The sequence below is a fragment of the Marinobacter nitratireducens genome, assembly GCF_000708045.1.
Taxonomy (GTDB): domain Bacteria; phylum Pseudomonadota; class Gammaproteobacteria; order Pseudomonadales; family Oleiphilaceae; genus Marinobacter; species Marinobacter nitratireducens.
In genome coordinates this window covers 57,672-115,342 of the sequence record NZ_ANIE01000009.1, presented here as the reverse complement: position 1 = coordinate 115,342, position 57,671 = coordinate 57,672, and the positions used below count along the sequence as shown (strand labels likewise).

The 57,671-nt window shown below is 58.9% G+C and carries 49 protein-coding genes (2 of these 49 cut by a window edge); 27 read left to right on the top strand and 22 right to left on the bottom strand.

All coding sequences use genetic code 11. The annotated features are described in order from the left end of the window. Positions 1-933, bottom strand: the beginning of a protein-coding gene (locus D777_RS14635; RefSeq protein ID WP_227501789.1) for a diguanylate cyclase domain-containing protein. 1,431 nt of this gene lie to the left of the window's left edge; the window shows 933 of its 2,364 coding nt (coding positions 1-933); its start codon is at positions 931-933; its stop codon lies off the left edge, out of view. A 204-nt stretch (positions 934-1,137) separates the two neighbouring features. Here D777_RS14635 and D777_RS14630 point away from each other — a divergent pair, with 204 nt between their 5' ends. The 10 genes from D777_RS14630 (at position 1,138) to D777_RS14585 (ending at position 11,470) form a co-directional block, all read left to right on the top strand. Next, complete coding sequence (locus D777_RS14630; RefSeq protein ID WP_036134399.1) at positions 1,138-1,938, top strand: MotA/TolQ/ExbB proton channel family protein; 801 nt, start codon at positions 1,138-1,140, stop codon at positions 1,936-1,938. Beyond that, a complete protein-coding gene (locus D777_RS14625; protein WP_036133708.1) occupies positions 1,925-2,320 on the top strand; it encodes an ExbD/TolR family protein in 396 nt (131 codons plus the stop codon). Before D777_RS14630 ends, D777_RS14625 begins: the two co-directional genes overlap by 14 nt. Next, complete coding sequence (locus D777_RS14620; RefSeq protein ID WP_036133705.1) at positions 2,317-2,727, top strand: ExbD/TolR family protein; 411 nt, start codon at positions 2,317-2,319, stop codon at positions 2,725-2,727. The genes D777_RS14625 and D777_RS14620 overlap by 4 nt, the downstream gene beginning before the upstream one ends. Then, on the top strand, positions 2,724-3,485 hold the full coding sequence (locus D777_RS14615) for an energy transducer TonB (RefSeq protein WP_036133702.1): 762 nt from the start codon (positions 2,724-2,726) through the stop codon (positions 3,483-3,485). Before D777_RS14620 ends, D777_RS14615 begins: the two co-directional genes overlap by 4 nt. 279 nt (positions 3,486-3,764) lie before the next feature. Beyond that, positions 3,765-4,619: a formate/nitrite transporter family protein gene (locus tag D777_RS14610; protein WP_036133700.1), complete on the top strand. Its 855-nt coding sequence runs from the start codon at positions 3,765-3,767 to the stop codon at positions 4,617-4,619. 46 nt (positions 4,620-4,665) lie between these two features. After that, the gene (locus tag D777_RS14605; protein ID WP_036133697.1) at positions 4,666-6,393 is read left to right on the top strand and encodes a bifunctional protein-serine/threonine kinase/phosphatase; all 1,728 of its coding nucleotides are present in this window, start codon (positions 4,666-4,668) and stop codon (positions 6,391-6,393) included. Between the two features lie 238 nt (positions 6,394-6,631). Beyond that, positions 6,632-7,150, top strand: coding sequence for an Hcp family type VI secretion system effector (locus D777_RS14600; RefSeq protein WP_036133694.1), 519 nt, complete (start codon positions 6,632-6,634; stop codon positions 7,148-7,150). Positions 7,151-7,522: 372 nt separating this feature from the next. Next, positions 7,523-8,992, top strand: a complete 1,470-nt coding sequence (locus tag D777_RS14595) for an MFS transporter (protein WP_036133692.1) — start codon at positions 7,523-7,525, stop codon at positions 8,990-8,992. After that, entirely contained in the window at positions 8,989-10,701 is a 1,713-nt protein-coding gene (locus tag D777_RS14590) for a bifunctional protein-serine/threonine kinase/phosphatase (protein ID WP_036133690.1), read from the top strand. The genes D777_RS14595 and D777_RS14590 overlap by 4 nt, the downstream gene beginning before the upstream one ends. Before the next feature lie 70 nt (positions 10,702-10,771). Further along, positions 10,772-11,470 (top strand): hypothetical protein, encoded by a 699-nt coding sequence (locus D777_RS14585; protein ID WP_036133687.1) that lies wholly within the window; start codon positions 10,772-10,774, stop codon positions 11,468-11,470. 3 nt (positions 11,471-11,473) lie between these two features. Here D777_RS14585 and D777_RS14580 read toward each other — a convergent pair whose 3' ends face one another. After that, positions 11,474-14,176 (bottom strand): nitrate reductase, encoded by a 2,703-nt coding sequence (locus tag D777_RS14580; protein WP_227501788.1) that lies wholly within the window; start codon positions 14,174-14,176, stop codon positions 11,474-11,476. A 541-nt stretch (positions 14,177-14,717) separates the two neighbouring features. On the opposite strand from D777_RS14580, the gene D777_RS14575 reads away from it, so the two are divergent. From D777_RS14575 to D777_RS14565, 3 genes are read left to right on the top strand one after another with little or no spacing between them, the layout of a single operon-like run. Beyond that, positions 14,718-16,064 carry a CmpA/NrtA family ABC transporter substrate-binding protein gene (locus D777_RS14575; protein WP_406564791.1) on the top strand — a complete coding sequence of 449 codons (1,347 nt, stop codon included), beginning with the start codon at positions 14,718-14,720 and terminating at the stop codon, positions 16,062-16,064. Between the two features lie 23 nt (positions 16,065-16,087). Then, positions 16,088-17,083, top strand: a complete 996-nt coding sequence (locus D777_RS14570) for an ABC transporter permease (protein WP_036133682.1) — start codon at positions 16,088-16,090, stop codon at positions 17,081-17,083. A gap of 45 nt (positions 17,084-17,128) precedes the next feature. Continuing rightward, positions 17,129-17,956 carry an ABC transporter ATP-binding protein gene (locus D777_RS14565; RefSeq protein ID WP_227501811.1) on the top strand — a complete coding sequence of 276 codons (828 nt, stop codon included), beginning with the start codon at positions 17,129-17,131 and terminating at the stop codon, positions 17,954-17,956. Positions 17,957-17,962: 6 nt separating this feature from the next. Here the strand turns inward: D777_RS14565 and D777_RS14560 are convergent, their stop codons facing one another. Continuing rightward, a complete protein-coding gene (locus tag D777_RS14560) occupies positions 17,963-19,267 on the bottom strand; it encodes a nitrate- and nitrite sensing domain-containing protein (protein ID WP_036134395.1) in 1,305 nt (434 codons plus the stop codon). Positions 19,268-19,610: 343 nt separating this feature from the next. On the opposite strand from D777_RS14560, the gene D777_RS14555 reads away from it, so the two are divergent. The 5 genes from D777_RS14555 (at position 19,611) to D777_RS14535 (ending at position 27,374) form a co-directional block, all read left to right on the top strand. Further along, positions 19,611-20,843, top strand: a complete 1,233-nt coding sequence (locus D777_RS14555; protein ID WP_036134393.1) for an NAD(P)/FAD-dependent oxidoreductase — start codon at positions 19,611-19,613, stop codon at positions 20,841-20,843. A gap of 28 nt (positions 20,844-20,871) precedes the next feature. Then, the gene (nirB, locus tag D777_RS14550; protein WP_036133676.1) at positions 20,872-23,379 is read left to right on the top strand and encodes a nitrite reductase large subunit NirB; all 2,508 of its coding nucleotides are present in this window, start codon (positions 20,872-20,874) and stop codon (positions 23,377-23,379) included. Positions 23,380-23,545: 166 nt separating this feature from the next. Further along, the gene (gene nirD, locus D777_RS14545; protein WP_036133673.1) at positions 23,546-23,911 is read left to right on the top strand and encodes a nitrite reductase small subunit NirD; all 366 of its coding nucleotides are present in this window, start codon (positions 23,546-23,548) and stop codon (positions 23,909-23,911) included. A gap of 109 nt (positions 23,912-24,020) precedes the next feature. After that, positions 24,021-25,898, top strand: coding sequence for an MFS transporter (locus tag D777_RS14540; RefSeq protein WP_036133670.1), 1,878 nt, complete (start codon positions 24,021-24,023; stop codon positions 25,896-25,898). A gap of 108 nt (positions 25,899-26,006) precedes the next feature. Then, positions 26,007-27,374, top strand: a complete 1,368-nt coding sequence (locus D777_RS14535; RefSeq protein ID WP_036133667.1) for a WS/DGAT/MGAT family O-acyltransferase — start codon at positions 26,007-26,009, stop codon at positions 27,372-27,374. Here the strand turns inward: D777_RS14535 and D777_RS14530 are convergent, their stop codons facing one another. Both D777_RS14530 and D777_RS14525 read right to left on the bottom strand, forming a co-directional pair. Continuing rightward, the gene (locus tag D777_RS14530) at positions 27,375-27,782 is read right to left on the bottom strand and encodes an NINE protein (protein WP_036133664.1); all 408 of its coding nucleotides are present in this window, start codon (positions 27,780-27,782) and stop codon (positions 27,375-27,377) included. Between the two features lie 161 nt (positions 27,783-27,943). After that, on the bottom strand, positions 27,944-29,050 hold the full coding sequence (locus D777_RS14525; RefSeq protein ID WP_036133661.1) for an AraC family transcriptional regulator: 1,107 nt from the start codon (positions 29,048-29,050) through the stop codon (positions 27,944-27,946). A 222-nt stretch (positions 29,051-29,272) separates the two neighbouring features. On the opposite strand from D777_RS14525, the gene D777_RS14520 reads away from it, so the two are divergent. After that, complete coding sequence (locus D777_RS14520) at positions 29,273-30,178, top strand: metal-dependent hydrolase (RefSeq protein ID WP_036133658.1); 906 nt, start codon at positions 29,273-29,275, stop codon at positions 30,176-30,178. Between the two features lie 79 nt (positions 30,179-30,257). On the opposite strand, the gene D777_RS14515 is transcribed toward D777_RS14520, so the two are convergent. From D777_RS14515 to D777_RS14505, 3 genes are all read right to left on the bottom strand, one after another. After that, positions 30,258-31,043 carry a class II glutamine amidotransferase gene (locus D777_RS14515; protein WP_036133655.1) on the bottom strand — a complete coding sequence of 262 codons (786 nt, stop codon included), beginning with the start codon at positions 31,041-31,043 and terminating at the stop codon, positions 30,258-30,260. A gap of 51 nt (positions 31,044-31,094) precedes the next feature. After that, positions 31,095-32,201 (bottom strand): GGDEF domain-containing protein, encoded by a 1,107-nt coding sequence (locus tag D777_RS14510; protein ID WP_036133653.1) that lies wholly within the window; start codon positions 32,199-32,201, stop codon positions 31,095-31,097. A 112-nt stretch (positions 32,202-32,313) separates the two neighbouring features. Further along, positions 32,314-33,129: an SDR family NAD(P)-dependent oxidoreductase gene (locus D777_RS14505; RefSeq protein WP_036133650.1), complete on the bottom strand. Its 816-nt coding sequence runs from the start codon at positions 33,127-33,129 to the stop codon at positions 32,314-32,316. A 228-nt stretch (positions 33,130-33,357) separates the two neighbouring features. Here D777_RS14505 and D777_RS14500 point away from each other — a divergent pair, with 228 nt between their 5' ends. Beyond that, positions 33,358-33,816, top strand: a complete 459-nt coding sequence (locus D777_RS14500; RefSeq protein WP_036133647.1) for an NfeD family protein — start codon at positions 33,358-33,360, stop codon at positions 33,814-33,816. Between the two features lie 3 nt (positions 33,817-33,819). Next, the gene (locus tag D777_RS14495; protein WP_036133644.1) at positions 33,820-34,857 is read left to right on the top strand and encodes an SPFH domain-containing protein; all 1,038 of its coding nucleotides are present in this window, start codon (positions 33,820-33,822) and stop codon (positions 34,855-34,857) included. A 5-nt stretch (positions 34,858-34,862) separates the two neighbouring features. Here the strand turns inward: D777_RS14495 and yfbR are convergent, their stop codons facing one another. Both yfbR and D777_RS14485 read right to left on the bottom strand, forming a co-directional pair. After that, the gene (gene yfbR, locus D777_RS14490) at positions 34,863-35,456 is read right to left on the bottom strand and encodes a 5'-deoxynucleotidase (protein WP_036133641.1); all 594 of its coding nucleotides are present in this window, start codon (positions 35,454-35,456) and stop codon (positions 34,863-34,865) included. Between the two features lie 11 nt (positions 35,457-35,467). After that, positions 35,468-38,308 carry a DUF748 domain-containing protein gene (locus tag D777_RS14485; protein WP_036133640.1) on the bottom strand — a complete coding sequence of 947 codons (2,841 nt, stop codon included), beginning with the start codon at positions 38,306-38,308 and terminating at the stop codon, positions 35,468-35,470. A 156-nt stretch (positions 38,309-38,464) separates the two neighbouring features. On the opposite strand from D777_RS14485, the gene pdxH reads away from it, so the two are divergent. From pdxH to D777_RS14460, 5 genes are read left to right on the top strand one after another with little or no spacing between them, the layout of a single operon-like run. Beyond that, positions 38,465-39,100 (top strand): pyridoxamine 5'-phosphate oxidase, encoded by a 636-nt coding sequence (pdxH, locus tag D777_RS14480; protein WP_036134391.1) that lies wholly within the window; start codon positions 38,465-38,467, stop codon positions 39,098-39,100. After that, complete coding sequence (locus D777_RS14475) at positions 39,069-39,833, top strand: 4'-phosphopantetheinyl transferase family protein (RefSeq protein WP_036133637.1); 765 nt, start codon at positions 39,069-39,071, stop codon at positions 39,831-39,833. The genes pdxH and D777_RS14475 overlap by 32 nt, the downstream gene beginning before the upstream one ends. 6 nt (positions 39,834-39,839) lie before the next feature. After that, a complete protein-coding gene (locus D777_RS14470; protein WP_036133635.1) occupies positions 39,840-40,418 on the top strand; it encodes a DNA-3-methyladenine glycosylase I in 579 nt (192 codons plus the stop codon). A 58-nt stretch (positions 40,419-40,476) separates the two neighbouring features. Next, the gene (locus D777_RS14465) at positions 40,477-40,782 is read left to right on the top strand and encodes a DUF6482 family protein (protein ID WP_036134389.1); all 306 of its coding nucleotides are present in this window, start codon (positions 40,477-40,479) and stop codon (positions 40,780-40,782) included. Beyond that, positions 40,779-41,234 (top strand): DUF3429 domain-containing protein, encoded by a 456-nt coding sequence (locus D777_RS14460; RefSeq protein WP_036133633.1) that lies wholly within the window; start codon positions 40,779-40,781, stop codon positions 41,232-41,234. Before D777_RS14465 ends, D777_RS14460 begins: the two co-directional genes overlap by 4 nt. A 6-nt stretch (positions 41,235-41,240) precedes the next feature. On the opposite strand, the gene D777_RS14455 is transcribed toward D777_RS14460, so the two are convergent. The 9 genes from D777_RS14455 to D777_RS14415 all read right to left on the bottom strand — a co-directional run bounded on the left by D777_RS14455 (position 41,241) and on the right by D777_RS14415 (position 53,206). Further along, complete coding sequence (locus D777_RS14455) at positions 41,241-42,251, bottom strand: sigma-70 family RNA polymerase sigma factor (protein ID WP_036133632.1); 1,011 nt, start codon at positions 42,249-42,251, stop codon at positions 41,241-41,243. A gap of 220 nt (positions 42,252-42,471) precedes the next feature. Then, positions 42,472-43,923 carry an aspartate kinase gene (locus tag D777_RS14450; RefSeq protein WP_036133628.1) on the bottom strand — a complete coding sequence of 484 codons (1,452 nt, stop codon included), beginning with the start codon at positions 43,921-43,923 and terminating at the stop codon, positions 42,472-42,474. A 51-nt stretch (positions 43,924-43,974) separates the two neighbouring features. Continuing rightward, the gene (gene ectB / locus D777_RS14445) at positions 43,975-45,243 is read right to left on the bottom strand and encodes a diaminobutyrate--2-oxoglutarate transaminase (RefSeq protein WP_036133626.1); all 1,269 of its coding nucleotides are present in this window, start codon (positions 45,241-45,243) and stop codon (positions 43,975-43,977) included. Positions 45,244-45,428: 185 nt separating this feature from the next. Further along, positions 45,429-45,944, bottom strand: coding sequence for a diaminobutyrate acetyltransferase (gene ectA, locus D777_RS14440; protein WP_036133623.1), 516 nt, complete (start codon positions 45,942-45,944; stop codon positions 45,429-45,431). Between the two features lie 145 nt (positions 45,945-46,089). Then, on the bottom strand, positions 46,090-47,043 hold the full coding sequence (locus tag D777_RS14435) for a hypothetical protein (protein ID WP_036133620.1): 954 nt from the start codon (positions 47,041-47,043) through the stop codon (positions 46,090-46,092). Between the two features lie 10 nt (positions 47,044-47,053). Continuing rightward, positions 47,054-48,457: a sodium:solute symporter family transporter gene (locus tag D777_RS14430; protein ID WP_036133617.1), complete on the bottom strand. Its 1,404-nt coding sequence runs from the start codon at positions 48,455-48,457 to the stop codon at positions 47,054-47,056. Between the two features lie 406 nt (positions 48,458-48,863). Next, positions 48,864-49,835 (bottom strand): radical SAM protein, encoded by a 972-nt coding sequence (locus D777_RS14425; RefSeq protein ID WP_036133614.1) that lies wholly within the window; start codon positions 49,833-49,835, stop codon positions 48,864-48,866. Positions 49,836-49,847: 12 nt separating this feature from the next. Further along, positions 49,848-52,019 carry an FAD-dependent oxidoreductase gene (locus D777_RS14420; protein ID WP_036133612.1) on the bottom strand — a complete coding sequence of 724 codons (2,172 nt, stop codon included), beginning with the start codon at positions 52,017-52,019 and terminating at the stop codon, positions 49,848-49,850. A 335-nt stretch (positions 52,020-52,354) separates the two neighbouring features. Further along, complete coding sequence (locus tag D777_RS14415) at positions 52,355-53,206, bottom strand: UDP-2,3-diacylglucosamine diphosphatase (RefSeq protein WP_036133610.1); 852 nt, start codon at positions 53,204-53,206, stop codon at positions 52,355-52,357. 139 nt (positions 53,207-53,345) lie between these two features. Between D777_RS14415 and D777_RS14410 the strand changes: the two genes are divergently transcribed. Next, entirely contained in the window at positions 53,346-54,641 is a 1,296-nt protein-coding gene (locus tag D777_RS14410; protein ID WP_036133607.1) for a DsbA family protein, read from the top strand. On the opposite strand, the gene D777_RS14405 is transcribed toward D777_RS14410, so the two are convergent. The 3 genes in view from D777_RS14405 to fdhF are tightly spaced (at most 12 nt apart) and all read right to left on the bottom strand, a layout consistent with a single transcriptional unit that may run on beyond the window. After that, positions 54,634-54,870: a formate dehydrogenase subunit delta gene (locus D777_RS14405; RefSeq protein ID WP_036133604.1), complete on the bottom strand. Its 237-nt coding sequence runs from the start codon at positions 54,868-54,870 to the stop codon at positions 54,634-54,636. The genes D777_RS14410 and D777_RS14405 overlap by 8 nt on opposite strands. A 12-nt stretch (positions 54,871-54,882) precedes the next feature. Next, the gene (fdhD, locus tag D777_RS14400) at positions 54,883-55,752 is read right to left on the bottom strand and encodes a formate dehydrogenase accessory sulfurtransferase FdhD (RefSeq protein ID WP_051669126.1); all 870 of its coding nucleotides are present in this window, start codon (positions 55,750-55,752) and stop codon (positions 54,883-54,885) included. Then, on the bottom strand, positions 55,733-57,671 hold the 3' portion of the coding sequence (gene fdhF / locus D777_RS14395; protein ID WP_036133602.1) for a formate dehydrogenase subunit alpha. The gene runs 962 nt beyond the window's last position; the window shows 1,939 of its 2,901 coding nt (coding positions 963-2,901); the start codon falls outside the window, past its right edge; its stop codon occupies positions 55,733-55,735. Before fdhF ends, fdhD begins: the two co-directional genes overlap by 20 nt.

The following is a 57,671-nucleotide window of genomic DNA, read 5'->3' as shown; positions in this document are numbered from 1 at the left end:
CATCAACCGCCGGAATATGAGCAGAGCAAGGGGCGCCAGCACCACGATGACCCCCAGCAACGTCCACACGAACGCATCCGCCATCCGGGTCATGGGTGCAAAGGCTTCCCGGGTCGGCCAGATTGCGGCCACAAACCAGGGTACCTGTGCCATCTGCTGCACAGAGACAATGGTTGCTGAACCGTCTACACCCTTTGCGCGCATAGTGCCCTCAAACCCTGACATGGCATCACGCAGGATCGGGTTCTCAACCCTGACCGGGACCATCACCTCACCGGTGCCGCCATGAGCAAGAGTGGTGCCGGCGCGGGTCGACACCGAGAGATAGCCCGTTGCGCCAATCCGTATGGAGGCGAACTCTTTCAGGAACTGCTCGCCATCCAGCATGATTGCACCACCAATCATGCCAATAAAGCGGTGGCTGTGGTTGAAGACCGGCGCAGCAATCATCACCGCGGGCTTGTCGCGGTATAACGACGCATAAGGGGCGCTGATCACCGGAGTGTTGAAGTTCGAGGCGTCCTTGAAATAGTCCCGGTGGCTTACATTCTGGCCGACCAGCTGGTACTCCTCGGGAAACTCGGCAATCACATTACCGTCGGCATCCATCAGGTAAACGCCATCGAAGAGATGCTGCAAGGCAGTCTGCTGCTGTACCAGGACCCGGGCCCGGGACTCAAACGCCCGGGCATCCATGGTAAAGCTCTGGGCAACGTGGTTGAGTATTTCGAGACGACGGGCCAGTTTCTCGTCCAGCTCTCCCGCCACAATCTGGGTCATGGTGGCTACCTGCTGGCGGGCCTGTTGCTCCAACTCTCCACGGCTCAGCCACGAACCCACCACGGTGACAACAAGGGCTGAGAGCAGAATGACAAACACCACCAGAGCGACCGCCCGGTTAACGAGGCTTCCGAACCAGCGCTTGATCACCACAGTCGATCAGCTCCGCTTGATGAGAACAGGCAAAAGATAGAAGGCCTCCATTGACACAGCTCGGTATTGGACGGGCGTTGCACCCTGAACACCACTGATTGAATTTTAACAAACCCTCGCAGATTGTCAGATTCAACACTTGCAAACTTACTGATAATCGTTACCATTTGCATAAACACCTCCATGTCAGCCGCGAGCTATCCCATGCCTGATACCGCTTCACTTTCCCCCTCAGTATTCTTCGATGGCCCTCTTGGTCACCTATTCGAGATGGGCGGCCCCGTTATGATGGTGCTGGCCGTTATCGCTGTCACGGGGTTCGCGACATTCATCTATCTCACGCTGTGTGGGGCATTGTACGCACCGCGTCTGACCGGCGGACTCAAAAAAACCGTGAAACTTTGGCAATCTTCCCCGGCCGACGTCGCTCCGGCACAGGTCAGAAAGCAAGCCGGAACCAGAGGTCGAATGAACCCGCTTCTGCACCTTGTGGCCGACACCATTGAGGCCTTCCAGGGCGGAAAGGATCCCAGCCAGATTCGCGAAACCGCAGCCCGGGACGCCCAACACGCACTTGAGCCCTTTGAGGCGCCACTGAAAATCATCGAGGTCATTGCCGCCCTTGCACCTCTTCTCGGTCTCCTCGGGACCGTGATGGGCATGATGGAGGCTTTCAGCGCCATGGCGGCCACCGAGGGCCGTGCCAACGCCAGCCAACTGAGCGGTGGCATCTACGAAGCCCTCACCACGACGGCAGCGGGGCTTGTCATCGCCATTCCTTTTGCGGCCCTGGCAGCCTGGATCGAATTCCGGTTGCGTCGCATTCACAAAGTGATGAACAGCACGTTGGTCACGGTATTCAGCGGCTTCGATCGGCGCGATAACACGGGCGCTGACGTCGTTGCGGAACCTGGCGAATCTTCCGCCACTGAGTCTGAGGACGGGCGCGAGCCCGAAGGGTTCCAACTGCCGGCCAAACAGCGATTCGCCCATGCAGCTGGTTGAACCCAGACCCAACCGCCCCATCCCAATCCGGATTACGCCGCTGATCGATGTGGTGTTCATCCTGCTGGTATTTTTCATGCTCACCAGCCGGTTGCTGCCGGTGGGATACCTGGAGCTGGGCAACGACACAAGTCAGCCAAGCTCCGTCACCGGAGAGCCTGTCCCGGTACTGGTCATCACCAATGAGGGCGCCATTCGTTGGCAGGATGATGTTTTGTCACTTGGGGACGTTATCTCGGCGTTGTCAGCATCCGGCATCACCGAAGTCAATTTGAGCACGCAACCACAAACCGAGTTGGCGCAGTTTACCCGCGTCCTCACCGGACTGGATGCCAAGGGCATTGAAACACACTGGAAACGGGCCACCGACAATACCCCATGAACAACCTGGTTCCACCACCGCCCACGTCCGGAAAGACCCTGATGGAGCGCGTGGAAGACGCACTGCTTCCGCTGATCAATCTGGTCTTCCTGCTTCTGATGTTCTTCATCGTGGCCGGCCAGATTTCGGATGATCCGCTTCCGGAGCTCCCCACCAGCGCACCCGGCCATCAGGAACAACAACCCTATGCCGACCTCGTGGTCACGGAAGACGGCACCTGGCAGATTGGCAGCGAGACGGTGGTGAGTGGTCGGCTGCTCAACAGACTGCCAGCACCAAACGCCGAACAACCGCTGAAAATTGCCGCGGCGGCGAGCATCTCGATGGCAGACCTGGAGAACCTGTTCCGCCAGCTTGAGCAGGGCGGCTACACCGATATTCTCCTGCTAACCGAGCCCGCCTCATGACCCATCGCTCCGGCAAACTCACTCGCGCGGGCCTGTTACTCCTTGCTGTCATTATTACCGCGTTTGTCACCTACGCTGCCATTCCGGACAGGCCAATTGAGCTCAATACTCTTGGCGATGCATCAATAAACACGGCGCCGGCGATAAAGATCAGCCTGGCAGCGGACACAGAAACACCCCCTGAAGCCGACAAAAAGGAAGCAGCGCCGTCGCCAGTGCCCGAACCAGAACCGGCACCCAAACCCAAACCCAAACCGAAGCCAGAGCCAGAGCCAGAGCCAGAGCCAGAGCCAGAGCCAGAGCCAGAGCCAGAGCCAGAAAAGGTGACCGACCCGAAGCCCGCTGACAAGCCCGTCACCGAGGAGGCGCCCCCGGCCGCTGAAGAAGTCTCAACTGCCGCGCCGGCCGAAAAACAGACCGACGGCGAGGCGCAAGACGAGCAGATACAACTCAACGCCGGATCCTCTGCCGCTGTGGATAACTACCTGAGTCGCCTCAGCCGCCATCTCAGCCGATACTATGAATACCCGCGGCGCGCCCGGCGGCTGGGACAGGAAGGCTCACCGGTGATCGTGTTCCGGTTCGACCGCAATGGCCGGTTGCTGGATCATTCATTACGCGCCAGTTCCGGCCACACACTGCTTGACCAGGCAGCAGAGGAGATGCTCCGCCAGGCCGCGCCGCTTCCCAAAGTGCCCGACGAAATGGTCGGCGAGGCATTCAGCTACGCACTTCCAGTAAGGTTCAGCCTGCGCTGAATGAGCGTGCACCAGTAACACCCGCCACGCACTGACGGGGGGCACTCCCCATACGGCCCGCAATCAGCCCATCTGCAAAAAGTCCGAGCAACCCCATGAAATAAATGGATTATTCCGACCGGAAGAGACGCTGGCACAGACTCTGCAGGATCCTGCTCAGCGAGACCAATGATGGCCTCGCAACAGCGACAGACTCTTAGACGACGGCGTCTACATGCACCTGCACTACCTGCAGACTGCGTGTGGCGCCGTTTTTTTGTGGGATCAGAGGAAATAACCATGTCTTACATCTTGCCCTCGGAATTCGTCACCAAAATGGTGGACGCCGGCGAATCCAAGATTTACATGTCCACCCGGGATACCCTGATACGGGCTTACATGGCCGGTGCCATTCTCGCCCTGGCAGCGGTCTTCGCGGTTACCGTCGCAGTCCAGACCGGTGTATTCCTGATTGGCGCCATCCTGTTTCCAGTCGGTTTCTGCATGCTTTACCTGATGGGGTTTGACCTGCTCACCGGGGTATTCATGCTGACACCGCTGGCCCTGCTGGACAAACGTCCGGGGGTTACGCCGAAAGCCATCCTGCGCAACTGGGGACTGGTATTCCTCGGGAACTTTGCCGGCGCACTGACCGTGGCCGTCATGATGGCATTCATTTTCACCTACGGCTTCAATACCGATCCGGGTGCGGTCGGCAGCAAGATTGCCGGCGTCGGTGAAGCACGGACGCTCGGCTACGCCGAATACGGAGCAGCTGGCTGGGCCACCATCTTCATCCGCGGCATGCTCTGCAACTGGATGGTTTCCATGGGCGTTGTTGGCGCCATGATATCCACCAACGTCAGCGGCAAAGTGATCGCCATGTGGATGCCGATCATGCTGTTCTTCTTCATGGGCTTCGAGCATTCGGTGGTGAACATGTTCCTGTTCCCCTCCGCCATGATGATGGGCGGTAATTTCTCGGTGATGGACTACTTCATCTGGAACGAAATCCCCACCGCTCTGGGCAACCTCGTCGGCGGACTGGCCTTTACCGGTCTCACGCTCTATACCACCCACATTCGGACGGCTCCGAAGCGCCCGGCACCAGCTGAGCTGGATGCCTCCACCCTGGCCAGCGCCAACCGCGCCTGACCGAGGAAGGCTCCGGCCGCCGCACCGGCCGGAGCCGGTTACTGGCATGACAACAACGCTCAGACTGACCACCGCCCAGCACTCCGACAGAGGCTTCAAGGCGGTCAATCAGGATTTCCATGGCATGCTGGTGCCCGAGGGGCATCAGTTGGCCACCAAGGGCGCCGTGATCGCCATGGCCGACGGCATCAGTTCCAGCAAGGTCAGCCAGATCGCCAGTGAATCGGCGGTTGCAGGTTTCCTCAACGATTACCTGTCGACGCCTGACAGCTGGCCAGTCAAACTTTCCGCCGAGCGCGTTCTCCAGGCCACCAATGCCTGGCTTCATGCCCAGACCAGACAGAGTCAGTATCGCTACGACAGAGACCGTGGTTATCTGTGCACCCTCAGCGTGCTTATTCTGAAGTCCGCAACGGCCTACCTGTTCAACGTGGGCGATACCCGAATCTACCGGATCCGGAACCGCCAGATAGAGCAGCTCACCACCGACCACCGGCTCTGGCTATCAAATACAGACAGTTGCCTGACCCGTGCCATGGGCATGGAACACCGGGTTGAGATCGACTACCGGGCGCTCCCGGTCAATCCGGGCGACACCTTCCTGCTCGCAACCGATGGCGTGCATGAGTATCTGAGCGACGCCGAACTGTGCCGTGTTGTGGACAACCATGGCAGTCAACTGGAACTCGCCTCCCGGGCGCTGACGAAAGCGGCCCTCGACGCTGGCAGCGATGACAATCTGAGCGTGCAGCTGGTCCGTGTGGATGCGGTCGCCAGCAGCCGCGAGAGTACCGAGCTACACCGGGCACTGACGGAACTTCCCTGTGCCCCGGAGCTGGTCCCGGGGCAGACCCTGGACGGCTACCGGATTGTGCGGCAAATCCATGGCAGCAGTCGCAGCCATGTTTTCCAGGCGGTGGACATTGCCAGCCAACAGCCGGTTGCACTCAAAACACCGTCCATGGAGCTGCGCCAGGACGCCGATTACCTGGAACAGTTCGCGGCCGAGGAATGGATCGCCAGACGCATCAACAACCCCCACGTTGTCCGCCCGTTCTCACCGGAACGGCAGCGAAGCTGTGTCTATCTGGCTACTGAATTCATTGAAGCGCGCACCCTGAAACAGTGGATGCTGGACCACCCGAAGCCCGCCCTGGAGACGGTTCGCGGGTTGATTGAGCAGATCGCCCGGGGATTGCGGGCATTCCATCGCATGGCCATGGTGCATCAGGACCTGAAACCGGAAAACATTCTGGTGGATGCTCACGGCAAGGTCACACTCATTGATTTTGGCGCCACCCGGGTAACCGGCCTGCAGGAATTACAAACGGCGGACGAGGACTGGTTTCCCAGGGGAGCAGCCCTGTACAGCGCACCGGAAACCTTTATCGGTGAGACGGGTACCTGGCTGGCCGACCAGTTTTCCCTGGGCGTGATCACCTATCAACTGCTGACCGGCCAGCTCCCGTTTGGCGCCGAGGTGCCGAAAATCCGGAGCGTCAGGGACCAGCGGCAGCTGACCTATCAGAGTGCCCGCGCGCTGCGAGACGATCTCCCCATCTGGCTCGACGATGCAATCGCTCGGGCGGTTCACCCCGATGCCCACCGCCGCTACCCGGCGCTATCCGAATTTCTCAGCGATCTGCGCCAGCCCGGTACCGATTGGCAGAGGCGCCACCGGCCGCCCTTGATGGAGCGCCACCCGGTCACTTTCTGGCAAAGTCTGTCGGCGCTGCTGCTTCTGGCGCTGGTGATCTCAATAGCCTCCCGTTGACTAAGGCGGCTGCCTACCCACCAGCCCACAACCTGCCAGGCCATTTCTTGCTCGGCCAGCAAGAGCTCGCTCACCCCCCGGGCACAGCCTTGCCCACAGCCCCGCTGTGCCACCTCGAAAATAATCTTACCCATTGTTTTAAATGAATTTTTATCTTCTGGCACAGGACTTGTTACCTCTTGCCCGTCCAGGGAAAAGCCCAGGGACATATTTTCATTCAACAGTCATGGAGCAGACTATGCCAACTCCTTGTTATATCAGCATCGAAGGCCAGACTCAGGGCAACATCACCGCCGGCGCATTCACTTCCGATTCCGTCGGTAACATCTACGTCGAAGGCCACGAAGACGAAGTGCTGGTGCAGGAATTCAGCCACGTTGTCACCGTTCCGACCGATCCCCAGTCCGGTCAGCCTTCCGGCCAGCGCGTGCACAAGCCGTTCAAGTTCACCTCTGCACTGAACAAATCCACCCCGCTGATGTACAACGCCCTCGCATCCGGCGAAATGCTGCCGAAGGTTGAGCTGAAGTGGTACCGCACCTCCGTGGAAGGTAAGCAGGAGCATTTCTTCTCCACCATCCTCGAAGATGCCACCATCATCGACATCAACTGCAACATGCCCCACTGCCAGGACGCCGCCAACGCGGACTTTACCCAGCTGGTGACCGTATCCCTGTCCTACCGCAAGGTAACCTGGGAACATGCGGTTGCCGGCACCTCCGGTGCTGACGACTGGCGTGCGCCGATCGAAGCTTAAGGTAAAAGCTTCCCCGGGAGAGCGTGCACCATTGAATGGCGCCCTCCCGGCTTTCTGCATGCTGGTGGTGCATAAAACACTACCGCATCCCCCCCGCGGCCATCGCACTCTCCCTCCATTACCCGGTTTTCCCCTCCCTGGTATGTCCTTTGCTTCAAAGACACCAGTTTTTACGTCCGAAAACGGCTGCTGGCAATGGCGTCACTGCTGAAAGAACGATGCCGGCCAGCATCCCGCCGTCAGCAACGCAGACAGGGTTAGCTATCTGTCTGCCCCGTACAATGACAGCCTCCTCTTGCCGCGCCAGCCAACATTCCTTCAGTGGTTTGCACCCGACGGATTCCCATAACCGCTTTGGAACAGGTTCGCGCTATGAATGATCAATCCTTCCGCTTCTTCTCATTCGAGGGGAAAACACGGATTCTCCACCTGAGTTGGGTGGCGTTCTTCATCACCTTTCTGGTGTGGTTCAACCACGCCCCTCTGATGGCCGCCATTCGTGAGCAGTTCGGTCTGACCGATTCCCAGGTCAACACCCTGCTGCTGCTCAACGTGGCACTGACGATTCCCGCGCGAATACTGATCGGAATGCTGGTGGACGCCCTCGGGCCTCGCAAGGTCTATTCCATTGTTCTGCTGGTCTCAGGGGTGATCTGTATTGGCTTTGCCCTGGCAAAGACCTTCGAACAACTGGCTTTCAGCCGTTTCCTGCTGGGTTTTGTCGGAGCAGGGTTCGTGGTCGGCATTCGCCTGATCAGCGAATGGTATCCAGCCCGGGAAGTGGGCTTCGCGGAGGGGATTTACGGCGGCTGGGGGAACTTTGGCGCTGCCTTCGCGGGCCTGTCCCTGCCGACCCTTGCCCTGTTCTTCGGCGGCGATGAGGGCTGGCGTTGTGCCGTCGGCACCACCGGACTCATCGCCATAGTCTATGCGGGTGTGTTCTATGCCCTGGTCCGCGACACCCCGAAGGGCTCCACCTATTTCAAACCCAAGAAGGGCGGCGCCATGGAAGTGACCAGCAAAGGCGACTTCTTCCTGTACATGGCGATGAACCTGCCACTGTCCATCGCTCTGGCGTTGATTGTCTGGAAACTTGGCCCCGCCAATCTCGGTATGCTCAGTGGCGCGGTGACCTACATTCTTTACGGCGTGGTGTTCCTGATGCTGGTTTTCCAGTTGCTAAGGAGCTGGCAGGTCAACGGCCATATTTTCAGCAAGCCGGTTCCCGAGTTCGACCGCTATCCCTTTAAACAGGTCGCTCTGCTTAACCTGACCTACATGGCCGCATTCGGCTCGGAACTCGCGGTGGTCTCCATGCTACCCCTGTACTTCCTCGATACCTTCGAAATATCTCCGGTACTGGCGGGCATGCTCGGCGGCAGCTTCGCCCTGATGAACCTGATCGGCCGTCCCGGCGGTGGGTACGTGGCCGACCGAATAGGGCGCAAACTGACCACGCTGATTACCCTCACCGGCATCGCCGTTGGCTACCTGCTTATGAGTCAGATCAATAGCGACTGGCCGCTGGCCCTGGCCGTGTTGCTGGTACTTTTCTGTTCGGTGTTTGTTCAGGCGGGTTGCGGTGCGGTCTATGCCTCGGTGCCATTGGTCAAACGCCGTCTGACCGGTCAGGTTGCCGGCATGGCCGGGGCTTACGGCAATGTTGGCGGCGTGGTATTCCTGCTGGTTCTTTCACTGGTTTCACCAGCGATATTCTTCGTGGTGCTGGGGATTTTTGCTCTCGCCATTCTCGCTCTGGTCAGTGTTTTCATGGACGAACCCAGCCCGCAAACCAGTGAAGTTATGCCCGATGGGTCAGTCCGGATGATTGAGGTCTCGTGAGCGCTACGCTGCAATTAAGGCTCGGCCAGCACAGCATTGCTGGCCGGAAGCCGGAGAATCAGGACAGCCTGGGGGCACGCTATCCGGAAGGCGAGGCCCTTGTTATGAAAGGCGTCTGCGCGGTTGTCGCGGACGGTGTCAGCGCCTCTCAGGCTGGCCGGGAGGCCGCCGAGACTTGCGTAAAGGGCTTTCTGCACGACTACTACAGCACTCCCGACTCCTGGAGCGTGGAAACGGCAGCCAGCCGCGTACTGGGCGCGCTCAATCGCTGGCTACATGGCCGGGGGCATGCCAGTCATGGCGACGCCCGCGGTATGGTCACCACATTCAGCGGGGTCGTGATCAAAAACAATCGCGCCTTTGTGTTCCATGTGGGCGACAGCCGGGTCTATCTGCTCCGTGGCGGTGAGCTGGAGTCCCTGACACGGGACCACCACGTTCTGGTCGGCAACGACAAACCGGCCCTGGCCCGCGCAATGGGCGTGGAGCCAGATGTCGAAATCGACGTTTCCCGCGTTGGCCTGGAATCCGGCGACCGGCTGGTGCTCACGACCGATGGCGTTCATGGCTTCCTGAGCCCGAAAATCATACAGGCCTGTGCCAGTGCCGAGGCCCCCGAAACGGCAGCAGAACAACTGGTCACGGCCGCCTACGACCATGGCAGCGACGACAATCTCAGCGCCCAGGTCATTGCGATTGATCATCTTCCGGCCGAAGACATTGAAGCCCACTACGAACGTCTGTCCGCCTTGCCCTTCCCACCACCGCTGGATGCCGGCCAGATCCTCGACGGCTACCGCATTGAACGGGAAATCCATGCCAGTAGCCGCACCCAGGTCTACATGGCAACGCCCATGGATGGCGGGGCCCCGGTTATTCTCAAGACACCTTCCGCGAATTATCAGGACGACGCCAGCTATATCGACCGGTTCATGACGGAAACCTGGGTAGCCAGACGTATCCACAATGCCCATGTGGTCAAGGCCATTGATCCCCCGGGGCATCGCCAATGCCTGTATTGTCTGACCGAGTTTGTGAACGGTCCGACCCTGCGGGAGTGGATGAACGACCACCCACAACCCGAGCCGGCGCAGGTACGGAACATTGTTCGCCAGATAGCTTCTGGCTTGCGAGCCTTGCATCGGCTCGAAATGATCCATCAGGACCTGAAACCCGAGAACATCGTCATCAACCACGACGGCACTGTGAAAATCATTGACCTGGGTTCCGTGCGGATACGCGGCATTGAGGAAATCGACGTCCCGTGGGGGCGCGACAATTACCTCGGCACCGACAGCTATGCCGCTCCGGAATGCCTGGAAGGGGACCTGTCTACGCCCGCATCCGATCGCTTTTCCCTTGGTGTCATTGCCTATGAGATGCTGACCGGGCATTTGCCCTACACCTGCGCCCCGAAGCCTTCAGTGAGGCGCAAACTGCATTACCGGAGCGCACGGTCGATCAACCCGGACCTGCCGAAATGGCTTGATGCCTGCCTGGGAAAAGCGGTCGCCCTGCGCCCCCAGGATCGCTACCCGGCTCTTTCTGAGTTCCTCCATGATCTGGAACACCCCAACCCAAAACTCTTGCCAACCAGCACGGGACCACTGGTGGAGCGGATTTCTATCGACAGTTGGCGAATTCTCGCCATCCTCTCACTATTGGCGAACGCCCTGCTTGTTCTTTGGGTACTCGCCGGTACGCCATAATTTCTTGGTAAATGAATGGCGCCGGCGATAACCTAGGGGTTTCCAACATCCAATATGTCTCCGACACCCCATGAGTTCCATGAAAACCCGAGCTCGCCATCTCGGCGACCTGATGTGTGACACCACCCTCAGCGTACTCTGGCAACCGGCATCTCACTGGCTTGCTGAACGAAAACCGGGCAGTGAACTGCGGTGCCGAACCGGCTCTGGTCAGGCGACCTACCACCGTTTTGATCCGCAACAAAACCGGCACCTTATCACCTATGGCGCGAGGATGATCGAGGCCAAGCAACGGCCAGACACAGCCCATGGCTGGCTATCGAGCCGCGAGATTGTGAAGCGGGGTTACTTTGGCGGGGAATTGAGCCCTCTCAACCTGCTGGCCCATACCTGCTGTCACGAGTTCGCCCATCTGCTACAACACACGGACGGAAAACGTTTTCGTGGTTCGGTCCACAACCGGCACTTTTACCGCATTCTGGATGAACTGCATGCCAGTGGTGGCGCAGATGAAACCCGGGAGGCCCTGCGCTCCGGAGCCCGGTCCCGGGGGCTGGAACTGTCGGACACGGTGTTTTCCATACCCGAGCCTTCCGTTGAGCCGCTCTCGTGGCAAGTAGGAGAGTGCGTCAGCTTTGGCAAAGGTCAGGAGGCGATACAGGGCAAGATCACTCGCATCAATCGTAAAACCTGCACGGTGGACGGTACCGGCAGGGCCCGGGGCATTCGTTACCGGGTGCCTTACCCGATGCTTCGTCGGGCCGGATAGCGCTCAGGTCTCGGCAGTTTCCAGACTGGCGACGGTTTTCTCGATCAGCCCCCGCAATTCCGGAATGCAGGAACCACAGTTGGTTCCGCATTGCAGGGTCTTGCCCAGCTCGTCCACCGAGAGCTGTCCATCACAGATGGCCCCGGTGATCTGTTTCTCGCCCACCTGGAAACAACTGCAGACCAGGTCCCCGGTATCTTCCGTATCCACCGCACGCCCGGCCAGCAGACACTGTCGCTGTTCCCGGCTAAGCCGGTCAGCGGCAAAACACTGGTCTAGCCAGGTCAGGTCAGGCAAGGCGTCGGCATCAGGCTCCACCATTAGAACCGACTGCAATTGCCCATCGACGATCCGCGCCGCCCGAAAACGACCCTGGGCCATATCCGCCAGTATCACATTCGGCTCTCCCCCCATCCAGGCCAACGCATCCTGCTGCCAATCAACCGGCCACCCTCCCGCCAGCCACCAGCTCTCGCTGTGCTGCAGGGGCTGCCGGCTCCAGTAATCACACAGGGCTTCATCCTCCTGGCGCCACGGATCTTCCCGTCGGCGCATCAGGCGCGCCTGCCAGCGTATGGTCAGGGCTTTCAGGCTGCCCGCGCCGTGCTTACCCTCCGGCTGCCCGGACAGTGGGTCGGTGATGGCACCCACAAGGTCACTGGCGACCCCCCGGGAGGCGAACTGTCCATTCCAGTGAATAGGAACGAAGACTTCACCGGGACGCTGACTCGGCGTTATCCGTACTCGCCCCACATAGGATTGTGAACCGACAGCACCGGAAAGCCGCCCCAGGGCGCCCTCGCTTACACCGATGCGACGGGCGTCCTCCGGGTTCACCTCGATAAACGGCTCCGGGCGGTGGGAAAACAGCCTCGACGCTTGCGCCGTGCGAGTCATGGTGTGCCATTGATCCCGAATGCGACCGGTATTCACGATCAGCGGACGGGCTATGGATGTCTGCTGGGCGGGCAGGGTGGTTTCAACACTGACCACTCGCGCACGACCATTCGGGGTAGCGAAGATGCCGTCGCCGAACAGTCTCGGGGCGCAGGAGACGTTGCCATCTGTTCGGGTTGAGGCCGGCCACTGAATCGGTTCCAGATCGTTGTACTCCTGATCAGTGAGCCTCTGCAGGCCTGACAGATCCAGAATTTTCCCGGCCCGGGCACTTGCCAGACCGCACAGTTCCGCATGCTCGCGGAACACATCGGCAGGCTGCTGATAGCCGAAAGCATCCCCATGTCCGAGCGCCCCGGCCACAGCGCTGACGATCTGCCAGTCCGGCCGCACCTCACCGGGCAAGGGCAGGAACGACCGTTGCCGGGATATGCGGCGCTCGGAGTTTGTTACCGTGCCATCTTTCTCACCCCAGCCGGCTGCCGGCAGAAGGATATTGGCAAATGCCGTGGTGTCGGTCTCGGCCATACAGTCAGAGACGATCACGGTAGGGCATCGGACCAGAGCGTCACGAACCCGGGCAGATTCCGGCAGGCTCACGGCCGGGTTGGTGCCCATGATCCAGAGCACCTTGATCTCCCCCTGGTGCACGGCATCAAAAAGATCCACTGCCTTCAGGCCCGGCGCGGCCGGAAGCGCGTCACTGCCCCAGAATTCGGCAACAAGCGCCCGTGCTCCTGGTGTGTCGTAGTCCAGATGGGCTGCCAGGGTGTTAGCCAGACCACCCACTTCCCGACCGCCCATGGCATTGGGCTGACCGGTCAGGGAAAAGGGACTTGCTCCTGGTTTACCAACGCGCCCGGTCACCAGGTGACAATTAATGATGGCATTGCATTTGTCGGTGCCGGCAACGGACTGGTTAATGCCCTGTGAAAACCCGGTTACCGTTCTGGCCGTGTCAGCAAACCAGCGGTAAAAAACCGCCACATCTGCTGCGTCCAGGTCACACTGCCTGGCGACGTCCTCAATACCTGGAGCAGCCTTGAAGGCAGACCTCAGCGCCTCTTCGTAACCCTCGCAGTGAGCATCCACGTAATCCCTGTCAATCGAATCACTCTCGGCCAGCCATACCAGAAGACCATTGAACAAAACGGTATCGGTGCCCGGCTTTAACTGGAGATGCAGATCCGCCAGCTCCGACGTAGCCGTTTTTCGCGGATCAATAACCACCACTCGCCGGCCCGGCCGGCGGCTGGCCTCCATGCGCTGATACAGAACGGGGTGAGCCCACGCCGCGTTGCTTCCCGCCAGAACCAACAAGTCGGCGAGCTCGAAATCTTCGTAGCAACCAGGAACACAATCTTCACCGAAAGCCCTTTTGTGCGCGGCCACCGCTGACGACATACAGAGCCGGGAATTGGTATCGACATGGGGAGTGCCAATAAAGCCCTTGGCGAGTTTATTGGCGACGTAATAGTCTTCGGTGAGCAGCTGCCCGGACAGGTAAAAAGCCACTGAGCTTGGTCCGTGTGACGCAATCGCCTCGGCTATCGCACCGGATGCCTCAGACAACGCCTCATCCCAGGACACCGTTTTTCCTGCGATCCGGGGGGCCAGCAATCGACCATTCGAGCCGATGGTGTCATGCAGCGCTGAGCCCTTAACACAGAGGCGCCCGAGGTTGGCCGGGTGCGACGAATGGCCTCGCACTCCCGACGACGTCGCCAAGACACCACAGCCCACACCACAATACGGGCAGGTTGTTGAGATTGCCTCCATTTCCGGCTTAGGTTCAGGCCTGGTATCCACGTCGATTCCTCTCTTATCTGCAGACAAAAAAGCCCGCCCTCTCAAACACCGTGGTTGACGGAGTCAGGAGGGCGGGCTTCTTTGCCTATATATAAAGTGCAGGTGTCAGTCACACCATGATGACTGAATACCCTGCAATAACAGGGCCACTCTGTGGTCGACGAGACCAAGCGACCAGAGCCGGCGGTTACAGTGATTTTGATATTCATCAAGCATGGCCCGACCGTCCATAATCGGGGTCAACTTGGTGCAAGAACGATCAAAACGCACTAAAAGAATCCGCCCCATTCTTGATGATTGTCAGCTCTGGCCATCCCCGATAATTCCTTAACTACTGTTTTTTCTGGCTTATTTTTACATGGCACAGGGTGTGCTCAGTAAACACCAGACAGAACATCGACATCAGGATCATTAACGATTCCATCAGGCATAGGCGCCTGCTTTCCGGCAACGGAAGGCAGGCGTTTTTTTGTCTGCACGATAAGTAACGAGGGAGCACGACATGAAACAACCGACGCAACTCATTAGAAAGCTTGGGTACATGGCCCGCCTGGCCGTCTCCATTTCCCTGATAACCGGCACCACGATCGCGCAGGCCGAGATCGGCCCGGCAGAAAAACCCGACCTGAAGCTCGGCTTTATCAAGCTGACGGACATGGCACCCCTGGCAGTCGCCTGGGAACAGGGCTTCTTTATGGATGAAGGGCTGTTTGTGGAACTCGAGGCCCAGGCCAACTGGAAAGTGCTTCTGGACCGGGTCATTACCGGTGAGCTGGATGGTGCCCATATGCTGGCCGGTCAGCCTCTCGGGGCCACCATCGGCTACGGCACCCAGGCCGACATCATCACCGCCTTCAGCATGGACCTCAACGGCAACGGCATCACCGTATCCAACGATGTCTGGGAGGCCATGAATGCGAACCTGCCCAGCTCGGGCGGACAACCAGAACACCCAATCAGCGCCAGCGCACTGAAACCGGTGGTCGACGCCTCTCGGGATAAGGGCGAGCGCTTCCGGATGGGCATGGTGTTCCCGGTGTCCACCCACAACTATGAGCTTCGATACTGGCTCGCCGCCGGTGGCCTGAACCCGGGCTATTATGCACCGCAACGCGGCGACACCAGCGGCACCCTGGAAGCCGACGTTCACCTTTCGGTAACCCCGCCCCCGCAAATGCCCGCCACTATGGAAGCGGGCACGATCCAAGGCTACTGCGTCGGCGAGCCCTGGAACCAGCAAGCGGTCTTCAAAGGCATTGGTGTACCGGTGATCACCGATTACGAGATCTGGCCCAACAACCCGGAAAAGGTGTTCGGTGTAACCGAACAATGGGCGGAAGAAAACCCCAACACCCATCTGCACCTGCTGCGCGCCCTGATTCGTGCCGCCCACTGGCTGGATGCAAACAACAACGCCAACCGCCAGGAGGCCGTTGAGATTCTGGCCCGCCCAAGCTATGTCGGCGCAGACGCGGAAGTGATCGCCAACTCGATGACCGGTACCTTCGAATATGAGAAAGGTGATATCCGGGAAGTGCCCGACTTCAACGTGTTCTTCCGTTACCACGCCACCTACCCGTATCCCTCAGACGCGATCTGGTACCTGAGCCAGATGCGCCGCTGGGGCCAGATTCCGGAGGCCAAGCCGGATGACTGGTACATGAAGACCGCAGCCAAGGTCTACCGCGGCGATATCTACGCCGAGGCCGCCAAATCCCTGATCGAAGACGGCCTTATGAAGGCCGAGGATTTCCCCGATTTCGCACAGGAGAACTTCGTTCGCCCGGAACAAGGTGAACTCATCGACGGCGTCACCTTCACTCCAAGACAACCCAACGCCTACATCGATCAATTTGCCATCGGCCTTAAAGGCTCTGAGACGCCCTGATCCGGCGTCCGAAGGAGAATGACATGAGTACCCTGACCAGCTCACCCTCAGAATCCACCTCAGCCAGCGGCCTTCGGGCCCTGGTTGAGCGACTGTCGATCCCAAACCCTGCCACTGTTGGCAAACAGTTACTGCTGCCACTCATCGGCATCCTGGTGTTCCTCGGGTTCTGGCACCTCGCAGCCCCCCAGGTGAACACCTCACTGGGTGCCTTCCCGGGACCGGTTCAGGTCTGGGAGCAGGGTGGCCAGCTCTGGCAGGAACACTCCAGCCAGCGGGATCGGGCGGACAAATTCATCACCATGCAGGAAGAACGAAACCAGCGCATCCTGGAGAAGGATCCCGATGCCGAGGTGAAGATTCGCCCCTATCCGGGCGCACCCACGTTCATCGATCAGATCGGCACCAGTCTGGTGACGGTCCTCGCCGGTTTCGTCCTGGCGACCATAATCGCGGTGCCTCTGGGTATTGTGTTTGGTCTCAACAGACACTTCCAGGCCGCGGTGAATCCGCTGATCCAGGTGTTCAAACCGGTTTCTCCGCTGGCCTGGTTGCCGCTGGTCACCATGGTGGTCTCCGCCACTTACGTCAGTGACGACCCGATGTTCGAGAAGTCATTCCTGACCTCCATGATCACCGTCACCCTGTGCAGCCTGTGGCCAACCCTGATCAACACCAGTGTTGGCGTGGCTGCCGTCAATCCGGATCTGCTGAACGTGTCCCGGGTACTAAGACTGTCGTTCTGGACTCACGTCCGGAAAGTGGTGCTGCCATCGTCGGTCCCGATGATCTTTACCGGCCTTCGAGTCTCGCTGGGTATTGCCTGGATGGTGCTGATCGCCGCCGAGATGCTGGCCCAGAGTCCCGGCCTTGGCAAGTTCGTCTGGGACGAATTCCAGAACGGCAGCAGCCAGTCCCTGAGCCGAATCATGGTGGCCGTTCTCGCGATTGGTCTTATCGGTTTCCTGCTGGACCGCATCATGCTTCTGATTCAGAAAAAAGTCGCCTGGAACGAGTGAGGTATTCCTATGAGCAAGTCACATCTTGAACTGACCGGCGTTGAAATGGCCTTCGATACGCCCAAAGGCGCCTTCATCGCTCTCGATAACGTGAATCTGAAAATCAAAAAAGGCGAGTTTGTGTCCCTGATTGGCCACTCCGGCTGCGGTAAATCCACCGTGCTGAACATCGTCGCCGGTCTGCTGCAGGCCAGCAAGGGCGGCTGCGTGCTGGATGGCCACGAAGTGAACTCTCCCGGGCCTGAAAGAGCCGTGGTGTTCCAGAACCATGCCCTGATGCCCTGGCTCACGGTCTACGAGAACGTGGAACTGGCGGTACAGCAGGTATTTCGCAAAACCATGAGCAAACAGGAACGCCGGGACTGGATTCTGCACAACCTGGAACTGGTGAATATGGCCCACGCCGCCAACAAACGGCCGGGTGAAATCTCCGGTGGCATGGCGCAGCGGGTGGGTATCGCCCGGGCTCTGGCCATGAAACCCAGCGTATTGTTAATGGACGAACCCTTCGGAGCACTGGACGCACTGACCCGGGCACATCTCCAGGATTCCCTGATGGAAATCCAGCAGGAGCTGAACAACACGGTGATCATGATCACCCATGACGTCGATGAGGCTGTTCTGCTCTCTGATCGCATCATCATGATGACCAATGGCCCGGCCGCCACCGTGGGCGAGGATCTGCACATCGATCTGCCAAGACCCCGCAACCGGGTGACCCTCGCTGACGACCCGACCTACGTGCACTACCGTCAGGAGGTCCTCAAGTTCCTGTACGAAAAACAGCGCAAACTGGAAACCATCAAGCCTGCCCGTGCCGGGAAGGCCGAGCAGCAGGAGAAAAGAGAGGAAGCTCAGGCCGCACGGGCCTGAGTGGAATCACTTCAGCACATCGGCCATGGACACCAGGGCCCGGGCAACCTCCGGGAGTTTGCGGCCCTGATCCATGGCCAGTTTCCGTAGCACGCGATGCGCCTGGTCGTTATCAATGCCCCGACTTTCCATCAGCAACAACACCGCTTTCTCCTGAGTTTTCCGGTCCTCAAGGGCTTCCTTTGCCGACTGCAGTTCATCGTTCATCTGCTGCAGGCGATGGGTCTGTTCCTGCACCAGATCGAAGATCGAGCGACCAAACTGCTGTCCCACTCCCTCACTGGCCCAGGCATCACCGGCCTGGCTACCAGATTCACCACCCGTCTCGCACAGAACCAATAGAGGCTGGGATGACTGTCCCTGAGCATCCAGCGAAGCGATCAGTGTCTCCTGATCCGCCAGGGATCCCCTGGCCTCGGCAAAACGCTCCACGCATCGGGCGTGGAACTGCCCCTCGACAGCGTCCTCCACCTTCTTCAATTCATCAATACGCTCGGTCATCAGGGCAAACCAGGTATCCGCCAGCTCCGGATCCAGCGCCTTGTAGCGCCCCACCGAACACCCGAGGCCCCGGAAGCGCTCGATTTCCTGCTCCCGATCGTGGGCTCTCAATTTATGCCACAGGTCCTTGCTTTCCGTGTCCGCAAAGCTGACAAACACATCAAAACACCGTTCCTGCGCCTCAATGAGGTGCATCATGCGCTGACTCAGTGCACTGTCAAAACCGCCACTGGAGAATCCGGCCGATCCCACCGCACGCTCCTGGCCACAGTATTCCTTGCCATTCATCAGATGGACCATCGCCACCAGAAGGCCCGCAATGGAAGGGTCAACCACGGTATCGGCGGCCTCGAAAACCACGGTTATGAGGTTGTGGATAAGGTGACTGTAGGCGCTGGTAGCCTCGGCTGCGGAGAGGGAAAGGCCCTTTACCTGAACCCTGATTTCCTTAAGACTTTCAATACCATAAAGCGCCGTAGCGATATGGTTGAGGAGATGGCTGCTGACAGGGTGCGCCGTCAGTTCGCTGTGCACCTCGGATAGCGCTTGGGAGAACAGGTCTTCCAGGCGTTCCGAATCCGCCACCATGGCCTCCCGTTCTCTGGAAAACTTTTCGCCGCCAGAACCCAGGAAGACGTTGGAAGCCCCCCTTTCCCGCTGAAGGCCATGGACCAGAGCGCTGATGCTCTGCACCAGTTTTCCCATCTGCAGGAAGTACTGAAGGTTCATCAGTTCGCACTGACGGGAGGCGATGAGGTAGTCCGCTGCTGTCGGTGTTTGTGGGAGGGGTTGCTGCTTACGGGTATTCATAAAATGCTCCAGGCACAGGGCCATGATGGTTCCTTTCCCTGTTCACTGAGCAATTTATGCGCCACCCGGGCATCAAAGTCGTGCAATCCGCCCCATCGCAGGGCAGCATCCCCGATCAATTCAGCGCCTGACCACGACAAACTTCACATAACCCACTGTTTTCATTGCATTCTTAAAATTGGCACAAACCTCGCTAGTACTTAAGCAAGGATGAATGTCCCGGCCAAGGATTCGGCCGGACCATCAGATCATTGTTGTTGGCATTGGCGCCGGACCATCGATTCCCTCACGGGATGAGATGCTCCGGCTTTTTTTCGTGTGCAGGAAACCGGGAGGTACAGACATGACACAGAGCAAGGCTCGCACACTGGTTGTTTGTGGTCATGGCATGGTCGCCCAACGATTTCTTGAAGAGCTGACAACACTGGCGCCGGACGCCTATCAACGCGTCATCGTGTTCAACGGCGAATCCGTGCCCGCCTACAACCGAATCCAGCTCTCCGCCCTGCTCGCCGGCGATACCGACGAAGCCAGCCTGGTGCTGCGGCCCGAAGACTGGTTTCGATCCAGCCGTATCCAGGTGCACAACGGTGAGCCAATCGTGAGCGTCGACAGGAAGCGTCATACCGTGACCACGGTCACCGGACGGGTTCAGCACTATGACACACTGGTACTGGCAACGGGGTCCAGCCCCGCACGGCTTGGAATCCCGGGCGAGGACCTTGAAAACGTTGTGTCATTCCGGGACATCAAGGATACCCGCAACCTGATTGCTCAGAGCCAGAAGCACCAGCGTGCCGTGGTTGTCGGCGGTGGGTTCCTGGGGCTGGAGGCTGCGGACGGCCTGCGCCGCCGGGGCATGGACGTCACACTCCTGCACCGTGGCTCACACCTGTTAAACCGCCAGCTCGATCCGACCGGAGGCGAGCTGCTGGCCAGAGCGTTGGAGGATCGCGGACTCCACATTCTGACGTCCCGATCACCCATCCAGCTTTTGGGAAAGGACCAGGTCCGAGCCGTACAGCTGGACGACCAGACCCTGATCAGTACCGACCTGGTGGTGATCGCCACCGGCATCACTCCAAATCGCGGGCTGGCTCAGAGTGCAGGTCTGGTCTGCGGTCGCGGCATTGCAGTGAACGGGCAGCTCCAGACCAGCGACCCGGACATCTTTGCTCTGGGTGAATGCTGCCAACTGGACAGCCAGACCTTCGGTCTGGTGGAGCCCGGCTATCAACAGGCCTCTGTTCTGGCCCGGCACCTGGCAGGTCCAACTCAGGACATCGTGTTTACCCCGACAGACATAGCCACCCGCCTCAAAATCAGCGGCATCCCGGTATTTTCCTGCGGTTTGCAGACGCCGGACGACGAGACCGAATCCCTGATCTCACAGGACTTTGAACATGGCACCTACAGCCACCTGCTGGTGCGAAATAACCAATTGGTTGGAGCCATCCTGGTGGGCGATGCCAGCCAGGGCCCGTGGTTCCAGGAACTGATTGCAAACGGCACCAACATCGCACCGCATCGGGCGCTACTGCCCTTTGGAAAACAATTTTGCCAGGCAGCGGCGTAACCCGCGGCCGATGAGAGAGGACAACACCATGAGCAAGAAAAACCTGATCGTTATCGGTAACGGTATGGTTGGCCACCACTTCCTTGAGCAGTTCGCTGCCTCAGACGCCGCGGGCCGCTTCGACATCACCGTGTTCGGTGAGGAGAAACAACTGGCCTATGACCGGGTCCACCTGTCGGAATACTTCACTGGCTCCACCCACGCCGATCTCGCCATGGGCACGGCCGAGTGGTATGCGGAGCAGGGCATTGAATTGCGACTCAATGAACAGGTCACCGAGATCGACCGGGAGAACAAAGTTGTCTCCACGCCGCAAGGCACCTATCACTATGACGAACTGGTGCTGGCCACGGGTTCCTATCCGTTCGTACCCCCCATTGAGGGCCGCGAGCACCCGGCCTGTTTTGTCTACCGCACTCTGGAGGATCTGGATGCCATTCGGGCCAGTGCCCAGGAAGGCAAGACTGGCGTCGTCGTCGGTGGCGGCCTGCTCGGGCTGGAAGCCGCCAACGCCCTGAAAAGCCTTGGCCTGGATGCCCACGTGGTGGAATTTGCGCCACGCCTGATGCCGGTGCAGCTTGATGACGATGGCGGCGCCGTGCTGCGCCATAAGATTGAGGAGCTGGGTGTTCAGGTACACACCGAGAAGGCCACCACAGCGATCATCAAGGGCGAGGAAGCCCGACTGCGGATGAACTTCAGTGACGACAGCCATCTGGAAACCGACCTGATCGTGTTTTCCGCCGGCATCCGTCCGCAGGATACCCTGGCTCGCCAGTGTGGACTCGACATCGGCGAGCGCGGCGGCATCGTCATTGATAATCAGTGCGCCACTTCCGACCCGCACATCCACGCCATCGGCGAATGCGCGCTCTGGAACCAGCGGATTTTCGGCCTGGTCGCGCCCGGCTACACCATGGCACGAACCCTGTCTTCCGCGTTGAATGAGGACAAGGACGCCGCCTTCACCGGCGCCGACATGAGTACCAAGCTGAAGCTGTTGGGCGTCGATGTGGGGTCCATCGGTGATGCCCACGGTCAAACCCCAGGCGCCCGCAATATCCGTTACAACGACGAACAGGCCGGTCACTATCGCCGCATGGTGGTCAGCAGCGACGGCAAGAAACTGCTGGGCGCCATTCTCGTCGGTGACAACAGCTACTACGACACTCTGCTGCAATACGCGCTGAACGGCATCGATCTTCCGGAAAATGCCGAAAGCCTGATCCTTCCGGAGAGCCAGGGCGGGGCGCCGGCCCTGGGCCCGGATGCGCTTCCGGAAACCGCCTCCATCTGTTCCTGCCACAACGTCACCAAGGGCGATATTTGTGGCGCCATCGACGCCGGCTGTACGGATCTGGGTGGCGTAAAAGGCGAGACCAAGGCGAGTACGGGCTGTGGCGGATGTGCCGCTCTGCTCAAGAACGTGGTGGACAGCGAACTGGAAAAACGCGGCGTGGAAGTCAGCAAGGATATCTGCGAGCACTTTCCCTACAGCCGCCAGGAACTGTTCCATCTGGTACAGGTCAACGGCATCCGCTCGTTCCGCTCCCTGATCCGCCAGCACGGTAAAGGTCATGGCTGCGACATCTGCAAGCCGGCGGTGGGCTCCATTCTCGCCACCTGCTGGAACGATCACATTCTGGCGTCGGACCATGTTCCGCTGCAGGACACCAACGACACCTTCATGGCCAACATGCAGAAGAACGGCACCTATTCCATCGTGCCGCGGGTGCCCGGTGGTGAAATCACCCCGGACAAGCTGATCGTGCTGGGTCAGGTCGCCAAGGAATATGACCTCTATACCAAGATTACCGGTGGGCAACGGGTGGATCTGTTCGGCGCCACTCTGAGCCAGTTGCCGGAGATCTGGGAAAAGCTCATCGCCGCCGGATTCGAGACCGGCCACGCCTATGGCAAATCCCTGCGTACAGTGAAGTCCTGTGTCGGCAGCACCTGGTGCCGCTACGGGGTGCAGGACAGTGTCGGCATGGCCATCCACCTGGAGAACCGCTACAAGGGGCTGCGCGCGCCCCACAAGATCAAGCTGGCCGTGTCCGGTTGTACCCGGGAATGCGCCGAGGCCCAGAGCAAGGATATCGGCGTGATCGCAACCGACAAGGGCTGGAACCTGTATGTCTGCGGTAACGGCGGTATGCGCCCGCGGCATGCCGACCTCTTTGCCACGGATCTCAGCGATGAGGAACTTATTCGTACCATTGATCGGGTGTTGATGTTCTATGTGCGCACGGCCGACCGGCTGCAGCGCACCAGTGTCTGGATGGAAAATCTGGAAGGGGGTCTGGACTATCTGAAACAGGTGGTGCTGGAAGACAGCCTCGGTATTGGCGAGGAGCTGGAACAGCACATGGAAGAAATCGTCGGCACTTACCAGTGTGAGTGGAAGACGGCGGTGGAGGATCCGGAGAAGCGCAAGCGGTTCCGGGAGTTTGTGAATGCGCCGGAGAAGAAGGATCCGGTGCAGGAGTGGACCACCGAGCGAGATCAGCGGCGGCCGGTGCTTGAGTCGGCCTGAGTTTTTACTTTGGGAGTGGGCGCGGGGTATGGGGTGCCTTTCCTTCGGGAAAAACAACTCGCTGCGCTCAGACATTTTTTCCCTGCGCAAAGACACCCCATACCCCACGCTTAGCGAACTCCGTGGGACGACTAACAACTGAATTTTTGGAGAATTGGAGAGGACTATGAAAGCACGTACTCGTTGGGATGTGGTTTGTTCGGTCAGTGATCTGGTGCCGGATTCTGGTGTGGCGGTCTGGACGGAAGACGGACCGGTGGCGGTGTTTTATGTGCCGGATCGGCTGCCGGCGCTGTTTGCGATCAGTCATACCGATCCGTTCAGCGGTTCGAATGTGCTGGCACGGGGGATTACCGGGGACCTGAAAGGCGAGCCGGTGGTGGCTTCGCCGTTGTACAAGCAGCACTTCAGTCTCCGTTCAGGGCAATGCCTGGAGGATGAGTCTGTGAAGGTAACGGTCTATCCCGTGCTGCTCGATGGTGATCAGATTCGTCTGCAGGTGCCGGTGGCTCAAGCCGAGGTTGCTGCCTGAGTTTTTTCGGGGTTTCAGGAGCTTGAACGCTCCTGGGCTCTATTGACCACCCCGGCAGGCGCGGGTAGTCTGCGGCGAACTCTTCAGGGATTTGGAGTGCCTCAGGCGTATGGAAGATCACAGTCAGTTTCGTTTGCTGTCCGAGCGACGGTTCCTTCCGTTTTTCACGACCCAGTTTGCCGGGGCCTTTAACGACAACCTGTTCAAGAATGCACTGCTGTTGCTGGTGACCTATAACGCTGGCGGCCTGTTTGGGCTGTCGGCGGATGTGGTGGTGAACCTGGCAGCCATGCTGTTTATTCTTCCCTTCTTCCTGTTCTCTGCCATTGCCGGTCAGGTGGCCGACCGCTATGAAAAGGCCGGAGTGATCCGATGGATCAAGTTTGCCGAGGTTGTGATCATGGGCACCGCGGCAGTTGGTCTCTGGTATGGCTGGCATGAGCTGTTGCTGCTTCTGCTGTTTCTCACCGGGGTGCAATCGGCGTTCTTCGGGCCGGTGAAGTACGCAATCCTGCCTCAGGCACTGAAAGAATCCGAGCTGGTGGGAGGTAACGCCCTGGTGGAGATGGGCACGTTCGTGGCCATTCTTCTGGGTACGCTGGTGGCCGGTGTGATGATGAAAGCGTCCGCGCCGGGACCCGTGGTCGCCATAGCCGTGGCGGTGCTGGCGATAATCGGGTTGGCAGCAGCCCTGAAAATCCCGAAAGCCGAACCCGCAGCCCCGGATCTCCGTATCCGCTTCCGGCCCTTGAAGGAAACCTGGAAACTGATGGCCATTGCCCGGGACAACCATGCGGTTTTCCTGAGCATCATGGCAATCTCCTGGTTCTGGTTTCTCGGCGCAGCCTACCTGACCCAGTTTCCAAACTTTGCCAAGACCAACCTGCTGGGTGATGAGACCGTTGTCACCATCCTGCTCGCCATATTTACCATCGGCATTGCCGCAGGTTCCGTGGCCTGTGAGAGACTATCCGGTCACAAGATCGAACTGGGTATCGTACCCATCGGTTCCATCGGCCTGAGTTTCTTCGGCATTGACCTGTACCTGAACATTCCCGATCAGCCGATTCCGTCGGACTGGTGGATGATTATCACCGATCCGCACTACCGTCAGGTGGCTATTGACCTGCTGGCTGTTGGCATTTTCGGCGGACTGTTTATCGTGCCGCTCTATGCCTATGTGCAACAGCAAACGCCAGCGGATACCCGGGCCCGGGTGATTGCCGCCCTGAACATTTTCAATGCCCTGTTCATGGTGGTCAGCGCCCTGCTGGGCATGTTGATGTTGGGCCTGTTCGGGCTCGATATTCCCGAGTTTTTCCTGGTGCTGTCGATCATGAACCTGGTGGTTGCCGGGTATGTATACCAGCAGGTTCCGGACTTCGCTCTGCGCTTTGTGATCTGGGTGTTGTCTCACACGATCTACCGGGTGACTCATCACGACCTGGATCGGATTCCCGAAGAGGGGCCAGTCCTTCTGGTGTGCAATCATGTGTCCTACATGGATGCCCTGGTGATTGCCGGCGCCGTTCGTCGCCCGGTGCGCTTCGTGATGGACCACAACATCTTCAAAACGCCGGTCATGGGTAGTTTCTTCCGCCTTGCCAAAACCATTCCCATCGGCCCCAAAGCCAAGGTCCCGGAGATCTATGATGCCGCCTTTGATCGCATCGATGAGGAACTCGCCGCCGGCCATGTCGTCTGTATTTTCCCTGAAGGCAGGCTGACCAAAGACGGAGAAGTAGACACCTTTCGCCCCGGCATCGACAGGATTCTAGAGCGCCGCGCCGTGCCGGTGGTTCCCATGGCCTTGCGCGGATTATGGGGCAGCTTTTTCAGTCACTGTGGTGGCCCGGCCTTCAGTCATTGGCCGCGTCGTTTCTGGTCTCGAATCCATCTGTTAGCCGATCGCCCGATGCCTGCTGAACAGGCAAATGCGCAGGCACTTGAAGCGCGGGTCAAAACGCTTCGCGGTACCCAAACCTGAATCGCGGCAGGGTCACCGTACTCACCGCGGCTCTTGTGCTTTGGGTCAATCACGTCTGAGAAAACCTGTTGTAGACTCGGGACCAAAACCAATAACAAGGTACGTGCTGTGAGACCTCTAAGCCCAAGCGATCAGCTTTTTCTCTGGCTGGAAAAGCGCCAGCAACCCATGCACGTTGGCGGCCTTCAGCTGTTTTCATTCCCGGACAACGCCCCCGATGATTACGTTGCCCAGCTGGCCAGTCAGCTGAGGGAATATTTACGCGTCACGCCACCGTTCAATCAGCGACTGACCTACAAACTTGGGCAACCGCACTGGGTGACCGATGAACACCTCGACCTGGAGCATCATTTCCGATTCGAAGCTCTGCCTACCCCGGGCCGGGTCCGGGAACTTCTGGCGTTTGTCTCGGCGGAGCACTCCCACCTGATGGACCGGGAACGCCCGATGTGGGAAGTGCACCTGATCGAGGGCCTGCAGGACCGGCAATTCGCCCTGTACACAAAGGTGCATCATTCGCTGGTGGATGGGGTATCCGCTATGCGCATGGTGACCCGCATGCTGAGCCAGGACCCGGCCGAGAACGGCATGCCTCCGATCTGGGCGATGCCACCGCGGGAACGCGCTTCCAGGGACGACGGCGGACCATCGCTGTGGCGCAGTGTCAGCCATCTGCTGGGCACATCCGGAAAACAGCTGGGCACCATTCCGACCGTGGCGAAAGAACTGCTGAAGACTGTTAACCAGGCCCGAAAGGATCCAGCCTATGACTCGATCTTTCACGCTCCAAGAAGTGTACTGAACCAGAAGATTACGGGCTCCCGGCGTTTTGCCGCCCAGTCCTATTGCCTGAAACGCATCCGCAAAGTCTGCGAAGCCTATGGCACAACGGTGAACGACGTGGTGACCGCCATGTGCGCTTCGGCCTTGCGAACCTACCTGATGAACCAGGATGCGCTACCAGAGAAACCACTGGTAGCCATGGTGCCGGTCTCTCTGCGACGGGACGACAGCGACGGCGGCAACCAGGTGGGCGTGATCCTGGCCAATCTGCACACTGATGAGCCTAACGCCGGCGAACGGCTGGTGAAGATTCATCAGGGTATGGAAGAAGCCAAGGACCGCTACCGGCACATGTCACCGGAAGAAATCATCAATTACACCGCGCTGACACTGGCACCCGCCGCCTTTCACCTGCTCACCGGCATGGCGCCGAACTGGCAGACCTTCAATGTGGTGATTTCGAACGTACCAGGCCCGAAAGAAACGTGCTATTGGAACGGCGCCAAGCTTGAGGGCATGTACCCGGTCTCCATCGCCATGGACAGACTGGCTCTGAACATGACCCTGACCAGCTATAAAGACCAGGTCGAGTTCGGCCTCATAGGCTGCCGCCGAACCCTGCCCAGCCTGCAACGCATGCTGGACGGGTTGGAGGAGGGACTAGCCGACCTCGAAGCTGCCGCGGGGCTGTAATCAACCGAAACGGCGCTCCTCGTTACGAATGGAGATCTGGTCGTTCAGCGTCCAGAAATCATAAAGAATACCGAGCAGGAAAAAGCCGCCGGTAAACAGGTAGATAATGCCGGTGATCCACTTACCCATGTACATCCGGTGGATACCGAACACCCCGAGGAAGGTCAGCAATAACCAGCCGATGTTGTAGCTGACTTCCCCTTCCCGAAACCGCAGATCCGCTTCCCGGTCCATGGATGGAATCAGGAACAGGTCGATAATCCAGCCAATAAAGAACAAGCCCAGCGTAAAGAACCAGATGGTGCCGGTGACGGGTTTGCCGTAATAGAAACGGTGCGACCCGAGGAATCCGAAGATCCAGAGCAGGTAGCCGAAGACTTTACTGTGGGTGTCTGGTTTGGTTGTCATGGTTTGTTTGATCCTCAATTGGTTTGGGGGCTGGCCGGAGGGCACGGAGTGGGGGGATGCTTTTCTGCCGGGAACAAAGGTGTCTGAGCGCAGCGAGTTCTTTTTCCCAGAAGAAAAGCATCGTGCCCCCACTCCAATCAACCCGGCAACTCCCAATCAACTCAGGGCCCAACCTCAGGCGCCGGATCCGGCCCACCCTCGCGAAACTCGGACGCCGACTTCCCGGTCCACTTCCGGAATGCCCGGCTAAAGTTCGACAGGTCCGCATACCCCAGCTCGTAGGCAATCTCGCTCACCGACTGATTGGTGTAACGGAGCAACTGGATGGCCCGGTCTTTCAACACGGATTCCAGGATTTCCCGGTAGCTGGTGTCTTTTTCCGCCAGCCGGCGCTTCAGAGTTCGGGAAGACACGCAGAAGCGCTCTGCCATGGCCTCAAGAGAGGGTAACGGGGCCGGCATCGTACGCAGCATGTTGCGCACCGCGAGGGCGATGTCGCCCTGCTCCTTAAGCGCCTTCTGGAGCTCGAATTCGCATTGATCCCGGGCCATTCTCGACGCTTCAGCATCCGCCAGGCGCATGCGCACATCCAGCAGCGCCTTCGGGAATACCATCATCTCGTCGGCCTGATCGTACTCGAACCTTACCGGGAGCTGACTGGCAAAGTCGCGATAGTACGCCGGCTCGGGCTTACTCAGCTTGACGACCACTCCAGGGAGCTTGCCATCCACCAGCTCAAAACCGTGCCGGGCGGCATCCTCACGATCCAGCAACTGATCGGTCAGCAGGATCAGGGTGGCACTGACCGTTTCGGCCAGGAAAGGGTAGAGTCCCGGAACATCAAAATCGGAGCACAGTTTCACCAGCACTTCACCATCGGTTTCCGACTGGCTCATGCTCAGGAACGGGGCTCTCAGCAGCAGGTAACGGCGCACCGAGTCCAGTGCATCGGCAAAGGTCGGGCTGGTGAGTGCAGCAAAGCCGAGGGTGCCATGGATCGTAAGCCGCAACTCGCGGGCAAGCAGGAAGCTCAGGCCATCCTTTCCGGCCAGGTCCAGAGCGCGCTGGGTCATGAGAATGGCGTCGGTGACAAACACTCGACTGTCGTTCTCCTTGAGATCCTCAGCGGTAAAACTGAGCCCCTCGTAAAGGGGGCGATCGTTATGGCCCAGTTGCCTGACCGTTTCTGCCATGACCCGCATGTAAACACCGGGTACCAGAAACAGTCCCAGCATTTGCCGCTCTTTATCCTCTCCGGGACTTGCCATAGGGATCCTTGGTTTGGGGTTTGGAAAGCACTATATCCTGACTTTAACAGACCCGCGACATTACAACAGTGGGGCCGGCGGCCGGTGTTCACCTGTCAACTAAGCCAATCTTTTGTGTGTTTGTCCCATCCTGAACGGTTGCCGTCCCTTTTTCGCCTTCAACGCAGCCCTCGACTCCCACACACTGAAGCCATGACATCAGCCAAAGTGAGGAGTACACGCATGCTGACCACAAAAACACAGGATAAAACGACCGCTGCACCCTCTGGCGCATCCCAGACACCAGATAACGTCACCATCAAACCGCAACGCATGGGGTTCGAGTTCGACCAGAAGGTGCCCCGTTACTGGCTCGATAACAGTTATACCCTGAGCCACATGATGAATGCCCTGTCTGTTCTTTTCCCCCAGGGTGAGCAATTCTTCGTGGACTCCGTGCGGGCCTACCGCGATCAGATCAAGGATCCCAAACTGAAGGAAGAGGTGCGCGGATTCATTGGCCAGGAGGCCATGCATTCACTGGAGCACATCGCCATGAACCAGCATGTGCGTGATCAGGGGATGCCGGTTGAGGAGATGGAAAAGCATCTGGAAGTTGTGCTCGGCATTGCTAAAAAGCTGCCCAAACGTCACCAGCTGGCGATCACCTGCGCCCTTGAGCACATGACCGCCATGATGGCTGACATGCTGCTGGAGCGCAGCGATGTGCGTGAGGACATGGACGAATCCATGCGTCCACTGTGGGTCTGGCACGCCATTGAGGAAACCGAACACAAGGCGGTGACCTACGATGTGTTCCAGCAGGTCGGCGGCACCTATGCTGAACGCGCCCTCTACCAGGTGTTCACCACCGGCGCCCTGTTCGTGATGGCCAGCTACTTCACCGGCCGGATGATGCTGAATGATCCAAAGCACTTTTCGGTGAAAGACGGCGTCAAAGGCCTCTGGCGCATGTGGGGTAAGGACGGCACCTTCTCCAGTCTGATTCCGACCTGGCTGGAGTACTTCAAGCCAAACTTCCATCCCTGGGATCATGATAACAGCGAACTGATCGGCCGCTTCAAGGCGCAGATCCAGGAGCACATTGCTCCGCAGTACAAAAACGGAAATCGCCGTACCCTCCAGTGATCTGGCAGTGATCTGAGCACCAGCCGGATGCCGGTAGGGAGGGGAACCGGGCGCGGGCAACCGCCCCGGTTCTTTCCGTTCAGGCGTCCGGTTTATCTACGCCACTCGTCACGACCTCCCCCTTGCGCCACAAGCGCCACTCCCCGGGGCAGTATATGTCCCACGACTCATCGGTCGTCAGAGGTTCAGTGACAATCACACTGACAATATCATCGGGCGTGGTTTGCGATTCAAAATCCACTGTGACATCCGCGTCCTTCAGCCGGGCCGGACCAAAGGGAGCTCTCCGGGTGATGCTGGCCATCTTGGTGGTGCAATAGGTAAATAGCCAGTCGCCGTTACTCAATAGCAGGTTGAACACGCCTTCGCTGGCGTAGGCCCTGGAGAGGCGAACCAGGCGATCAACGATCTCTTCGGTCGTGGTATCACGATGGCAATAGCGCCGAAGATGATTGAGGATGTCACAGAACAGCGCCTCACTGTCGGTACTGCCTACCGGTTCGTAAAAGCCTTCACTGGCCTGGAACGCTGACAACTGGCCGTTGTGAGCAAACACCCAGTAGCGCCCCCACAATTCGCGCATGAACGGGTGAGTATTGGCCAGACAGATATCGCCGACGTTTGCCTGACGAATGTGGCAAATTGCCACTTCACTTTTGATCGGGTGGGTCTGCACCACCTCGGCCAGCCGGGAATTGGCGCTGGCATCAGAATCGTGAAATGCACGCACGCCCTTGCCCTCGTAGAAGGCAACGCCCCAGCCATCCCGGTGGGGGCCGGTATCACCACCGCGTCGGGTCAGCCCGGTAAAACTGAAGCAGAGGTCGGTTGGGGTATTGGCGCTCATGGCCAGCAATTCACACATGATGCAGGATCAGCCCTGAAGGTTAGTCGTCCACCCTCAAGGATACCCGAATCACTGTGGGCTGCCAGCCAGCAAGTCACCTTGATGCAGGGGGGCGCCGCTTTCAGCCCGAGCCACCCGGTTTCTGCCAGAGCGTTTACCGCTGTACAGGCAACGGTCAGCAACGCTGAACAGCGTTTCCGGTTCGCGACCATGATCCGGCCACTGGGCAATACCGAAGGACGCCGTCACCCGGACATCGGCTTCACCGTAATTCATGGTTCGGGAGGCAATTCGCTGGCGTAGCTCATCCATCAGCTCGAAAGCATCGGCCGGCTTCACATCTCGCAGCACCAGCCCAAACTCCTCGCCACCGATCCGCCCCACCGAGTCGGTTCCGCGCAATCGCTCGTTCAGGATACCGGCGATGTGTTTAAGGACGTGGTCACCCGCATCATGGCCAAGGGTGTCGTTGACTACTTTGAAGTGATCAATATCCATCACCACCAGCGCGAAGCCCGTGCCACTGCGCTCACACTCAGCGATGGTCCGGCTCAGCGTACTCTGGAAGCTACTGCGATTGGCCAGGCCAGTCAGGGCATCGGTCTGGGCCATATCCACAAGGCGCTGCTCCGCCTCCTCCCGCTTCACTTCATAGAGGTGGATAAACCACTGCATCAGAGCACCACAGAGGACCAGGTTCAGCAGGTCGATCATGCGGCTGGCCGAGCCCACATTCCCCAGATGAATGAAATAGATCACGCCCCCGAGCACCATGAAAGGTATGCTCAGGATCATTCCTTCATGCTTGCCGAGCAACAGGTACGCCAATACTGGCATCATCAAAACCCACACGAACGCCGCCACGGAAGCCTGCGGTAACACCATGATGATCAAGAAAAAGGAAAACAGCGTCACAAGGTAGACGTAGATCCATTGTTGCAGGTGCGGCGTGGTGCGCAGGCGGACAAGACCATAGAACAACGTGGCGGAAGCCGATAACTCAAGAGCCCCTACCCACCAGTAACCGTTGAGGATCTGCAGGCACGCAAACGGAAGCAGTGCAGCACCGGTAACACCGAAAAGCACACGCATCAATGCGCGGCGATGACTGTCGCGAAGACCCGAGCGGCTATGCTCAAGCGTAGCCACCAGGTCCGTGTGGCGAGGGCAATTCATGCTGGTTCTTCCCTAATCCCTGGAAAACAGCAAGTATAGGACGTTTTCGCTGTATGTAAAATGTACAGCGGGCTGAGAGGGGACCCTCAACCCGCCATTGAGCAGGCATTACTCAGACATACAGGTTTTTGCGGGAAAAGCGCGCCACCAGGGGCTGATAGGCGGAGCCCAGCAGGCGGTTTATGGCTTCGATGCCCCAGGCATCCGGTCCGACCAGAATCCGGGACTCGTCCTTAAGAATCCCTTTGACAATAATCTGCGCCGCCTTTTCCGGCGTGGTCATGGCAAGCTTATCGAATCCCTTGCGCTGGGCATCCGCATTCTCGGATTTACCCATTCGGGCCGCATTCGCGATGTTTGTGCGAATACCACCGGGATGAACACAGCTGACTGACACCGGCTGGTTCTCCAGCTGCATTTCCTGGCGCAGGGACTCGGTGAAGCCCCGAACGGCAAATTTGGCGGCGTTGTAGGCGCTCTGCTTGGGCACGCCAATCAGGCCGAATACACTCGAGATGTTAACAACATGGCCGTCGCCAGAGGCGATCAGATGTGGCAGGAAGGCACGGGTACCGTGGGCCACACCCCAGAAATCGATATCCATGACCCATTTGAAGTCGTCGTCGGTCATTTCACGAACCGTGGCTGACAAAGCCACGCCAGCGTTGTTAATGACCAGATTAACCTGACCGAAGTCTTTGTTTACAGCCTCGGCATGGGCATAGATCGCATCACGGTCAGAGACATCCAGATAGTAGCTCTTCACCTCGGAGCCTTTGAGCGCCTTTACCGTTTCAGCAAGCCCTTCCTTGTTGACGTCCGAGACGGCCAGACGGCATCCACGCTCCGCCAGCGCCAGAGCAAGTGCACGGCCAATACCGGAACCTGCACCGGTGACAACCGCAACCTTGTTATTAAGATCCTTCATGGTCTGTGACCTCTTGTTGGTTTTGCATCCGGGAAAGCACAACAGCCACCCTGTATTAAAGCAAATACTCTAACAATTGCCCGAGTCCTGAACATGGCTCAACAAAGCGTCTGACAAAGGCACTACGGTCACCTCTGACGCGCCGGCAGGTTTTGGGTACAATCAGCGTTCGTCCATGCCTGTCCGGCCAGGGCGCCAATCTAGTCCACCGCAGAACGGAACCTGTTTATGGAATGGAGTCTCACGCATTTCTGGCTCATCCTCGCCCTCGTACTGGGCCTGGCCGAACTGACGTCCGGCGTGCTTTTGCTGCTGGCCCTGGCGATTGCGTCTGCACTGACAGCAGGCCTGGCCTTCCTCGATCTGTCGTTCGAATGGCAGCTGGTTGGCATGGGTGTCTTTTCCGGCATTCTGGTGCCCGTCGCCATTCGCTGGATTCGTCCCAGGTTTTCACCCAGGGGTGTGGCCTATGGCACCACCGGCACCGGCGTGGAGCAGGGGCAGCGTTACCGGACCCTGAAACGCGACTTTGATGGTGCCGTCGGCATCAAGATCAACGGCGATTTCTACCGTGTAAAAGTCAGCGATAGCGGGATCAGTGACTTACCGGAGAACACCGAGGTCGTTTTTCAATACTTTGACGGCACCACCGCCGTTGTCAGGACACCCTCTCACAAGGAGCAGTAACCCATGTTGTCTTTTCTCACGCCCGGGCTGGTGATCAGCCTCGTTTTTGTCATTGTTGGCATTTTCATCATTGCCAAGGGGCTGGTCATCGTACGCCAGTCAGAGGTCATGGTGATTGAGCGCCTAGGGTCCTTTAATCGGGTTCTGGAAAGTGGCGTCAACATCATCATTCCCTTCATCGAGCGGCCCCGCCCGATCTCCATGATCCGGTATGTCCGAATGGGTGAGGAATATCACCCGGTGAGCAGCGACGAAATCCGCATCGATCGTCGTGAGACGGTTATGGACTTCCCCGGCCAGCCGGTGGTGACCACCGATAACGTTACCGTGACCATCAACGGTGCCCTCTACTACCAGATCATCGATCCACGCCGCGCGGTGTACGAAGTGGCCAACATGAGCCAGGCGGTGGAAGTACTGGCCAAGACCACCCTGCGTTCGGTGGTGGGCAAGATGGAACTGGACAAGCTGTTCGAATCCCGTAGTGAGGTCAACAACGCCATCCAGGCGGAGATGGAAGAGCCGGCTTCCAAATGGGGCGTCAAGCTGACCCGTGTCGAGGTTCAGGACATCAGCATGCCGGAGGAAGTCGAGGAAGCGATGCGCTTGCAGATGGCGGCCGAGCGTCGTCGTCGGGCAACCGTGACCGAGGCGGAAGGCGAAAAGGCAGCCGCCATTGCCATGGCCCAGGGTCAGCGTGAATCTGCCATCCTGAATGCCCAGGGCGACAAGGAATCTGCAATCCTGCGGGCGCAGGGCGAACAGGAATCCATCCGCCTGGTGCTCAGCGCCATGGGCGATACCGAAGAGAACAAGCAGACAGTTATCGGCTACCTGCTCGGGCAAAGCTACATCAAAGCACTGCCGACCATGGCCAAGGACGGAGAGCGGGTATTCGTGCCGTACGAATCTTCAGCTCTGCTGGGTTCCATGGGCATGTTCCGCGAACTGACAGGCTCACCGGAAGACGCTGTCCGCCATGCCCTGCAAAAGGATGGCCTGCGCGGTGGTGTGGTCGGCTCTGCCGCCAGCAATGGCTGAGGCGATCACTCAAGGAGGTTGTCGAGAGGTTGCTCGTAACTGGGCGCGAATACATCCATGAAGTAGGCCACCTCCCGCAGCCCTTCCTGTTCGAGCCGGTGCCGGATCTGTTCCGCGGCCGGCTCGAATTCTCGGTTACCCGCCCGGATTTCAGCCTGGCACTTCAGCCAAGCCGACAGCCGATCCGCGGCCTTGATAAGCTCCTTGTCCTCCGCCGGTAGCTGAGACTCCCGGACATATGGCGAGAAATCCTCACGCAAATCGTCGGGCAGCAAGGCCAGCAGTTCAGCTTCCGCCTTGTGCTCAATATCGCCAAACGCCTCCCGCATCACACGTGAATGGTATTTGACCGGTGTTGGCATGTCCCCAGTGATGACCTCAGTGGCATCGTGGTAAAGCGCCGCCGCCGCAATGCGGTCCGCATTCACCTGGCCGCCGAAATGACGGTTACGTATCAATGCCAGGGCATGAGCCAGGGTGGCCACTTCCCAGGAGTGCGTCGCCACGTTTTCTTCAATGGCATTGCGCATCAGCCCCCAACGCTTGATCCAGCGTAAGCGGGAGACGTACGCAAAAAAATGACTGATTGCCTGTCCCATGACCTCAACCTTTAACGGACATCCAGAGTGAACTCTACAATGACATCCCCGCTGTCACCCACGCTGGCGTTTCGTGACGGATCCAGCAGGAACAGTTGGTTTGAGGGCACCGCATGGGTGTCCTGCAACAGCCTTCTCACCTCCACCCCGCGTGAGGTCGCCAGATTATTGAGGGTTTCCGGAGGAAGGTTCCGCTCACCCGCCAGGTAAGCTTCCCGTGCCGCGGCCCATTGGGTATCGGACAGCGTCTGCCCACCCCGGGTCAGGTTCTCGCGCAGCAGCGCCAGCCCGTCAGCTTCCGGCGATACACCACCACGGATATTAAGCAACAGGTCAGGGCGCTCACGCAGGGCATCGGCCAGGGCCGACAGCTTCTCCGCCTCGCCCTCGGCCAGCGCCACAGTCCCTGGCGTGAAACTGACCATGCCCAGTTCCTCGCCACTCAGGCCAGCCATTTCGGCGATCGAGCCGAGCATACTGAACGGGGAAGCGGCGGCCTTCACCAACAGATTTACGAAGGCCCGCATCGCCACCTTGCCCACGCTGAAATCCGGATCCGAGAGGTCACCACTGATCGGCAGATCCACCTCAATCACCCCATCGGTATCCCGAAGCAGGGCCAAACCCAGCTGTACCGGCGCATTCACTGCATCCTCGCTGGCAACCGCCTGGCCCAGCGCCAGCTGATCCAGCACGACAATGTTGTCAGCCTCGATGTTGGTACCGGCGATTTTGTAGTCCAGATCCAGGTCCAGTTTACCGCTGTCCACGCCATAGCCCAGGTACCGCCCGAAATAGGGGGAAAGCACCGGCAGGGAGAGGTCATTCATGCTGAGCTTCAGATCACTGAGATCTTCGGTACCGAGAGTACCGATGGTGCCCTGGAAATCGAGGTTGGCAACACTGTCCACGCGCCCTTTGATGGCAACCTTACCCTCTTGGGGAGGAATGTTGCTCAGACCGGTGATGGAACCATTCAGCTCGTCCAGCGATGTGGTAAAGGCCGGATTGAGGGTTCGATCCGTGTATGACACCGCACCGTCCTCAAGCAGAACCTGACCAATTCGGAAAATGAACCCGGCCTCGGCATTGGCGTTGGAATTGGCATCGTCTGCTGTCTGGGCGTCGGTATCTGAGCTACCCGCCCGCGCAATGCGCTCGACATTGTGAACACTGTCTGCACCACGGACGATATTGGCCGCAGGCCGGCTGAGGGTAACCGTACCAATTTCCAGCCGGGCCGGATTGACGTTGTACTCGATCGGGGACAGCCGCAGAGTCTGCCAAGACAACAGCCCACCCTCAGCCTCCGGCAAACCAACGGCGAAACTCTCGACCTGAGCGGTGCCGCTGAAGGTACCGGTCAACGGCGTCTGCTGGGCATCCAGATCCAGATTACCGTCAAGCCCCAGCACACCTCCGTTCAACGCCAGATTGGCGCCTTCCTGAAGATAGCGTTCAAACGTTGCCAGCTCTATCCCCGAGCCCGAAATCGCTGCTTCAAGGGTAAAAGGTTGCGGCGTGACCTGTCCCCTGGCCGACAGACGCCCCCCACTGGCGATGGCAGCCTGGAAATCGTAGGTGACTGGCTCTTCAAGGTTCTGGCTGAAAGCGCCCGTTTTGAGGGACAGCTGTTCCAGGGCGATATCCGCATCGGTTTCCGGCTGGCGATCCTGCCAGCGGACACGAGCATCGGACAGGTCTATCCCCGACACAGACCAGCGCAGAGCCGGCTCGGAATCTGGCTCTGATGGTGAGGGTTCGGGTTCCGGCTCGGGTTCTCCGGACGCCAGCGGCGCAAGCCAGTCGATGTCACCGTTTTCATTCCGGACCAGAGTAACGTCCAGCTTATCCAGGGATACCTGACCTACCCGGGCATCCATCTGGTTCAGATCAAAAGCGATCTGGTCAATCGACAGGGTGCCGGAGGTCAGACTGGCTGCCTCGGACTCTTCGGTGATGGCCAATGCGACCTCATCCAGGACCAGCTTGCCATCCTCGGTTCTGAGAAAGAGGCCATCGGCCGCCTGAACTTCATAGTCAGAACTCAGTGTCACCCGACCTCCCCGAAGATCGTAGGGTAGGTAAGGCTTCACAAAATGCTCAAGGGTCTCGTAGCCAACATCGGCAATCCGCAGGAAGCCTTTCGAATAGACCGGGTTAACACTGAGATCCCCCTCCCATTCGATGGTCTGGCTGCCAATGGCGGCCAGCAGGTAATAATTGCTCTCCTGGTCATCCCGAGGCCAGGTGGCCAGGTCATTCAGGGTCAGATCCAGCGGGGTCACTCTGAACTCTGCCGGCTCCGACTGGCTGTAATCACGGAATAGCAGCTCACCACCGTCGATGGCAATCTGCCCGAAATACAGCTTCGGGGGCGCAGAGGATTCGTCCTCAGTATCCGAAGCAGGCTGATCCTCTGTCGGATTGTTTTGCTGCCAGTCACGAGCAAAGTTGACGCCATAATCCTCCAGCAGGTCCAGGCGAATGTAGGGTTCCTGCAGCCTGATGGACTGGAACCCGATGATGCCTTGAACCAACTGAAAGGCACTCACATCCACATGCAGATGATCAAAACCCACCACCTGTTCACCGCCCGAATCGGATGCGCTCAGTCCTTCAGTATCCAGGGTCAGCAAAAACGGGTTAAAACGTATATCCGTGACCTCGGATTGCCAGCCCATGCGCTGGCCCAGCTGCTCCGGCAACGTATTCTTCAGCCACCAGGGTACCAGCAGGAAACCGGCCAGGGCGTAGAGAACAACCAGAACCAAAAGCCCGACACCCAGGTTTCTCAACAGGTGACTGCGTTTCTTTCTGGGGCTGACGTCAGACGGTTGGCTCTCGGCCACGGAACTCTCCTCATAGGTGGCGGAATACTTGGGCGGCACGGGCTCTCGGCCCCCTACTAGGATAGTCACTTGCAATGGCTTTTGTCAGCAGACAATGAACCCGATATGCTCAGCTCTCGTATTTGGCTGCAGACAGGTAACCGCGAGGGAAACAATATGGATATCGGTGACATGCGCCGGGATTTCGAGAGCGAAGGGCTCAACCGGGAAGCCCTGGACGACAATCCGGTGCAGCAGTTCCAGCACTGGTTCGAAGATGCCCGGCAGGCAGGGATACTCGAACCCAACGCCATGTCTCTGGCAACGACCGGCGAAGACGGTATGCCGGACCTTCGGACCGTATTGCTGAAATACTTCGACGAAAACGGCTTTGTGTTCTACACCAATTACGGTAGCCGGAAAGCACAGGAAATCGAGGAGAATCCCCGAGCCGCTATCCTGTTCCCCTGGATCGGTCTTAATCGTCAGGTACGTGTTCAGGGTATGGTGGAGAAGGTCAGCAAGGCCGAGTCCCTGCGCTACTTCGCCTCCCGTCCCCGTGGCAGCCAGATTGGTGCCTGGGTGTCTGAGCAGAGCAAGGCAATCACGTCTCGAGGGTTGCTGGAGCAGAAAGTTGCCGAGATCAAGCGCAAGTTCAGTGAGGGGGATGTCCCGCTGCCCAGCTTCTGGGGCGGCTACCGCATTGTTCCCGAGCGCATCGAGTTCTGGCAGGGACGTCCGAGCCGACTGCACGACCGCTTTGAATACGTGAGGGAAGGCGATGGCTGGATCATCCAACGACTCCAGCCCTGATCCGGCGATTTGGCTTTGCCCGCAGGTACACGCCAGCATCGCGACGCCGCCCGACTGGCTGATCAACACGGAAATACACACGGCAGCCCGACTTTCCGGAGCACGCCGGCAGGAATATCTATCCAGCCGCTGGCTGATTCGGCAAGCCATCAGCGGTGCCAGTGGTCGCCCACCGGACTCGTGTCGTCCCGTGTCCGGGAGACCGGTTGCAACCCAGTCACCACCGGGCTGGACGCTGAGCCTAAGCCACAGTCACGGTCTGTGCGCCTGCGCGACCAGCAGGGGCGGTGCGCTCGGACTCGATATCGAACCGGCCCGGCGCCATCCTCAATGGCAGAAAGTGGTTAAACGCTGGTTCACCAGCGGCGAACAATCCTGGTTACTGGAAAGCGACGATCCCACCCATTTTCTCATGGTGTGGACCCTGAAGGAGGCCTGGCTGAAAGCCACTGGACGAGGCATTGCCGGCAACCTCAAGACCCTGGAGGTGAGTTCCGATTTCCGGCTCCGAGGCGACCAGCCGGAAACCGACTGGTATGCCAGCTGTTGCCGGGCAGACGGATTTCTTGTGACACTGGTGTTTCGGGCTGAGCATCCGGATACGGCTCCGGTTATCCACAGGTTCCCGGGTCCGCCGGCCGATCTCGGACTGGCATCCGGAAAACCGGTCAAAGAGAATGCCGAACCGCTGCTTTTCCGCCGGATTCACCCATGCCATCCGCTTAAGGAGTGAGACTCAATGAACAAGGAACGTTGTCCCTGGTGCGGAACCGATCCGCTCTACGTGCACTACCACGACACCGTTTGGGGACGACCTGAACGCGATGATCAGGCACTGTTCGAAAAGCTCTGCCTCGACGGCCAGCAAGCCGGCCTCAGCTGGATTACCATCCTGCGTAAACAGGAAAGCTATCGGGCCGCCTATGACGGTTTCGATGCCGAGCGCATCATTCAGTACGGTGACGAAAAGATCGCAGAGCTGCTGTCAGATCCCGGCGTGATCCGGAATCGCCTGAAAGTTCATTCGATCATCAAGAATGCTCGCGGCTATCTGGACATCCGTGAAAACGAAGGCAGCTTCAGTGACTTTCTATGGTCATTTGTTGATGGCTCCCCAATCCAGAATCGCTGGGCGAGTATGAGTGAGGTGCCGGTTTCGACGGTCGAGTCAGAGGCCATGTCAAAGGCGCTCAAACGCAGGGGGTTCACCTTCGTAGGCCCAACAATCGTCTACGCATTCATGCAGGCGACCGGCATGGTTAATGATCACCTGATCCACTGCCCTCAACACCAGGCGTGCCAGAAACTCGCTGACTGATCCTCAAGCAATCCCCGAACGTATTTCTCACTGAATCTGGATGCACTGGAGCACAGCGGTGAGAACAACATTAGAGCAACTGAGGACTCAACCGGATCTGATCATCGATCTTCTGGAGATCATTTCCCTTGAGGGTAGGCATTACATGGCCAGGCTGACCATAGACGGCCAGCAAACGTTGCTATCCGACGAAAGCGGCGTAACCAGCCTGTTCCGTAGCGCCTGGCAGATACAGGACACGCTGGCATCGTTCAGCGTTCGCGAAACCCAGGTGGTCCACCCTTCCGCCTATAACGAGATGGTTGGCCTGGCGCCCGGCAGCCAGGAGCCGCTGCGCATTCGGCTGCAGAGGCATAGATCGTGATTGCCGTTTCCAGACTGGCCATTCTCGTTGGACTTGCCGGCCTCATACCCTTCATCGCAGGTGCACTCGGACTCTGGCTAATCCCTGCAAAAAGTCCAGCGTTGATTGGTTGGTTCTATCTGTATAGCGCCGGTATTCTCGCCTTTATGGCGGGGGTCTACTGGCCCATCGCCATGCAGTTCGACAACCGGACACACCCACAATCGCCACTGGTCACGATTTTGCTGAGCCAGCTGTTCTTTGTCGCTGCCGGGATCGGATTGTTACTCGCCACGACCGGGCAGGTCTTCCTGTACACCGTGGCCTATGTCGCCCTTTACTTCGTGGACGCCCGCTGGATGCGCCTGTACTGGCCGTCCTGGTACCTCCGGCTTCGCCTTGCACTGACGACGGTGGTGGTGCTTTGCCAAGTCATTGCCGGCGTTTGGGTCTTTCGGATGCAGGGCGCCTGATCCTGATCAGGCGCCGCTGCTCTTGTCCTCCATATCGGTCGCGTGGCCGAACCGGCCCCGCAATTTCCTGAGCGCCCCTTTTTCTATCTGCCTCACCCGCTCCCGACTGATTCCAAGATCGTCAGAGATAACCTGCAAGGTATCAGGCTCGGGCAAGCCCAGGCCAAAACGGCGCACCAGAATGTCCTGCTCCCGCTTCGTCAGCTCACCCATCATTTGCTGCAAGGTTCTGGAGCGGTCGCGATGAACCATCGGGTAATCTGGCCGGTGCCGCCGGTTGTTCTCCAGGCTGTCCACCAGCAGCACTGAACCGTCCTCCACCAGAGGGCTATCGGTAGACACTTCCCGCGCCGCAAGCGCTCTGAGCTCACCGATCCTGGAGGGCGTCGCTTCCATTTCGCGGGCCAACTCAGCCTGGGACGGCGTGCGCCCCAGATCCTGATGCATACGAACCGATATCCGTTGCAGTTGTCGGATTTCGTCGACAACATTCTCGGGGGTATGCACAACCCGAACCCCTCGCTGCAGGCTGCGCTTAACTTCTTCGCTGATCCACCAGTAGGCGTAGGTTGAAAACCGGAAACCCTTGGTCGGATCAAAGCGCTCGGCGGCCTTGATCAGGCCCACGTTGGCGTCCTGAATCAGATCAGGCATCGGGATACCATGCTGGCTGTATCGTCGAGCCAGGTGCACCGCCAACCGGAGGTTGTGCTCCACCAGCTTGCGTCGGCATCCCCGAGCCAAACCCAGAGCCCGGCGCCCCCGATGGCTGGCTAGTCCGGCTTCCTCCGCTTCCGCGATCAGCACCCGGAAGGTCTGGACCGTGTCCTTGGGAAGGGAAAGCTCCTCAGAAACGATTCGGAAGGCAAGAACCAGTTTTCTGGCCAGCCTGCGCTCCTGTTCATCAGTCAGTAGTTGGAAACGGGACGCATCCCTGAAGTACAGCCCAACCAGGGAATCCCTTCCGCTTTCAGCGGGTGTGGTCGGAGACGGTCCCAGCCTGTCATGTCTTCGCATGGCCTTGGTACCGGTTATGAATTTATAAAAAATACGAGCCCGTCAACCGGTTGGATTTGCCTGGACGGCATGGAGGGAAGAAGTGCAAAACGCAATGTTTTCAGGAAGGTGATCGGGTGGCATCCGGCTGGACAAGACCAGCCGGATGCCCCGATCTGGAGGCAAGACGACCTCCATTACCAGCAGGCAGAGCGACCGGTTCCGCCCGCCGGTAACCCGTTTACTCGATGGATGCCGCCACGATGGCGTACTCGTGATTATGCGGCTCAATCAGTGCTCCATGCAGAGCGCTGATGGCGCTTTCATAGTGGTCTTCATCAATCACGAACTGGATATCCACCTGACGCATGCACTGATGAATGGCCAGTACACTGATGTCTCTGTCCGCCAGCGATTTCACCGAACGCGCCAGGATACCCGGCACCTTCATGTCACTGCCAATGGCAGACACCAGAGCCACCTTACGGGTACCGATCTCGGCGTTGGGAAAAGCTTCCTCAAGCGCCTTGACCACGCGTTTCACGTGCTTGAGCGTGGTATCCACGTAGTGGGTAATGGTGTTGGCGTTGGTGTCCTTGGACATGAAGCGCACCTTGAAGCGGCTCAACACATCCAGGATCTTGCGGTCCGAACCCGGCTCACCCTGCATGTCCTGATCAAACACCTCGATGGCAAACACACCCTTGGCACCGGCAATGATTTCCACCTGAGCCATCTCACTGACGTAATCGCCGGTGATCAGGGTACCGGTGTGCTCCGGCTCGAAGGTGTTCATCACCCGCAGCGGGATCTCGTTCTGACGCAACCCCTTACCGGCACGGGGGTGAATGGCTTCCATCCCCAGGTTGGCCAGTTGATCAGCCACGTCGTAATTGGTGCGACCCAACGGCACCACCTTGTCCTCGCCCACGATGTTGGGATCGGCGGAGCTCAGGTGATACTCCTTGTGGATAATCGCTTCGCGGGCATTAGTGATCACCGCCACCCGGCTGAAGGTCATTTCGCTGTAGCCACGGTCGAACGTCCGCATCAGACCTTCCTTGCACTGGGCATAGCCGGTGCAGATCGGTAGTTCGCGGCTCAGATCAACGGCATCAAAGGCCTGCTGAAGCTTTTCGTCCAGCGGCAGCAATTCGGCATCGCGCCAGCCTGTCAGGTCGACGAAACGCGCATTGATGCCCTCTTGCTGGAGCTTCAGTGCGGTGTTGAACGCACTGTGGGCTTCGCCGATACCCGCCAGCATTTCGCGAACGGTCAGCAGATGCTCTTCCAGCTGGAACTGGCCATAGGAGCACAGACGCTGCAGATCGATCAGGCAGCCGCGTACACCCTCAATGCGATCGGTGATGAACTGGTCAGCCTGCTGTTTGAGCATGGGATCTTCGAACAGCTCACCGTTGATATCGGTGAGGAACTTCACCAGCTTGGTGAGATCGTCCCCCCAGGCCCAGTCGGATTCGGCATCGGCAAACAGGGCGTAAACACCCGGCTCGCCGGTCTTTTTGTGTTCCAGCAGCTCGTTGGTGACGCCGCCATAGGCGGACACCACGAAGATGCGCTGATAGAGGTCGTCCTTGCTGCGACTGCCAACAACAATGTTGTCGCGCACGGCCTCGTAATTGCTCATGGAAGTACCGCCGATCTTCTCGACGGTATGCTGTGCAGTAGTCATAGGTTTGCCTTCGCTATCCTGCAGAATGAATGTCCCGGAACCGCGGGCGTCTCAGGACGCCTCGCTGACTCCCTCCTGCATGATTTCGTCGACGCTTGCCGCCAGCAGGGCAACACCCTTCTTCAGGTCTTCCTCGCTGGTGGTCAGCGGCATCAGGCATTTGATGACTTCATCGTTCGGGCCACTGGTCTCGATGATCAGGCCTTTCTCGAAAGCACGGCTGGTGATGTCACCGGTCAGGTCGGCGTTTTTCGCCTCGATACCGCGCATCAGGCCGCGACCCTTGACGTGGAACTCGCCCGGATACTTGTCGCAGATGGCCTGCAGGGCATCGCCCAGTACCTTGGTCTTGGCCTTGACCTCGTTGGCAAAGGCATCGTCCTTCCAGTAGTTCTCGACGGCAGCGCGCGCGGTAACAAACGCCATGTTGTTCCCACGGAAGGTACCGTTGTGCTCACCCGACTCCCAAACGTCCAGCTCCGGCTTGAACAGTACCAGTGCCATCGGCAGTCCGTAGCCACTCAGGGACTTGGATACCGTCACGATGTCCGGCTTGATGCCAGCAAATTCGAAGCTGAAGAACTCGCCGGTACGACCGTTACCCGCCTGGATGTCATCCAGAATCAACAGGATATCGTGCTTCTTGCAGAGCTCGGACAGACCCTTGAGCCATTCAGCGCGGGCAGCGTTCAGGCCACCTTCACCCTGAACCGCCTCAACAATCACCGCCGCCGGCAGTTCAACACCGGAGGAGCTGTCGGACAGCACTTTGTCCATGATCTTCAGGGTGTCGACGTCTTCACCCAGGTAGCCGTCATAGAACATGAAATCCACGTTGTTCAGCGGCATACCCACACCACCACGGTGATGCTTGTTACCAGTTGCCGCGACAGCACCAGTGGTCACGCCGTGGAAGCCATTGGTGAAGGAGATGATGCCGGTACGGCCTTTCACCTTCCGCGCCAGCTTCATGGCTGCTTCCACACAGTTGGTACCGGTCGGGCCGGTAAACTGCATCTTGTAGTTCAGGCCACGGGGCTCAAGGATGTACTTCTTGTAGGATTCCATGAAGTCATGCTTGGCGGTGGTGAACAGGTCCAGGCCCTGGCTGACGCCGTCCGATTCGATGTATTCGATCAGGGCTTTTTTGAGAATATCGTTGTTGTGGCCGTAGTTCAGGGAACCGGCACCGGCCAGAAAGTCCAGGTATTCCTTGCCATCTTCGGTGTACAGATGCGCGTTCTTGGCGCGGTTAAAAATCACCGGGAAGGCACGGGAATAAACACGTACTTCGGATTCAGTAGACTTGAAAATTTCCATTGTCTTGCCTCTTAGCATGTCAGGTTCGAGGTAGATGCGCGGCAGCCTGTCGGTAAAACGTTTCGGTCGCGACAAGCCCGCCGTGCGTTGGTTTAAGCCTTGATAGCAAGCCCACCTCGGGTGGCTTGCCGGCTAGTCCAATTCACAGTCGTCACTCACGATGTCTGATCGTGAATTCAGGGCTCTCAGACAGGCTTCTTGAAAGGCCCGATACGCAGCAGGAACTCGGAATCGTGCTTCCCGCCGAAGTGGGCGTCTTTCTCGAAGTACTCGTGATAGGTGAGCTCGGCTCCCATGTCACGGGCGAATGAGCGGAACAGCGCCCAGGAGGCCTCGTTGTCTGCGGTGATGGTTGTTTCCATGTGCGTGACATCCTTGCAGGCATCACGGGAAACAATCTCATTCAGCATCCGCTTGGCGAGGCCCTGTCCACGACCTTTCTCGTGAACCGCCACCTGCCAGACAAAAACGGTCTCGGGCTGTTGGGGAGGGATGTATCCGGAGATAAAGCCGACCAGATCGCCTTCCTTCTCCGCGGCCACGCCGGTTTCGGCAAAGTGGCTGCACTGCAGTAGGTTGCAGTAAATCGAGTTGGGGTCCAGCGGCGGGCATTCAGCCACCAGCTGGTTAAGCCTGAAGCCATCATCCTTCGTGGGTGTGCGTAGGGTGATGGCGGTGGTATTCGAACCTTCAGATGTCATAACGTGATCAATTCGCTTCAAAAGTTAGTGCTGAATTATATAGACCACAAAATATATTTCAAGCTGCGGTCATTCCGTGCACGGCAACACACCCGCCCCGACAACTTAAGAATAGTTTGAATTGAAGCATCCGCCAGTGACAGCTTCATGAATTTTTGGAAGGAAACATCACCTGTTCTGGCGCCAGCGCCGTGCCGCTGATAATACGATGGCGATAAGACTCCGAAGCATCGCTACCAGCCGGCCAGAGCTGGTCGAAACACGCCAGCCAGGCGGCCCCATCAAAGGCCACCGGCACCAGAGAAACCGCCAGTCCCGAGACTTCTTGGCGGGCTACCGCCACCTCGGGCGATGGCCCGGCGGCGATTCGCGTTATCAGACCTCGACGATCACCTTTCAGATTCCCCATGCCGGCAGATCCGTTGTTCACCACCACGCCGGAGGGGGTTTCAGTGGCCGTTGCCCAGAGTACAGGCAGGCAGGTGTGGGTACAGGCAATGACGTCCGCTCCTGTGGCGGCCAGCCAACGCCTGACGTCAGAATCGTTTCCAGTACTAAAGGATTCATGGGCCAACCCCCACCCGGCAAGGGATTCAGGATCCCCATGCAGAACCAGAATCTTTAGGCCTCCAAACATCAGGCAACGGTAGCGTGGTAACGCTGCCAGACGCTCCTGAATATCCGGGTACTGGTTTGCAGTGGACTGCAGTCGCTCCATGATGCGGTTGGACCGCTCCACCACGGCCTGATCGACGAACTCGGGATAGGCACAGCCACAACCGGCACCATCACTGGCATCAGCCAGTTCATACTCCACATTGCCGAGACTGGCAGTATGAGCCAGAACCCGGTCGTTGATGTCCCGGAACAGCTCGTCACTGGCGTTAAACCAGTTAAAATCACCGTTGAACACCAACCGGACCCGGCGCCCGGCCTGCTCCTCTGCGACCGCCATACGCTCGATCTCATCCAACGCCAGCGGATTGCCATAAAGGCCACCGACAATGTAGAGCACATCCTCGGTAACCGGCTCCGGGTTCTTGCAGAGGCTGGCCGGCTCATAGCGGTACGCGAGTGGACAACTGCGGCCTTCGGTCATAGCGGACAACTCAGATCTCGCCCGCCGCCAGTGAACGGCCGGCCAGCCGGCGCACCACAAGCGGCAGGAAGAATCCGGCACTGCAAATCAGGAAGCCATAGGCATTCACGCCCAACAACATGGCGTATTTGCCCTCGCCAATGGCCCAGCTGTCCGGAATCAGGCCGGTCGCCAGCAGAATTCCCAGCCCGATGCCGGTCCAGAAGCTGAGGTGAAAACTCCAGGGCGACCAGCGGGTAAAGCTGTAGAACAGGAACACCGGCGCCAGCCCCATCACCATGGTGCCGGAAATCGTGGTGGCCTTGAGAATGTCGGTACCGGCAAACATCGGCAGGTTACCCAGCAGGGCAAACACGACCATCACCACTGCACCCACGCGCATGCTCGGCAACTTGTCCTTCGCCCGCTGCGCCAGCCGCGGCAAATCCACCGCCAGGGACTTGGCCAGGGAGGTAAAGGTTGAATCAAGCGTGGAGCCGGCAGACGTCATCATCACCACACTCATGAAGAACAACGCCGCCAACCCCAGCGACTGCCCAACCGCAGCCGGCGCATTGCCCATGGCCTCGATGCCATTGAGCCGAGCATGAACCCCCACCAGACTGAAGATAAACACCGCCACAAAGCCAAGCAGGCCGGCGACGACGAAGCTCTTGAGCATGGTCTTTTCTTTGTTTACGAAGCCCCGATCGGTCAGTACCGGATCGTGGAACGGATAACTGAACAGCTGCAGCAGCGCCACCAGCAGGAGATCAAACCCGGCATCGAGTCGGAACTCACCGTTACTCAGCAGGGCGCTGGTATCGTTCGCCGGCACAATCAGGAACAGCACCGCCCCGACAAAGAACACGAACACAAACGCCTGAATGACATCGGTAAAGATCGACGACCGCAGACCGCCCTTGAGGCTGTAGGCCAGTGTAAACACGGTAAACAGCATCGCTGCGGCGTAGTACTCCCATTCACCCGGCAGCCCGAAGTAGCCACCAACCACCGCGGTGTTGCTCCAGACCTCGTTGTACAAGCGGATCAGAATCGCCGCCGCAAATGACAGCGCCGCCAGGCGTCCAAACCGCGACGTCAGAAACTCCTGCAGGCTCCTCGCCCCGGTCTGAGTCCGAATCAGGTAGATGATGTAACCCGCCACCGGAATCGACAGCCAGTAACTGGCATAGGCCAACCCGCCGACAACCCCGTAAGCCGCGCCCAGGTTGGCGGCATTGGTAACCGACTTGGCAAAGATCCAGCTGATAAAAATACTGGCCGTCAACGACCACTGGCCCACCGGATTGCCCTGATCATCCGCCCCCTTATAGAACGAATTCGCATTTCGGCTACGGGGCGACAGGGCATACATCACCACGCCGTAGACCACGAGAAATCCCCAGAACAGGGAGGCTTCAGTAAAGTTCATCGTCGTTTCCTATTCGTTCTCTTTGTTTTGTTGTTCCGGGGCTTATGCCCGTTGTTGTGACTCTGGAGTTATCGGTGGTGGCAGGTTGCGGCGCAAAAAAACGCCCGTGAACCCATCCATGGGGGGCTTGGTCGCGCCGTCCGTGGCGCTCCACATTTTTTGCGCCGCAACCTGCCACCCCCTGATTAACCTCACTGCTTGCTGTCCCCGACAAGTCCCTGCTCATTCAAGCCCTGCGAATAGCAAAGCCGTCTCCGCGGTCTGTGGGTGGGGAATTTATTTCCGCCAGAAAAAAGATGTCTGAGCGCAGCGAGTTATTTTTTCCAAGGAAATAAATTCCCCACCCACAGGCCGCCAACCGCACCTCTCTCAGTCCTACAGACGCTAACCATCCCCCCAGCAACAATCACCCAGGCGCCGAACAACTAGCCCCAAACCGATAACAGGCAAAACACCTGTGATGCCGCAACATAATCCGCTCGTCCATACTCTCCGCCAGCGTCCCCCCAAGGTCATACTGCGGATCGTCATCCACCAGCGTGCAGGCATACACCCGCACCCGGTCATCTTTCTTCACCAGCATCCGCGTGTACGTGCACATAAAGTGAGACCGGGATTCTTTCGTGGGGTACTTCTCCATACAGGTCTCGGTAATCTCCGGGCTGCCGTCATCGGTTCCCGGCGTCCCCAGATCGGGAAAGGCCGTGAACGCCAGAGTTTCCGGAATACCGCGATCACGGAAGATGGCCCGGAAGGCATTTTCAACGTCTTCCGGGTTTTCCCCAGGGTCTGTCTGGCGGGCAATGGAAACCTTGAAGCCCTGCTCAACCAGCCACGCGATGCCTTCAAGGGCCAACTCGAAACTGCCGTCACCGCGATCTTTGTCGTGGCGGGCAGCATCCGGGAAATCCAGGCTGACACGGAAATGGATCGAGTAGGGATTATCCAACAGCGGCAGAACCTGATGCCGACGCTTGAGCAGTGGATCGGTGGCGTTGGTCAGCACAAAGCAGGGCCGGTGCTGACTGGCGTAATCGAGGATGTTCACAAAGTCCCGGATCACGAAGGGCTCGCCGCCGGTGAAGCTGAACTGTTCTACGCCCATCTCCACCGCTTCGTGGATGAACGGCTTCACGTCACTGAGTTTCATCCCTGGAATACGCCCATCACCGGGATGAGAACCTTCCAGGCAGAAGGGACAAGCCAGATTGCAGGCCGTGCCAGTGTGAATCCACAACTCCCTGAGCTTGTCCGCCTCGATGTATCCCCGGGGATCACCGTCGCGGGTGTGAGTCCAGCTGTCACGGGCTCTGGGTTCCAGAACCTCCACCGCCGGTATGCGTTTCGCGTCCTGTTTGGGTAGGTCAACCAGGGGCATATCCGCTCCTATTCAGTTATTCGGCCTGGAGGCCTTTCCGCGCCGCCAGCCATGCAGTTTTTCCAGCAGGTTCAGCACACCCTCCGGGGCGTGCGCCCGTTTCCATTCCCCTGCTGCGTATTTCGCTGATTCATTCCAGGTCGGGTAGGGGTGAATGGTGCCCAGTATCTTGTTGAGCCCCAGGCCGTGTTTCATCGCCAGGGTGAATTCGGCCAGGATTTCCCCGGCATGATTACCCACGACCACGGCACCGAGGATCCGGTCCTTGCCTGGCGGCGTCAGCACCTTGATGAAGCCGTAGTCTTCACTCTCCGCAATCGCCCGGTCCAGATCATCGAGGCCGTAGCGGGTCACCTCGTAGGCAACCCCTTGTTCCCGAGCCTCCGCTTCACTCAGTCCTACCCGCGCCACTTCGGGCGAGGTAAAGGTGACCCAGGGCATCACCCGGTAGTCCACCCGGAACCGTTTGAACTGACCGAACAGTCCGTTCACAGCGGCGTACCAGGCCTGATGCGCCGCCGCGTGTGTGAACTGATAAGGACCGGCCACGTCGCCACAGGCAAAGACATTCGGATAGCGCACACTCATGTCCTCCTCCACAGGCACAGTGCCATTGGGCAGGGTCTCTATGTTGACCTTCTCAAGTCCCAGTCCGGACGTGTTCGCGGCACGTCCGACCGCAACCAGCACTTGGTCAAAGGGAATCCGGACCTGCTCGCCCTTGTGCTCGCAGTAGGCGACCTTCTCCCCGTCTTCCAGGCGGAACTCGGTTGCGGCGTGCTCCAGGCGCAGATCAATACCGTCCGCTTCGAACTGCTTCATGACCTGCGCCGACACATCGTCGTCTTCACGACCCAGAATCCGCTCCGTCCGCTCTACCTGGGTTACCATCGATCCCAGGCGGGCAAAGGCATGGGCCAGTTCACTGCCAATGGGACCGCCGCCCAGTACCAGCAGACGTTGCGGTTGATCCCGCAGGGACCACAGGTTCTCGGACGTGAGCGGGTTCATATCCGCAAGGCCGGGAACCGGTGGCAATGCCGGTTTTCCGCCCGTTGCGATCACAATGCTGCGTGCCGTCAGGCGCTCCACGCGGCCATCCCCATGTTTAATCTCAACCTCCCAGGGAGATACGAAACTCGCTTCGCCCTGGATGCAGTCCACACCCAACTGCTGATAGCGCTCCGGCGAATCGTGAGGCTCCACTTTGGCAATCACCGACTGGACCCGCTCCATGATCTTGCGGAACGAACCTTTTACCGGAACCGATTCCAGGCCATAACGATCGCCATGGCGGAACGTATCGGCAGCCCGAGCACTTCGGATCAGCGCCTTGGAGGGAACACAGCCAGTGTTCAGACAGTCCCCACCCATCCGATCCTTTTCCACCAACGCCACCTTTGCTTTTACCGCAGCGGCGATGTAGGCAGAAACCAGTCCCGCCGAACCACCGCCAATCACGATCATGTTGTAATCGAAGCGATCGGGCTTCCTCCACCCAGCATAGACTTTTCGGCGCTTCAAAAATCCGACAATAAACTTGGCGATGATCGGAAAGACGCCGAGCAGAGCAAAAGACAGCAGCAGATCGCCGGAGACGATATCCCCAAGGGCTTCAATTTGCCCCAACTGGGTACCGGCGTTCACGTACACGAACGTACCCGGCAGCATCGCCAGCCAGCTCACCCAGGCGTAAGTCCAGAGGCGCATGCCGGTCAGACCCATGGTGAGATTGATCAGGAAGAAGGGGAATACGGGCACGAGGCGCAATGTTGCGAGGTAGAAGGCACCGTCCTTGTGGATGCCACGATCAATGCGCGCAATCGTTTCCCGGTATTTATCCCGAAGGGTGTCACGAAGGAGGAAACGGGCCACCAGAAAAGCAACCGAAGCACCCAGGGTGGACGCCAGGGACACGACCACGAGGCCATAGGCATTTCCGAAGAAGGCACCACCCGCCAGCGTCATCACAGCCGCTCCCGGTAGCGACAAGGCCGTAACGAGCACATAGGCAGCACCAAACGCCGCCAGGGCCACAAGCAGGTGCCCACCGATCCATTGATCCAGCGCCTGACGGTTCTGCTTCAGGGCATCCAGAGTCAGCCATTCAGTGCCTCCGAGGCCCCAGAACGCAATGACCGCTATCGCGATCACCGTAATCAGAACCAGCTTTCCCGTTTTCATGCACGTCTCCGTCAACAGTGTGTTGCTGCCTTAAACACACGAACCAGGCATTTGTTACAAAATAATCCAGTCAGTTTCGAGGTTAGCCCGGATTCTCCGGCGAGTTGTCACAAAGTTATAAACCTTGCCTAACTCTCCCCTAACTCTCCCCTAACTCATCCCGGGGATGACCGGAAAAACCCGCCGGCAGGCAGATACGAAAGGCGTTATCGGACAGTTCCCCGGCGAGGAATTTTGGGAATACATTGACGGTAAAAGCGATGAAATGTCTATGGCGAAAGGAAAAATACTTCAGAAAGACAGCAGGTTGCTGGAAGGAGGTAGGACTGGCAAGCCTAGCTTGCCAGTCGATTCACCTGCTCCACAAAGGCCGCAGGCAGGGGATCCAGAACCGGGCGGGCATCGCCCGAAAGGCCCGGGTTCGGGGATTCGGGCTCGGAAGCCAGGATAGCCGGCGCTTCAGACCAGTGCAGCAGCTGAAACTTGCCGTCCTCGCCTTCCACCAGAGCCGTGCAGTGTTCGACCCAGTCGCCGTCGTTGCAATAGAGCCCCTCGTCGCTTCTCAGGAAGCCCGCAGAGTGGATGTGGCCGCAGATAAACCCGTCGTAACGCCCCTTCTCCGCAGCCGTCAGCGCGGCCAGCTCAAATCGGCGGATAAAGGTTCTGGCGCGGCCGATCCGGCTCTTGATCCAGGCCGCCAGCGACCAGTAGGGCTTACCCTGCAATCTGCGGAGCGCATTGAACCAGCGGTTCAATCGCAACAGCAGTCCGTGAGCCCGGTCGCCCACCAGCAACATCAGCGGACTGCAACGCACCACCTGATCAAACTGGTCGCCATGGCATACCAGAAACTGGCGGCCGTCTGCTGTGGTGTGCGCGGTCTTTTCAAGGATCTCGATACCGGAAATGGTCTGGCCACTGAAACGACGGAAGAACTCATCATGGTTACCGGGAACATAGACAACCCGGACCCCACTGCCTGCCAGATCAATCAGCTTCTGGATCACCCGGTGGTGGGTTTCGGGAAAGTGCGCGCGCCGTTGCATGGCAATCAAGTCAACGATATCGCCGACCAGGTAAAGGGTTTCGCACTGAACGTTCTCCAGGAAATCCAGCAGATACTCGGCCTGGCAATCGGCCGTGCCCAGGTGAACATCGGAAATGAATACGCTGCGATACTGTCGCACGGTGCCTCCCCGTCTCTCAGGACCTGTATGAGGGTTCCTGAACCCACCTTGGCAATCCCCGGTGACAGGCCGGTGACACTGGCACGACAGTTTGGTTACTCTTTGTGCTCCCAGTGCCAAAATAACAATAAGGATAATCATGCTCAGACTCACGAAGGCGGATTTGATGCCCTGGCTGGCTCGGACGATATCCAGCAACACCGTCTATCGCGTTCGGCACACGATTCAACGCGCTCGCTCACGCATCCGGGGAGAGCAGGACCTGGCCCTCGTCTTTATCAATCCCCGCGATCCTTTCGGACTGCCCTTGTTGGAGGGCCTGATCCAGCTGCAGGAGAACTACGGCGTACGTTTCCGGATCCACACCGTTTGGCGACTGGACGATGAGATGTTTCCCGAGCCGGAACTCTGGCGCGAATGGGCTCAGCAGGATGCGTCAAGGCTATCGGCCCTGTATGGCTTCACCGCACCTGACCGGCCAACCGCACCCGCTCAATCGGAACTGAACGCAGCCACCGCGCGCCTGCTGAAAGCCGAGCAAACCCCGGACGCGCTGACAACAGCTCTGGGTGTATTCAAGACGCTCTGGGGCTCAACCTCGGGAGTCGTGGAGGTCGGAAAGCCGGATGAGGAAAGGTTATCCAGGAATGACGCTCTACTCCGACGACTCGGGCATTATCAGGGCAGCATGGTCTGGTATCTGGGTGACTGGTTCTGGGGCGTGGACCGGCTGGATCATCTGGAGCAAAGTCTTAGCCGGCAGGGGCGGAACCGGAACGCTGCAAATGCGCGCATTTTCACCCGGACATGGGCGGATCTGAGCCGTAAAGCTACCCCATTGCCTGACGACCACCCGGCGGGCCACGTGCCTCTCGAGGTGTTCTTCTCGATACGCAGCCCCTACTCGTATCTGGGCCTGGAGCGCGCCATACAGCTTGCCAACGCCTGGAATATTCCTGTCAAGCTTCGACCGGTCCTGCCCATGCTGATGAGGGGGCAATCCGTGCCCGATGCGAAAAAGTGGTACATCTTTCACGATACAAAAAGGGAAGCCAACAAACTGGGCATCCCCTACGGTTTTGTCGCTGATCCGCTCGGCTCCGGGGTGGAACGCTGCTATGCCCTGTTCGAATACGCCCGCTCACAAGGTCGCGAAATCGACTACATGCGCACCTATGCCCGGGCGGTCAATGCCGAGGGGATCCGCTCTGAGACCGATGCCGGCCTGAAAGTGATTGTCAAACGTGCCGGACTCAACTGGCAGGCTGCAAAGCCCCTGCTCAACGATGAAAGCTGGCGTGACTGGGCCGAAGACAACCGCAAGGCCATGTATGAGTGCGGCCTTTGGGGTGTTCCCAGCTTTCGTTATGGCCATGTCAGTTGCTGGGGCCAGGACCGCTTGTGGGTGATCGAGAATGCAATCGGGATCAGGTAGTTTCCGCCGGCTTTTGTAATGAGGCCACAGCCTTACGCGACAACTCCGACAGCTCACTGCCATCCTGTTCCGCGTAGTCGATGATCATCTGCTTCATACTGCGGGCCCAGAACTTCTTCAGATGGCCGGCCACAGCCCCGGCAGCCTCATCCTCGCTGCCGGCATGATGCAGATTGGCACTGATCTGGTTAACCATGGTGATCAGGTGGTGAAGCTGGTCATCGCTCAACGTCGTCACTCCTCAAACGGATACCGGCCTTGCAAGGCCTCGGGTGTAGGTTACATGGCGACCGGGACGGGCGAAGCCGATCAGGGTCAGGCCGGCTTTTTCAGCTTCGCGGATGGCCATCGCCGTCGGTGCCGACACAGCCACCAGGCAACCAATCCCGGCATTGGCGCTTTTCTGCACCATCTCGTAACTGGCGCGGCTCGACACCAGGGCAAAACCGTTGGCAAAAGCGCTTTCGCCGGTTTCCCGGATGCGCGCTCCGATCAGCTTGTCCAACGCGTTATGACGGCCCACGTCTTCCCGGACCATCAGAACCTCCCCTGCCGGCGAACACCAGGCCGCGCCGTGGGTTGCCCCGGTCTGGGCCTGCAATGGCTGGTGGTCGCGGAGGTGGTCCACGGCGGTCTGTACTGCCCCGTCATCAGGCCTGAAGCCGAAGGGCACCTTGCCGACCGGGCGGATGGCCTGCTCCAGGGAATCGGCCCCGCAAAGCCCGCAACCGGTTCGGCCCGTGAGGTTACGACGGCGCATTTTCAGCTCGGCGAAACGATCCCCTGCGATGTGCATGGTCACTTCGATGCCCTCGCCCCGGGAACGGGTCTCCACACCAAACAACTGATCGGGGCGCTCCAGGATGCCCTCTGTCAGGCTGAACCCGAGGGCAAGGTCTTCCAGGTCGTCAGGCGTCGCCATCATCACCACATGGGATATGCCGTTGTAGACCAAGGCCACCGGGACTTCTTCGGCAATCACATCGATCATCTCCGCGTGGTCAACACGTCCATGCACTTCCACCGGGACTTTCACGGTTGCCGCGGGCAGATCCTGCCCGTGATCAGAGCGGTCACTGCCGGACTCAGGGCTATTTGAGCGCGCTAACATCGTCGGGTGCCCTCCCATGCATGGCCGGCTCCAACAGCTCGTGCTGACGCTCATCGAAGTCCTCGAAATGACGCTGCCAGCGGGATGGCTGCGACACCTTCTCCACCTGCACCGCCGTCACCTTATACTCGGGGCAGTTGGTGGCCCAGTCCGAGCTGTCGGTGGTGATCACGTTAGCGCCGCTGCCCGGATGGTGGAAGGTGGTGTAAACCACCCCCGGCAGCATGCGTTCACTGACCTTCGCCCGCAGCACCGTTCGGCCAACGCGGCTGGAGATACCCAGCCAGTCGCCATCATGGATGCCTCGCAATTCGGCATCACTGGGGTGGATTTCCAGCAGGTCTTCCTCATGCCAGCGTTCGTTCTCGGTACGCCGGGTCTGGGCACCGACGTTGTACTGACTGAGGATCCGACCGGTCGTCAGCACCAGCGGGAATTTCCGGTTCGTCCGCTCCTCGGTGGCCACATACTCGGTGACGGCAAACCGGCCCTTGCCGATGGGGAAGTCCACCTCATGCATGGTCGGCGAGCCTTCCGGATGCTCATCGTTGCAGGGCCACTGGATACTGCCCAGTCGCTCCAGCTTGTCATAGCTGACGCCGGCGAAGGTCGGAGTCAGCAGGGCAATTTCGTCCATGATTTCCGACGGGTGCCGGTAGTTCATGGGGTAACCCAGGGCATTGGAGAGCGCCATGGTGACTTCCCAGTCCGCCAGCCCGGCAACCGGTGCCATCACTTTGCGTACACGATTGATACGGCGTTCGGCGTTGGTGAAGGTGCCGTCCTTCTCCAGGAAGGTGGATCCCGGCAGCAGTACGTGAGCGTACTTGGCGGTTTCGTTGAGGAAGATGTCCTGAACGATCAGGCAGTCGAGTGCCGTCAGGGCAGCCTCGACATGCTGGGTATTGGGATCGGACTGAGCAATGTCCTCACCCTGCACATACAGGCCTTTGAACGTTCCGGCGATGGCGGCATCGAACATGTTGGGAATGCGCAGGCCCGGCTCGTCGTCGATAGCCACGCCCCAGACGTCACTGAAGCGGGCGCGGACGGCGGCATCGCCCACATGCTGGTACCCCGGCAGTTCATGGGGGAAAGACCCCATGTCGCAGGAACCCTGCACGTTGTTCTGGCCCCTTAGCGGGTTCACCCCCACACCCTCACGGCCAAGATTGCCGGTGGCCATCGCCAGGTTGGCAATGCCCATCACCATGGTGGAGCCCTGGCTGTGCTCGGTGACGCCAAGACCGTAATAGATCGCGCCATTGCCGTTCGCGGCATAGGCACGAGCCGCCTGCCGTACCAGATCTGCCGGCACACCGGTCACCGCTTCCATGGCTTCGGGGGAATGACGTTCCTCCTGAATAAACTCGCGCCAGGCGGTGTATTGTGTCTGGTCACACCGTTGTTCGATAAAGGCTTTGTCTTCCAGGCCTTCGGACACAATCACGTGTGCGAGGGCGTTCACCATGGCCACGTTGGTGCCCGGCCGCAGGGGCAGATGGATGGCCTCACCGCCGTGGGGCGTTTTCAGCAGATCAATCCGGCGTGGATCAATCACGATCAGTTTCGCGCCTTCCCGCAGCCGCCGGCGAACCTGGGAGCCGAAAACCGGGTGGGCATCGGTGGGGTTGGCGCCGATGACCACGATGGTGTCGGCTTCCATCACCGAGTCAAAGGTCTGGGTGCCGGCAGATTCGCCCAGCGTGGTCTTCAGACCGTACCCGGTGGGGGAATGGCAGACCCGGGCACAGGTGTCGGTATTGTTGTTGCCGAACGCCGCTCGGATCAACTTCTGCACCAGGTAGGTTTCCTCGTTGGTGCAGCGGGAAGAGGTGATTCCGCCGATGCTTTCGCGACCGTATCTGCTCTGGGTTTCCTTCAGTCTGTTCGCGGCAAAATGAATGGCTTCGTCCCAG

What these genes read in the sequence shown, in the direction of transcription:
- D777_RS14610 (WP_036133700.1), top strand. Translation starts at nt 3,765, where the DNA reads ATGTCTTACATCTTGCCCTCGGAATTCGTCACCAAAATGGTGGACGCC.
- D777_RS14520 (WP_036133658.1), top strand. Translation starts at nt 29,273, where the DNA reads ATGCTGACCACAAAAACACAGGATAAAACGACCGCTGCACCCTCTGGC.
- D777_RS14450 (WP_036133628.1), bottom strand. Translation starts at nt 43,923, where the DNA reads ATGACTACTGCACAGCATACCGTCGAGAAGATCGGCGGTACTTCCATG.
- D777_RS14435 (WP_036133620.1), bottom strand. Translation starts at nt 47,043, where the DNA reads ATGACCGAAGGCCGCAGTTGTCCACTCGCGTACCGCTATGAGCCGGCC.
- nirD (WP_036133673.1), top strand. Translation starts at nt 23,546, where the DNA reads ATGAAAGCACGTACTCGTTGGGATGTGGTTTGTTCGGTCAGTGATCTG.
- nirB (WP_036133676.1), top strand. Translation starts at nt 20,872, where the DNA reads ATGAGCAAGAAAAACCTGATCGTTATCGGTAACGGTATGGTTGGCCAC.
- D777_RS14505 (WP_036133650.1), bottom strand. Translation starts at nt 33,129, where the DNA reads ATGAAGGATCTTAATAACAAGGTTGCGGTTGTCACCGGTGCAGGTTCC.
- D777_RS14455 (WP_036133632.1), bottom strand. Translation starts at nt 42,251, where the DNA reads ATGCGAAGACATGACAGGCTGGGACCGTCTCCGACCACACCCGCTGAA.
- D777_RS14615 (WP_036133702.1), top strand. Translation starts at nt 2,724, where the DNA reads ATGACCCATCGCTCCGGCAAACTCACTCGCGCGGGCCTGTTACTCCTT.
- D777_RS14495 (WP_036133644.1), top strand. Translation starts at nt 33,820, where the DNA reads ATGTTGTCTTTTCTCACGCCCGGGCTGGTGATCAGCCTCGTTTTTGTC.
- D777_RS14560 (WP_036134395.1), bottom strand. Translation starts at nt 19,267, where the DNA reads ATGAATACCCGTAAGCAGCAACCCCTCCCACAAACACCGACAGCAGCG.
- D777_RS14570 (WP_036133682.1), top strand. Translation starts at nt 16,088, where the DNA reads ATGAGTACCCTGACCAGCTCACCCTCAGAATCCACCTCAGCCAGCGGC.
- D777_RS14600 (WP_036133694.1), top strand. Translation starts at nt 6,632, where the DNA reads ATGCCAACTCCTTGTTATATCAGCATCGAAGGCCAGACTCAGGGCAAC.
- D777_RS14510 (WP_036133653.1), bottom strand. Translation starts at nt 32,201, where the DNA reads ATGAATTGCCCTCGCCACACGGACCTGGTGGCTACGCTTGAGCATAGC.
- D777_RS14410 (WP_036133607.1), top strand. Translation starts at nt 53,346, where the DNA reads ATGCTCAGACTCACGAAGGCGGATTTGATGCCCTGGCTGGCTCGGACG.
- D777_RS14575 (WP_406564791.1), top strand. Translation starts at nt 14,718, where the DNA reads ATGGCCCGCCTGGCCGTCTCCATTTCCCTGATAACCGGCACCACGATC.
- D777_RS14530 (WP_036133664.1), bottom strand. Translation starts at nt 27,782, where the DNA reads ATGACAACCAAACCAGACACCCACAGTAAAGTCTTCGGCTACCTGCTC.
- ectA (WP_036133623.1), bottom strand. Translation starts at nt 45,944, where the DNA reads ATGACATCTGAAGGTTCGAATACCACCGCCATCACCCTACGCACACCC.
- D777_RS14425 (WP_036133614.1), bottom strand. Translation starts at nt 49,835, where the DNA reads ATGCCCCTGGTTGACCTACCCAAACAGGACGCGAAACGCATACCGGCG.
- D777_RS14595 (WP_036133692.1), top strand. Translation starts at nt 7,523, where the DNA reads ATGAATGATCAATCCTTCCGCTTCTTCTCATTCGAGGGGAAAACACGG.
- D777_RS14620 (WP_036133705.1), top strand. Translation starts at nt 2,317, where the DNA reads ATGAACAACCTGGTTCCACCACCGCCCACGTCCGGAAAGACCCTGATG.
- D777_RS14525 (WP_036133661.1), bottom strand. Translation starts at nt 29,050, where the DNA reads ATGGCAAGTCCCGGAGAGGATAAAGAGCGGCAAATGCTGGGACTGTTT.
- D777_RS14475 (WP_036133637.1), top strand. Translation starts at nt 39,069, where the DNA reads ATGGCTGGATCATCCAACGACTCCAGCCCTGATCCGGCGATTTGGCTT.
- D777_RS14420 (WP_036133612.1), bottom strand. Translation starts at nt 52,019, where the DNA reads ATGAAAACGGGAAAGCTGGTTCTGATTACGGTGATCGCGATAGCGGTC.
- D777_RS14500 (WP_036133647.1), top strand. Translation starts at nt 33,358, where the DNA reads ATGGAATGGAGTCTCACGCATTTCTGGCTCATCCTCGCCCTCGTACTG.
- D777_RS14430 (WP_036133617.1), bottom strand. Translation starts at nt 48,457, where the DNA reads ATGAACTTTACTGAAGCCTCCCTGTTCTGGGGATTTCTCGTGGTCTAC.
- D777_RS14565 (WP_227501811.1), top strand. Translation starts at nt 17,129, where the DNA reads ATGGCCTTCGATACGCCCAAAGGCGCCTTCATCGCTCTCGATAACGTG.
- D777_RS14585 (WP_036133687.1), top strand. Translation starts at nt 10,772, where the DNA reads ATGAGTTCCATGAAAACCCGAGCTCGCCATCTCGGCGACCTGATGTGT.
- D777_RS14540 (WP_036133670.1), top strand. Translation starts at nt 24,021, where the DNA reads ATGGAAGATCACAGTCAGTTTCGTTTGCTGTCCGAGCGACGGTTCCTT.
- pdxH (WP_036134391.1), top strand. Translation starts at nt 38,465, where the DNA reads ATGGATATCGGTGACATGCGCCGGGATTTCGAGAGCGAAGGGCTCAAC.
- D777_RS14470 (WP_036133635.1), top strand. Translation starts at nt 39,840, where the DNA reads ATGAACAAGGAACGTTGTCCCTGGTGCGGAACCGATCCGCTCTACGTG.
- D777_RS14555 (WP_036134393.1), top strand. Translation starts at nt 19,611, where the DNA reads ATGACACAGAGCAAGGCTCGCACACTGGTTGTTTGTGGTCATGGCATG.
- D777_RS14625 (WP_036133708.1), top strand. Translation starts at nt 1,925, where the DNA reads ATGCAGCTGGTTGAACCCAGACCCAACCGCCCCATCCCAATCCGGATT.
- D777_RS14605 (WP_036133697.1), top strand. Translation starts at nt 4,666, where the DNA reads ATGACAACAACGCTCAGACTGACCACCGCCCAGCACTCCGACAGAGGC.
- ectB (WP_036133626.1), bottom strand. Translation starts at nt 45,243, where the DNA reads ATGGAAATTTTCAAGTCTACTGAATCCGAAGTACGTGTTTATTCCCGT.
- fdhD (WP_051669126.1), bottom strand. Translation starts at nt 55,752, where the DNA reads ATGTTAGCGCGCTCAAATAGCCCTGAGTCCGGCAGTGACCGCTCTGAT.
- yfbR (WP_036133641.1), bottom strand. Translation starts at nt 35,456, where the DNA reads ATGGGACAGGCAATCAGTCATTTTTTTGCGTACGTCTCCCGCTTACGC.
- D777_RS14630 (WP_036134399.1), top strand. Translation starts at nt 1,138, where the DNA reads ATGCCTGATACCGCTTCACTTTCCCCCTCAGTATTCTTCGATGGCCCT.
- D777_RS14515 (WP_036133655.1), bottom strand. Translation starts at nt 31,043, where the DNA reads ATGTGTGAATTGCTGGCCATGAGCGCCAATACCCCAACCGACCTCTGC.